This is a genomic window from Mesosutterella multiformis, assembly GCF_003402575.1.
GTDB lineage: Bacteria > Pseudomonadota > Gammaproteobacteria > Burkholderiales > Burkholderiaceae_F > Mesosutterella > Mesosutterella multiformis.
The window spans coordinates 287,958-345,628 of the sequence record NZ_BGZJ01000002.1 but is presented as its reverse complement, the minus strand read 5'-3'; the positions used below and the strand labels follow the sequence as shown (position 1 = coordinate 345,628).

Annotated in this window: 36 protein-coding genes and 1 pseudogene (2 of these 37 cut by a window edge); 15 read left to right on the top strand and 22 right to left on the bottom strand. The window is 55.6% G+C overall.

Translation table 11 applies throughout. From position 1 onward, the window contains the following. Together M4NBBH2_RS10170 and M4NBBH2_RS10165 are read right to left on the bottom strand one after the other, a co-directional pair. A protein-coding gene (locus M4NBBH2_RS10170) for a porin (RefSeq protein ID WP_170135154.1) crosses the window boundary here: on the bottom strand, nt 1-1,000 show its 5' portion. It extends 110 nt beyond the left edge of the window; only the first 1,000 of its 1,110 coding nucleotides appear in the window; its start codon is at nt 998-1,000; the stop codon falls past the left edge of the window. 141 nt (nt 1,001-1,141) lie between these two features. Next, on the bottom strand, nt 1,142-2,680 hold the full coding sequence (locus M4NBBH2_RS10165) for an FAD-dependent oxidoreductase (protein WP_116270866.1): 1,539 nt from the start codon (nt 2,678-2,680) through the stop codon (nt 1,142-1,144). Between the two features lie 430 nt (nt 2,681-3,110). Between M4NBBH2_RS10165 and M4NBBH2_RS10160 the strand changes: the two genes are divergently transcribed. Both M4NBBH2_RS10160 and M4NBBH2_RS10150 read left to right on the top strand, forming a co-directional pair. Further along, nucleotides 3,111-3,815, top strand: a complete 705-nt coding sequence (locus tag M4NBBH2_RS10160; RefSeq protein ID WP_116270865.1) for a Crp/Fnr family transcriptional regulator — start codon at nt 3,111-3,113, stop codon at nt 3,813-3,815. A gap of 482 nt (nt 3,816-4,297) precedes the next feature. Beyond that, the gene (locus tag M4NBBH2_RS10150) at nt 4,298-4,774 is read left to right on the top strand and encodes a hypothetical protein (RefSeq protein ID WP_116270863.1); all 477 of its coding nucleotides are present in this window, start codon (nt 4,298-4,300) and stop codon (nt 4,772-4,774) included. A 103-nt stretch (nt 4,775-4,877) separates the two neighbouring features. Here M4NBBH2_RS10150 and M4NBBH2_RS10145 read toward each other — a convergent pair whose 3' ends face one another. The 4 genes from M4NBBH2_RS10145 to M4NBBH2_RS10130 form a co-directional block, all read right to left on the bottom strand. Then, nucleotides 4,878-5,306: a hypothetical protein gene (locus tag M4NBBH2_RS10145; protein ID WP_116270862.1), complete on the bottom strand. Its 429-nt coding sequence runs from the start codon at nt 5,304-5,306 to the stop codon at nt 4,878-4,880. 398 nt (nt 5,307-5,704) lie between these two features. Next, the gene (locus M4NBBH2_RS10140; protein WP_116270861.1) at nt 5,705-6,118 is read right to left on the bottom strand and encodes a hypothetical protein; all 414 of its coding nucleotides are present in this window, start codon (nt 6,116-6,118) and stop codon (nt 5,705-5,707) included. A gap of 224 nt (nt 6,119-6,342) precedes the next feature. Beyond that, nucleotides 6,343-6,870 carry a hypothetical protein gene (locus M4NBBH2_RS10135; RefSeq protein WP_116270860.1) on the bottom strand — a complete coding sequence of 176 codons (528 nt, stop codon included), beginning with the start codon at nt 6,868-6,870 and terminating at the stop codon, nt 6,343-6,345. A gap of 279 nt (nt 6,871-7,149) precedes the next feature. Then, nucleotides 7,150-8,103, bottom strand: coding sequence for a helix-turn-helix transcriptional regulator (locus M4NBBH2_RS10130; protein WP_116270859.1), 954 nt, complete (start codon nt 8,101-8,103; stop codon nt 7,150-7,152). A gap of 163 nt (nt 8,104-8,266) precedes the next feature. Between M4NBBH2_RS10130 and M4NBBH2_RS10125 the strand changes: the two genes are divergently transcribed. After that, the gene (locus M4NBBH2_RS10125; protein ID WP_116270858.1) at nt 8,267-9,430 is read left to right on the top strand and encodes an iron-containing alcohol dehydrogenase; all 1,164 of its coding nucleotides are present in this window, start codon (nt 8,267-8,269) and stop codon (nt 9,428-9,430) included. Between the two features lie 200 nt (nt 9,431-9,630). On the opposite strand, the gene M4NBBH2_RS10120 is transcribed toward M4NBBH2_RS10125, so the two are convergent. After that, complete coding sequence (locus tag M4NBBH2_RS10120; protein WP_116270857.1) at nt 9,631-10,227, bottom strand: pyridoxamine 5'-phosphate oxidase family protein; 597 nt, start codon at nt 10,225-10,227, stop codon at nt 9,631-9,633. Between the two features lie 127 nt (nt 10,228-10,354). Between M4NBBH2_RS10120 and M4NBBH2_RS10115 the strand changes: the two genes are divergently transcribed. Beyond that, the gene (locus M4NBBH2_RS10115) at nt 10,355-11,839 is read left to right on the top strand and encodes an aminotransferase-like domain-containing protein (protein WP_116270856.1); all 1,485 of its coding nucleotides are present in this window, start codon (nt 10,355-10,357) and stop codon (nt 11,837-11,839) included. Nucleotides 11,840-12,867: 1,028 nt separating this feature from the next. Further along, nucleotides 12,868-14,073, top strand: a complete 1,206-nt coding sequence (locus tag M4NBBH2_RS10110; protein ID WP_116270855.1) for a M20 metallopeptidase family protein — start codon at nt 12,868-12,870, stop codon at nt 14,071-14,073. 462 nt (nt 14,074-14,535) lie between these two features. On the opposite strand, the gene M4NBBH2_RS10105 is transcribed toward M4NBBH2_RS10110, so the two are convergent. From M4NBBH2_RS10105 to M4NBBH2_RS10060, 9 genes and pseudogenes are all read right to left on the bottom strand, one after another. Further along, complete coding sequence (locus M4NBBH2_RS10105) at nt 14,536-18,075, bottom strand: autotransporter outer membrane beta-barrel domain-containing protein (protein WP_116270854.1); 3,540 nt, start codon at nt 18,073-18,075, stop codon at nt 14,536-14,538. Between the two features lie 489 nt (nt 18,076-18,564). Beyond that, nucleotides 18,565-21,990: an autotransporter outer membrane beta-barrel domain-containing protein gene (locus tag M4NBBH2_RS10100; protein ID WP_170135153.1), complete on the bottom strand. Its 3,426-nt coding sequence runs from the start codon at nt 21,988-21,990 to the stop codon at nt 18,565-18,567. A gap of 439 nt (nt 21,991-22,429) precedes the next feature. Next, nucleotides 22,430-25,849: an autotransporter outer membrane beta-barrel domain-containing protein gene (locus M4NBBH2_RS10095; protein WP_170135152.1), complete on the bottom strand. Its 3,420-nt coding sequence runs from the start codon at nt 25,847-25,849 to the stop codon at nt 22,430-22,432. A 240-nt stretch (nt 25,850-26,089) separates the two neighbouring features. After that, nucleotides 26,090-27,091 carry an IS30 family transposase gene (locus M4NBBH2_RS10090; RefSeq protein WP_116269340.1) on the bottom strand — a complete coding sequence of 334 codons (1,002 nt, stop codon included), beginning with the start codon at nt 27,089-27,091 and terminating at the stop codon, nt 26,090-26,092. 634 nt (nt 27,092-27,725) lie between these two features. Continuing rightward, nucleotides 27,726-28,592, bottom strand: a complete 867-nt coding sequence (locus M4NBBH2_RS10085) for an aldo/keto reductase (RefSeq protein WP_116270851.1) — start codon at nt 28,590-28,592, stop codon at nt 27,726-27,728. Between the two features lie 258 nt (nt 28,593-28,850). Further along, nucleotides 28,851-31,307 (bottom strand): annotated as a pseudogene (locus tag M4NBBH2_RS12385) (autotransporter outer membrane beta-barrel domain-containing protein). Between the two features lie 1,909 nt (nt 31,308-33,216). Next, nucleotides 33,217-34,218 carry an IS30 family transposase gene (locus M4NBBH2_RS10070; RefSeq protein WP_116269326.1) on the bottom strand — a complete coding sequence of 334 codons (1,002 nt, stop codon included), beginning with the start codon at nt 34,216-34,218 and terminating at the stop codon, nt 33,217-33,219. Nucleotides 34,219-34,407: 189 nt separating this feature from the next. Beyond that, complete coding sequence (locus M4NBBH2_RS10065; protein ID WP_116270848.1) at nt 34,408-37,464, bottom strand: autotransporter outer membrane beta-barrel domain-containing protein; 3,057 nt, start codon at nt 37,462-37,464, stop codon at nt 34,408-34,410. Between the two features lie 690 nt (nt 37,465-38,154). Continuing rightward, nucleotides 38,155-39,156, bottom strand: a complete 1,002-nt coding sequence (locus M4NBBH2_RS10060; RefSeq protein WP_116269340.1) for an IS30 family transposase — start codon at nt 39,154-39,156, stop codon at nt 38,155-38,157. 106 nt (nt 39,157-39,262) lie between these two features. Between M4NBBH2_RS10060 and M4NBBH2_RS10055 the strand changes: the two genes are divergently transcribed. Next, nucleotides 39,263-39,478, top strand: a complete 216-nt coding sequence (locus tag M4NBBH2_RS10055) for a hypothetical protein (RefSeq protein ID WP_116270847.1) — start codon at nt 39,263-39,265, stop codon at nt 39,476-39,478. Nucleotides 39,479-39,620: 142 nt separating this feature from the next. Here M4NBBH2_RS10055 and M4NBBH2_RS10050 read toward each other — a convergent pair whose 3' ends face one another. Then, nucleotides 39,621-40,820, bottom strand: coding sequence for a molybdopterin dinucleotide binding domain-containing protein (locus M4NBBH2_RS10050; protein WP_116270846.1), 1,200 nt, complete (start codon nt 40,818-40,820; stop codon nt 39,621-39,623). A gap of 229 nt (nt 40,821-41,049) precedes the next feature. Between M4NBBH2_RS10050 and M4NBBH2_RS10045 the strand changes: the two genes are divergently transcribed. After that, a complete protein-coding gene (locus M4NBBH2_RS10045) occupies nt 41,050-42,051 on the top strand; it encodes an IS30 family transposase (RefSeq protein WP_116269340.1) in 1,002 nt (333 codons plus the stop codon). A gap of 4 nt (nt 42,052-42,055) precedes the next feature. On the opposite strand, the gene M4NBBH2_RS10040 is transcribed toward M4NBBH2_RS10045, so the two are convergent. Then, nucleotides 42,056-42,844 (bottom strand): hypothetical protein, encoded by a 789-nt coding sequence (locus M4NBBH2_RS10040; RefSeq protein ID WP_370685645.1) that lies wholly within the window; start codon nt 42,842-42,844, stop codon nt 42,056-42,058. A 173-nt stretch (nt 42,845-43,017) separates the two neighbouring features. Here M4NBBH2_RS10040 and M4NBBH2_RS10035 point away from each other — a divergent pair, with 173 nt between their 5' ends. The 6 genes from M4NBBH2_RS10035 to M4NBBH2_RS10010 all read left to right on the top strand — a co-directional run bounded on the left by M4NBBH2_RS10035 (nt 43,018) and on the right by M4NBBH2_RS10010 (nt 51,532). Beyond that, nucleotides 43,018-44,265 carry an IS256 family transposase gene (locus tag M4NBBH2_RS10035; protein ID WP_116269216.1) on the top strand — a complete coding sequence of 416 codons (1,248 nt, stop codon included), beginning with the start codon at nt 43,018-43,020 and terminating at the stop codon, nt 44,263-44,265. Then, complete coding sequence (locus tag M4NBBH2_RS12380) at nt 44,237-44,605, top strand: LysR family transcriptional regulator substrate-binding protein (protein ID WP_370685648.1); 369 nt, start codon at nt 44,237-44,239, stop codon at nt 44,603-44,605. The genes M4NBBH2_RS10035 and M4NBBH2_RS12380 overlap by 29 nt, the downstream gene beginning before the upstream one ends. 333 nt (nt 44,606-44,938) lie before the next feature. After that, a complete protein-coding gene (locus tag M4NBBH2_RS11820; RefSeq protein ID WP_170135149.1) occupies nt 44,939-45,148 on the top strand; it encodes a hypothetical protein in 210 nt (69 codons plus the stop codon). A gap of 666 nt (nt 45,149-45,814) precedes the next feature. Then, nucleotides 45,815-46,834, top strand: coding sequence for a hypothetical protein (locus M4NBBH2_RS10020; protein WP_170135148.1), 1,020 nt, complete (start codon nt 45,815-45,817; stop codon nt 46,832-46,834). A gap of 225 nt (nt 46,835-47,059) precedes the next feature. Next, nucleotides 47,060-49,462, top strand: a complete 2,403-nt coding sequence (locus M4NBBH2_RS10015) for an aconitate hydratase (RefSeq protein ID WP_116270841.1) — start codon at nt 47,060-47,062, stop codon at nt 49,460-49,462. 171 nt (nt 49,463-49,633) lie between these two features. After that, on the top strand, nt 49,634-51,532 hold the full coding sequence (locus M4NBBH2_RS10010; RefSeq protein ID WP_125064669.1) for a sensor histidine kinase: 1,899 nt from the start codon (nt 49,634-49,636) through the stop codon (nt 51,530-51,532). 168 nt (nt 51,533-51,700) lie between these two features. On the opposite strand, the gene M4NBBH2_RS10005 is transcribed toward M4NBBH2_RS10010, so the two are convergent. The 3 genes from M4NBBH2_RS10005 to M4NBBH2_RS09995 form a co-directional block, all read right to left on the bottom strand. After that, nucleotides 51,701-52,039 carry a cytochrome c3 family protein gene (locus M4NBBH2_RS10005; protein ID WP_116270839.1) on the bottom strand — a complete coding sequence of 113 codons (339 nt, stop codon included), beginning with the start codon at nt 52,037-52,039 and terminating at the stop codon, nt 51,701-51,703. A gap of 20 nt (nt 52,040-52,059) precedes the next feature. Next, a complete protein-coding gene (locus tag M4NBBH2_RS10000) occupies nt 52,060-53,556 on the bottom strand; it encodes an FAD-dependent oxidoreductase (RefSeq protein ID WP_116270838.1) in 1,497 nt (498 codons plus the stop codon). Nucleotides 53,557-53,718: 162 nt separating this feature from the next. After that, a complete protein-coding gene (locus M4NBBH2_RS09995) occupies nt 53,719-54,375 on the bottom strand; it encodes a response regulator transcription factor (protein WP_116270837.1) in 657 nt (218 codons plus the stop codon). 212 nt (nt 54,376-54,587) lie between these two features. Here M4NBBH2_RS09995 and M4NBBH2_RS09990 point away from each other — a divergent pair, with 212 nt between their 5' ends. Together M4NBBH2_RS09990 and M4NBBH2_RS09985 are read left to right on the top strand one after the other, a co-directional pair. After that, a complete protein-coding gene (locus M4NBBH2_RS09990; RefSeq protein WP_116270836.1) occupies nt 54,588-55,589 on the top strand; it encodes a hypothetical protein in 1,002 nt (333 codons plus the stop codon). Nucleotides 55,590-55,846: 257 nt separating this feature from the next. Next, nucleotides 55,847-56,167, top strand: coding sequence for a type II toxin -antitoxin system TacA 1-like antitoxin (locus M4NBBH2_RS09985; protein WP_116270835.1), 321 nt, complete (start codon nt 55,847-55,849; stop codon nt 56,165-56,167). A gap of 122 nt (nt 56,168-56,289) precedes the next feature. Here the strand turns inward: M4NBBH2_RS09985 and M4NBBH2_RS09980 are convergent, their stop codons facing one another. After that, on the bottom strand, nt 56,290-57,671 hold the 3' portion of the coding sequence (locus M4NBBH2_RS09980; RefSeq protein ID WP_202973750.1) for an FAD-dependent oxidoreductase. The gene runs 244 nt beyond the window's last position; 1,382 of the gene's 1,626 nt are visible here — the last part of the coding sequence; the start codon falls outside the window, past its right edge; it ends in the stop codon at nt 56,290-56,292.

The window sequence follows — 57,671 nt, the reverse complement described above, 5'->3', positions numbered from 1 at the left end:
AGCCATGCGAATACGAATAGACTCCCCAGAGGGTTGTGCGCTTGGATACCGGGTACGTGTAGCCGATTGAGGCCACCGTGCGGTCGGCGTTGAAATCCGTGCCATCCGCCAGTTTCACGGATTTCCCGTCAAAGTACTGGACAGACGTCCGGATAAGACCGCCGGCTGCCGGTGCTGTGAACCCAAGCATGTAGGAGTTGGAGTCCGAATTCACGCCCCACCAGGTGTGGTTCTTCGTGTAGGAGTAAGCGATAAACGCCCTCACCGGACCGAAGTCGTAATTCACGCCAGCCTTGAAGACGTGGTCATTCTTCGACGCGGCGTCACCCTTCGTAAGAACCTCATACGTGAACCCGGCCCAGAGGCGGTCATTCTGGTACGAGCTACCGATCGCGGCGTAGTGGCGTTTCGCGCTGAAGCCTGGTTTTTCCGTTTCGACTCCGAGCGAATACGCGCCGGTTACGGTGAGACCCGCGATGGGACGGACACGCGCGGCGACCGCGTTATTCGCGGAAAGCCCGATATTCGCGAAGACGTTCCCGCCGCCCGCCTCCGCCCAGCCGCCCTCAAACGGTTCCATCGGGCACATCAGGTCAAATTCACCCATCGTGGATGAAAGCCCCTCCATGCGGCCGGCAGCGACCGTCCACTTTTCGGTGTTCACCATGAGGAGCGCCTGATTGTCGAAAAGCCGGCCTTCCTCAAGGAACGTTCGCGAGTCGCTGTTAAAGCGGTTTTCCAGGCTGAACGCGACCGAGTAGCCGTTCCCAAGCGACTCTGATCCTTTCAGCCCGATCAGGTTCGGAAACCACTGGCCGGATTCCATTCCGACCGTGGTCTGGGATGATGCCCCGTCAATCCCGCGGGCCGCGGTCACCCGAAGACCGTTATCGATGCTGCCGTAAAGCTCCACGTTCGCGGCTGACGCAGCACCTGAAATACCTGACGCCAGGAGGACCGCCGCCGTCACCGCGGGAATTCTGAAGTGTGATGAATGCATTTTCATTCCTGACCGGAGGGAGAGCATTTAAAAAGTGCCTTCTCCGGCATTCAGAAGTAAAAACGGCCCGCCCGGATCTATATGGGGTTACGAGATCGGGCGGACCGGAGGAGAGAAAGAGAGTGGATTCCTGTCGCCGGATTACTTCCCGGCCTTCAGATGCTCAGCCACATCCTGGACCGCGAAGCGGCCAGTCGCGATAGCCGTGGCGGAAGCGAATCCCGGGTTGATGTACGGGTATTCCGTGCCGTACATGCCGCCCGCCATCGAGCCCGCGGCATAGAGACCCTTGATCGGGTTGCCCTTCTTATCCATCACCTGGGCCTTGCTGTTGATGAGAAGGCCGCCCGTCATATCGCAGATCGTGCCGTCACCCTTGAAGGCGTAGAACGGTGCTTTCACGATCGGGATGAGGTTATGCTTCTTTCCGAAGTCGGTATCCACACCGGCGCGGGCCATCTTGTTATAGCGGTCCACCGTCGCCTGCAGCACCGTCGGGTTCACGCCCATCAGTTTCGCGAGTTCCGGAATGGTGTTTGCCTTGAAGGCGTAGCCGCGCTTCTGGCCGTCCGCCACGACTTCGTCGAAGTGAACCACTTTCTGGCCCTTGTCATACACCGTGAAGTAGTTGGTGTCGGAGCCCGCGCCCTGCATCAGATCGACACGCTTCGCGTCATCCATGATCACGAAAGCCTGGTTCCCCTGGTTATGGATCGCGTTGAAGACGATCGTGAAGTCGTCCGAGTGGCTCTCATCCATGAAGCGGTGGCCGGCGGTGTTGACCCAGAGCGTCTGCGCCTTCAGCATCATGTAGGCGTCGAGCATCTTCTTATCGACATACTGCTCGAGGTAGAGCGTGTTCGTCGGGACGATGGATTCACTGATCACGATATCGGTGTTGCGGAGATCGGCGCCCGCTTCAAGTCCCATCTTGATGCCGTCACCGGTGTTCGTTTCAATCGCGATCGACTTCATCGGCTTCCCGGCCACGCGAAGCGACGGGTTGTACTTTGCCATCATGTCAGGGCCGTTCGCCATGGAGCCCGCGGCGAGCAGCACTGCCTTCGCGTGGATGCGGACTTCTTCCCCGGTCTTCAGGTTCTTTGCGACGACGCCGGTCACCGTGCCGTCCTTATCGATGATCAGGTGTTCGCCCTTCATTTCGGTGAGGACCTTGCCGCCCTTCTCCCTGATCATTTTCATCAGAGCGCCGACCGCCTGTTCTCCCGGATAGTGACCGGCGTAGGTGTGGTACACGCGGTTCCCGTCAAGCGTATCCGTCATCACGCCCTTCATGGCGACACCCGTGTCCATCATCCACTTGATGTTGGGGCCGGACGCCTCAATGATGCGCTTCACGAGCTGGGGATCCGCGCGCCAGGCGGCGTACTTCATTGTCTGGTCAAACGACTTTTCAGCGTTGAGACCGATCATTTCCTTACGCTGGATATCGGTGCCGACCGCGTACGTGCCTTCGATCACGTGAAGCTGACCGCCGATCGTTGGGCTCTTTTCAATCGTGATCGCCTTCACGCCCATCTGAGCCGCGGTGGCGGCAGCGGGGAGACCGGCCGTGCCGGAGCCGACGATCACGAGATCTGTCGTGTACTGAGTGAGTGAGAACGCCGGGAGGCTGAGAGCCATCATCGCGGCAGCGACCAGAGTCGGAACTCGTTTCATTTCTTATTCCTTTTCTCGCGTAAGTGTGTCAGTGTTTTTATGTGTTAAGTCTTACTAGGTAATTCGTCGGAGAGATGCTTATCCGTTCGACGGAGTAATTTTGTGATCTCCGGGCGTTTTTCGCCCCCGACACGTGTCGGTGATTTTTTCTTCTTTTTCCCCCACATATGTCCGTGGAATTTCAGAGGAACGACAGCTTTCGGCTGATTCTTTTAGGCGGCTGACAAACCGAAAACACGTTATAAATCAGAGAAGAAGAAATGCCTTAGAAACAGGCGGTGATGGAAGTTTTGTCCGGCTCCGTAGGAAGGCCTCGGAAAGCCGCACTCCGGGAAAGTGAGGAGATAAGCGGAACCTGGGAAGAGAGGAATCCATCCGGCGTTTTCTTATAATCCGGTCTTAATACCCTCTCATCTACTCCTTTCTCCCTATGGCCCAGTATTACGACACGACTCCGTGGCTGATTCCGAAGGCGGACGACAGGCTCGCCGCCCTCTTCCGGCAGCATGGAAGTTTTTTCAGCGTGAAAAAGGGAAGCATGTTGGACGCCATCAATATCAAGGGGGATGGCCACAACGTCACGTTCCTGCAGGCTGGGCTCCTTGGGCAGTGCTACGACACCGGGGAACCGGGCCGCCCTCACGCGATCTCGATCGTGCTCCCGGGCCGTATCATCAATTACTTTGATTACCTCGGGATCGATCACCAGGCGGAAAAGTTCATGGTGCTTCGGAATTCGGATGTCTGGATCTGCCGTCTCGACACCCTGAAGGCCGCGTTAAAGGAAGAAGGGCTCGAGGAGCTCTATCACCGCTACTGCATGGATTGCATCGCCTCCGACTACGGGGCTTTTATGCTGATGTTCAGTACGCAGACTGAGGAGCGGCTCGGGCATTTTCTTCTGTCACTCGCGGAAAGCCTCGGGTGCCGGCCTAAAGGCGATGTGCTTTTCGTTCCGCTGAAACTCACGTACACGGAACTGAGCTACGTGATGCATTCCACCGTGAAAACGATTGAGCGGATTCTCGCGAAATGGCATCAGGCGGGCGCTCTCTCCTCAAACCGCGATGGGTTTACGCTTTCTCTTCGGTTCTTTAAGGACGTGACCGCGGACCACTACATGTGGCGCGACTGACCTCGGCAGACCGACTTGTCGGGTCGGCTAACCGCTTGATTCCCGAGAGCGAATGAGCTTCTTAAACGTCTTTCCCCCGGGCGGCGGTATTCAGCGTGATCTGAAGAACGTCCCCTGCCGTTTCTTTACCGTCCCGGTTTCCGACTCTTCGTTTCCCGACCCCGCGCGGCCCGAGTCTGGGATCGAGCCTTACAAAAAATAGAACTTTCGTACCGGCACCGTAGTCGTATAAAAGCGTCAGAACGATGTAGTCAGACTGACGGAATGTCACCGGCTGTCTCTTCCCCTCTCCCCGAATAGGTATTTTTTATTAGACGCCGGATTTCCGTAAAAAACGAGGCTCAGACGGGTATCTGTCGCACAGATATTTCAAGTAATACGTCAGATTTTTTTCGTTCTATCGTTATTATTAGTCCAAACCTATAGTAGAATTATGACAACACATTTACGTCGCGTTCGAACGATAAGAACGAAGGATTCCCATGAGCCAAAAAATCAGCATCAATGATCTTTTTGACCCAGACACGGCAGAAGCTTTCCTCGCGCTTGGCGCATGCAAAGATCATCCGGTTGATATTCACGAACAGCTGGAAACCGCCCGTTCGGCTCTGAATCATCGTCTTTCCATCCGCCGGGTCCGGAGATCCGTGGACTTTGAGAAGGCGGACAAGCTGAGAAGTGAGTGGCAGACGGTCTGTACGATTCTGAAGGAACAGATGGCGCAGGACGCGGCGGACTCCCGTGAGGATGACCGTCTCCGTCACGCGGCGCAGTTCGCGCTGCTCCTCTCCGCCGGCGTCTCGCTCGGTGTTGAGGGCTGCTCCTATCGGTACCGTGAGAAGATCACGAACGCTCTCGAACTCATCGATCAGTTCGAGTCGCTTGTCATTGAGCGGGAACTGAGTGACCTCGTGCAGCGGCCGGCGGACGGCCGCCCGATGCTTCACGCGGTGCACTGATAAAGAGGGAAGGCGGGATCTGTCGTGATCCTGCCCTTCAGAGAAGCGGGCAGAAAGAGGATTTCCTCCCTGCCCGCTTTTTTTGACGCCAGTTGCTTTGACTTCAGTAGTACCGGGTGACACCCGGATCCCGGTACGGGTACCGGACGAGGTCGTGACTGAGCGCTTTCATGTCAATTTCCCACGAATAAGCGTTCCACCAGCTGCGGCCCCCGGCGCTGTTAAACCGGATCACGCACTGAGACCCGGGCGGCAAGCCGCAGATCAGGACACCGAATTCTCCTGACGTCCCGTCACAGAACTGATGCTCCAGGTGCTCCGCGATCCGCCGCGATCCCACCCGTTTTATCCAGACCCGGGCGAATTTCTCAAAATCCGCGTCCTTCCCTTTCCGCGCGTAATAACGCTTCACGCCTTCCGCGTAACACTGGTGAAAGGACCGGAATTCCCGCCGGATAATGGTTTCGATCGCGCGATCGACCTCCCGGCAGATCTCCGGACTCAGAATCTCTCCTGCGTGGAGCTTGGTCATTTGCTTTCTCTCCTGTCGATTTTCGCTTACAGAAACAGGCATGCCGCTGTCCCGCAGTGTTGAATCAGAACCAGCGTCATAACGATAAAAAGATTCACCGTTACGAGCGGCCTGTCCTCATAACTCGCTGTAAGACATCGATTTTTCTCTGACACCAGCTTATCAGCTGAAGGGGGAGAAAAGAGTGTTTTCCGTGCTTCTGAAACGTCAATACTGTCCCTGGATCGCAATACTGTTGGATCACGGAAAGAAAAGATCCTGAGGGTGAGTTTTCCGCCGCGGGAAAACAGGAATCAAGAGAGGAAAGCGTTCGCGTCACCTAAAAAATCGGGGCAGTGAGGAAAGATCACTTTCCCCCTGCCCCATGGTTTTAATGCTCTGTGGTTTTTAAAAATCGGTCAGTAATACTTAGGCCCTGGGAGCCCGGATCGGGACGGATAGTTCTCGGCTTCGCTGATAAAGTCGTCCAGATAGAGTTCCCAATAGGTCTTCCCCTTTCCTTTGATGGAGAGGAAGAGCTTTGTGCAGTTCTCGCGATAGAACCGGATGGCGCGGCGTTTTCCGGGGATCGGAGGGCAGAATCGGGCGTTCAGTTGCCACTCGATCCGGGCCGGCACATGGATGTAAACCCAGCTCCACACGTCGCCGCCCCGTTCGGCCAGATCCGCGACATCCGTCAGGATATCGGAGAGGTAGCAGTCGATCAGAAACTCGACCTGGGTGCTGAATTCCTCCGTGAATTCAGTGTCCTCGGTGATTTTTTTCAGCCGATTTTTGAACCACTTATCGTCGTAATAACTTTCAAGCGGCATAAAACCTCTTTTTCCATCAGGAGAACGGAGAGCTGCCTAAAGGAAGACCATCGAAAAATCGGTCATCCATGTCGATCTGAAGCATACCACAAGGTGTTATGAAAATCGACACCTATAAATAAGTAAATGGGAGACACAGCAGTGTCTCCCCGATTGAATCAGGCTTGAAGGTGCCGGCGGGGAGATTTCTCTCCTCCCCGCCCTGCTGCCGGTTCTCTCGCGGCTCAGCAGTACATCGCGCCCTCCGTCATCGGATAGTCCGAGAGCTCTTCCGCGAACTGATCGAGGTTCATCGGCCAGTAGCAGGCTTCTTCATTCACTCCGGTCTGCGAGAGGTAGATAAAGTCCTTCTTGATGTAGAACCGAGCGGTGCGCCGCTTCCCCGGCTTTGACTTACAGAACTCGTCATTCAAGTAGTCCCGGATCACACGCGGCATGTTCTTATAGACCCAGGCGAATATGAATTCCCGGGTCGGACCGTCGTCATCGTCGTCCTCCTCGTCCACGTCAATCTCGTCCTCATCAACCGTAGCCGCGAGAATGTCAGCTTCCTCCGGATCTCCGGTCCCGATTCCGCGGTCTTTCTTCCACGCGGCCTTGATATCGTCGAGCGTCGACTCGAAATACGCTTCCAGCAGCGAATCGATTTCGTACATCACTTTCTGCTGGACTTCGGTTGTCAGCTCAGTGTTTTTCGTGAGCGCTTTCAGCGGATAATCCGCGTACGCACTGTCGTAATACTCATCAACCATTTTTCCCTTCCCTTGTCATGAAGCGGATCGCTTTAAATCCGCCATAACGATTAACGTCTCTTTCGCGGTCTCTGATTTTCTTGCTAAATCAGAACACTGCGGCTCAGTTCCTGAGGGAAGATTACAAGGAAAGAATGGGAAATTCCGGGGTATTTGCCGTGATCCGGCGTCAATACTGTCCTTCGATCACAATACCGGTTTTTGGAGCACGGAAAACGGGTTCCGTGAGGGTCGGATTCGGGTCGCTTAAGGGGAGAGTCACCCCCTCCCCGATCTCACTTACGCCGCTTTTGTCACCCGGGGCGTCGTTCCGTAGTAGCTCTTATAGGCGCGGTAAAAGTTGCTCGCGTTCTTGTAACCGAGCAGCTCCGCGATTTTCTCGTTGCTGAGCGGGGTGTTTTCGAGAAACAGCTTCGCTTTCCGCATCCGGGAATCGAGCAGAAGCTCTGAGAAGGTCTTTTCAGTGAGTTTCACGAGGAGCCGCGAAAGATAGACCGGGTGGTAACCAAAGTGATCCGCCATCGATTGAAGCGTGAGCGAATCGGAGTGGAGCGCGATGTACTGTAGGAGCGATTCCGTGAGTGTGGGCTTCACGGCTTTTTCCTGCTCCTCGTGGTACGAACGGATGATATAGAGAAGGATCGTGAGCGTGAGGGACTTGAGGATCTTCTGACTGCAGAGGTTCCCGCCCACGTACTCTGTCATCATAATCCGGAGAAGATTCCAGATCGGGGAACACCTGGGGAGCGAGAGCTTGATGAATTCATCCGCGTACCGGTTCTTCATCGGTTCAAGGAAGAACCGGAGCAGCACCGGGTCCTCGGAAATCGGCGCAAGGTACTCCCGAAGGAACGCCTCTTTCTGAATCAGGATCCCGACGATCGAGACCGGATCCGGCCCCGACTTCTTCATCGCGTAGCCGCTGTAGGGCTGCCCGATATAGCAGTCCCCTTCTTCAAGCGTCACCCGGTTGCTGTAGCGCGCGGAGAGCGCCTCATACGTCCCGTGGTACGCGAAGTTAATGAAGAAGAAATCCTGGCGGTGAAACCGCTCATCGATATGGTCGCCCGTAAAGGCGCAGAGCATCACTTCTTCCTCAGGGTCCCCGAGCCACTGCGAAATGAGTTCGGTCCGGCCCCCGACGGGATCCGGCCGGAAGTCCCAGCGGAGGGTCGGGAAACGGCGTGAGAGTTCCGCGAGCGCCGCTTCAGCCGCTTTTTCATCCTTTGTCATTTCGTGTGGATCCTCTCCCGCCATAGGTTAATAAAAGTCAGTATACCTGTTAACTTCAGGTACTGTTTTCTGTCCTCTCCTTCTCTACCATTACAGCATCAGGAATCCCGGTGTGAGGGGCATCGGGAACCTTTTTTGCAGAGAGAAAATCAGGAGAATAAGCATGTATAACTTTGTCTTCCATATGCCCGCCAAAGTCCTTTTCGGACCGGGGAAGCTGCAGACGCTGCATGAAGAGACGCTTCCGGGGAAGAAAGCGCTCATCGTGACCACGAACGGCACTTCGGTGAAGAAGTACGGGTACCTTGCCTCGCTTGAGAAGGAACTTGATCTCGCGGGGGTCGGGCACGAACTCTTTGATCAGATCCGTCCGAACCCGACGTCGGATAACGTGATGGACGGCGCGGCGCTCGGGAAGAAAACGGGCTGCGACTTTGTCGTGGCGCTTGGCGGCGGCTCCGTGATGGACTGCGGGAAGTGCATCGCCCTCATGATGACGAACCCCGGGACGATCTGGGACTACAGCCTGTCTGTCAACGGCGGTAAGAAAGCGGCTCCGGTCGCGGCGGTTCCGATTGTCGCGATTACGACGTCAGCCGGCACCGGTTCCGAAGTGGATATGGCTTCTGTCATTACGAATGAGGCGACGAAAGAGAAGACCGGTATCTTCTTCCCTTCCATGATGCCGACGCTTTCCATTGTTGACGCGAACCTCATGAAGAGCGTGCCGCCGAAATTCACGGCTTACCAGGGAATGGACGCGTTCTTCCACGCCGCGGAATCCGTGATCAATAAGAATGAGCACCCGATGGGCGAAATGTTTGCCCTGAAGGCGATTGAACTGATCGCCCAGAACCTCCCGACCGCTTATAAGAATGGGAGCAACATGGAAGCCCGCGCGAATGTGGCTCTCGCGAACACGCTCGCCGGTTTCTACATGCTCTGCACGTCGGAACACACGATGGAGCACGTGATGGGCGGCTATCACGATGACCTCGTTCACGGTGCCGGCCTCATCATGATCAGCCACGCCTACTTCAACTTCTTCGCGAAGCGTAAGGCCGCTGAGGAACCGATGAAGAAGATGGCGCGTGCCATGGGCGTGAAGGATCCGCAGTCGGGAGAAGACTTTATCCAGGCGCTCGACGCTCTGATCGCGTCCGTTGGCTGCGCTGATCTCCGGATGAGTGACGCCGGCATTACGAAGGAAGAGCTGAAGGGTTATCCGAAGCGCGTTCACGAGGTGCTTGGCGGCGATATCACGGCCGATCCCCTGCCGCTCTCAGACGCTGATTACCTTGAGATCTTCGAGGAATCCTATAAGTAAGACGATTCAGTGAATCTGAATTCTGTATGAGGGGGAAAGCCGGGGTGCTCCAGCGCGGGGCACCCCGGCATTTTTGTCGGCCGACAAAAAAAATCCGGACCCGCGGTGGCCGGTCCGGCAAATGAGAAAACAGAGAGGGAGATGACACCGGGGGATGGTTGTTATTGAGGAGAGAGACGCCCCGGTGCCAGTGAAACCAGTCAGGCCTTCTTCGGGAACTTCCCGAAATACACCTGCTTATTCCGGGCTTTGCCTGAAATCTTATCGATATCCACTTCCCACACCGAGACGCGGCCCATGCCGGCCTTGATGTAGTTCTGGGCATCCTTATCCGGGACGCTCGGATCCATGCGGTGAACGATGCTCATGAGAACGTGGGTCTTCTTCTCGGGATCGGTCACGAGATGCGCTTTCCCCGTCACAATGGCGCTCGCGTAATTGATCGCGAATTCACCCTTCGCCACTTCGTGCCCCCCGATCCAGCAGAGCGATACGTTCGGGTTCTGCTCGAGATCCTTTCCCTTCCGGCCCTTATTTGAGCCGTGGAAATAAATCTTTCCATCGAGATAAATCGGCGTCACCGGGATCCCGTACGGGTAGTCAGCTTTATCCGCCATGCTGAGAACCGCGTGTTCGGTGTGATTGATGATGAAGAGCGCTTCGTCCTTTGTGAGCTGACGCTCAGGCTTCCGGGACATCGGGCCATCCGTGCTGCCTGTCATTTCGTCCGCGAAACTCATCGCCGGAATGAGAGCCGCGCCCAGCATCAGGGCGGAACGCCGATTGATTTTTGTCATTTGAGATTTCTCCTTGGTTACTGCTTTGGTTGTTGTATGGAGAAAATTGTATGGATGCGTTTTAGAATTGAATCCATACAGATTTGCGGTTTCTGACCCCCTCAGTCTTTTTGATTACTCCTGACGCATGGCTAAACCTATTGTGATTCCGGCGCTTTCGATCGACCCCGTGGATCCCGCCCCGAAGTATCAGCAGATCAGGCGGGAACTGACGCGCCAGATTGAGGCCGGCATCCTGACGCCCGGTACCCGGCTCCCCGGGATCCGGAAACTCGCGCGACTGCTATCGGTTTCGCCGGACACGGTGAAGCGCGTCTTTGATGACCTCGCGGATGAGGGCTATCTGAAATCGATCCCCAGATCCGGTTTTGTGGTGGACCGGCTGCCGGACGTCCGCCCTGTTCCGAAGACGTCTGATCCGGCACCGTTTCCTCTTGGTCCGCGGCATTCATCTGAAACCGCGGCGCTCGCTGCGGCCGCTCTCCGCGACTACTCCCCCGCTTTCTCGAACCCGGCACCGTTCGTCGGTATCGCGACCGGGATGGCGAGCGACCCGGATCCCGTCTGGACCCGGCTTTCCGCGCAGCTCGCCCGGATGACCTGGCGTCACACTGGGTACTCGGACCCCCGCGGGTACGGCCCTCTTCGGGAGACACTCTCTGATCTTCTGAGGCGGCTTCGCGGGATCGCCGCGGATCCAGACGACATCATTATCACGACGGGTTCCGTTCAGACCGCGTCGATCGCGTCGCAGATTCTATTCTCCGCAGGTGACACCGTGTGCGTAGAGTCTCCAGGGCTGAAACTCGTGTCCGACGTGCTCGCCTTCCGGGGCTGCCGCGTGAAGAAAATCCCGGTGGATACGGATGGGATCCTCACATCCGAAGTGGAAGCCGCCGGAAACGCGGCCGGTGTCTATGTGACCTCCGCCTGCCAGTATCCGCTGGGGTTTGAACTGTCATCGGACCGCCGGGCAGCGCTCCTCAGCTGGGCCCTGAAGACCGGTGGCTGGATTATTGAGGATGACTACAACAGTTTCCTTCGGGTCTCGGAATCGGTGTCCGCCCCGAGCCGGAGCATTGCGGGAGCTGAAAGCTGCACTATTTTTCTCGCGAGCTTCTCAACCACGGTTTTTCCGGGGGTCAGGATCGGTTTTGCCGCGGTCCCGCATGAGGTTTCAGACGCTTTCGCGGGAGCGAAGCTCCTCACGGACCGCCATAATCCCGAGAACCTGCAGGCGGTGCTCTCGGAATATATCCGCAGCGGAGCCTGGGACAGCCACGTGAGGAAACTCGCCCGCCGCTACCGGGAGCGGTACCGGTTTTTTATGGAGGCTGCCGGGAAACGGCTGTCGCCCTTCGGGGAGTTTTCAGAAACAAAAAGCGGAAAGCACGCGGTGTTTCTCCTGGACCCCGCGTTCCGGGATACCGAGGCCGCCGCGATCCTTGAGAAATCCGGGATTTTCGTGTGTACACTCAGCGTGATTTCGGATCCGGCGCGTCCGATGAATGGGTTTCTCTTTGGCTACGCCTATCCGCCTGAAACCGTGCTCCCGGCGCTTGACCGGGTCCGTGAGGTGCTCACGTCCCTTGCCCTCCGGAAAAAAGCCTGAGAGGGCCGCCAATACCCCTTTCGGGGATGCGGGAACCGGATCCGGCTTTGTTCTCCAACGGGCCGCGCGAAAAAAAAGACCCTGCTCGGCCGAAACTGAGCAGGGTTTAAAGTGATGGCGCGAGCCATGAAAGTAAAACCCCCGATCGCGCCATCAACTCCTGCCAGGATCCTCTCCGACCCGGCGGGAATTACACATAGAGAAGAAGCTTGCCTTTGCCCTCTGCCCTTTCCGATGGGCAAGAATCTCGAAAGGCAGACGGACAAAGACAGAACTGAACGAGGAGACTGGTTGGGTACAGCTATTCAGTCCGCGCTTGAGAGGAGCGGGGGTCAAGCAAGTCAATCAATGAATCCAGTGCCAACTGACAGAGCCGGAAGCCGGTTTACGTAAAACAATCAACCAGAATCAATCAGTTGTGAATTAAGTTATGTCTTCCATTCAGCTGAACTTTCTGACTTCAGTAGCACAAATGAAAAATAAGACCTAATTTTTCCGAAAGTATAGCGATTTTTGCTGTAGATCGGATATCCATTTCTGAGTCACATCAATTCTGAAATTAAATCTGTCTTTAAAAGTTAAGTAAAAGTCCTTAGCAAAAAACAGCTGACAGATTTATTGGTAAAAAATGACAAAAATTGCATTCTCGTCTACAAATCTGTTCAATTCGCGTATGAAATCCTTTTATTAATCAAGAGATGGCTGAATAGCGCTGATTATTGTGTCCTGATAAAAAGGGACTGTCAGACAGCAACCTTCTCCAATAAGTCACGCTTTTCGCTATCTTCCTTCGGAAATTTTCCATAAGTCAGATGTGAACCTATGAGGGAAACCGATAATATTTATAAGTAGGTACAAAGTCCCAAAAGCCCGGCCCGACGGGGGTCTCCGAACTTCGGCGTGCCGTTCCCCGAATCCGGAAGAGCGTCAGAACCGAAGCGCTCATTGTTTCCTCACTCGATTGCCGGCTAAGCGTCTAATATAGGGACACAAAAATTCGTTTTGATCCCTTTAAGGAGCATTGATCCATGGCTGATATCGTCTTGAAAGACCGGGTGTACCCCGAAGTGGCCGGGTGGGCGGATGAACTCACCGCGATCCGTCACGAAATTCACCAGCATCCGGAGCCGGGGCTTGAGACCGCGGAAACGGCGGCCCGGATCGTGCGGATCCTGAAGGGATGGGGACTGACCGATATCGATGACCGGCTCGTGCGAAACGGTGTCGTTGTGCGGATTGAGGGGAACCGCCCCGGCGCGGTGATCGGACTTCGGGCCGATATCGACGCGCTCAAAATGGATGATCAGAGTGTGAACCCCTGGAAGAGCCTGAAACCGGGTCTCGCCCACACCTGCGGTCACGACGGTCATCAGACGTGGCTCATGGGGGCACTGCGCTACCTCCACCTCCATCGCGACTTCCCCGGCACCGTGATCGGGATCTTCCAGCCCGCGGAAGAAATCGCGGAAGGCGCGAAAGCCGTTGTCGCGTCCGGGGTCTTTGAGAAGTACGGGATCCAGGAGATCCTTGGGGCGCACGATGAGCCGGCGCTCCCGAAAGGCGTTTTCGGGATGAAGTCAGGTCCGCTTCAGGCGTCGTCTGACAATTTCTTTATTAAGGTGATCGGGAAAGGGACGCATGGCGGCCGGCCGCATCAGGGGCTCGACCCCATCCCGGTGGGCTGCCAGATTGTGTCGGATGTCCAGACGATTATTTCCCGCCGTATCAACCCGGCGGACCCCGCGGTGATCAGTATCTGCTCCCTCAACGCCGGGAAGTACGAACTCACGAATGTCGTTCCCGGTGTCCTCACGATGAGCGGCACGGTGCGCACCTTTAACCCCGAAGTCCGGGCACTCATCAAGGAGAAGCTCCCGAAAACCGCGAAGGGAATCGCGGAAGCCAACGACCTCGAAGCCGAAGTCGAATACCGGGAACTGATTCCGCCGGTGATCAATGATCCGAAACTGACTGCGGCGTGCGTTGAGACCGCGACCGTCCTCTTCGGTCCGGATCACGTGAAGACCGACCTTCAGCTCATCATGGGCGCGGAAGACTTTTCGCTTTATCAGCAGAAGGTGCCGGGGCTCATGATGCGGGTCGGGATCCGGGATGACAATCACACGGCGACCCTCCATAACCCGACTTTTGACTTCAATGACGAAGTGCTCCCCGCCGCGGTGACGCTCTTCGCCGCGCTCGCGAAGTCGCGTCTCGAGGCGCTCTCGAAGTAACCCGATAAAAACAGAATCCCGAAGAACCGATGGAGGAAGTTCTTCGAGATCCCTTGCTGCGAATGAGAGTCTTTGATCGTTTGTGTGACTGAGCGTAGCCGGAGTGGCTTCCGCGCTGTGTTCACCCGCGTAAAGATCGATTTCTGTCTGTTGCTGTTTCAGACCGCCCGGACAATATTCCCCTTCTGAGAGGCGGCACTTTTGCTTTAACGCAAGCTTTTTCCGTTTTAGCGGGGAGGATAAGGAAGCGGTTTCTGGAATCGGTTTCAGATGCAGCTTCTGAAATGGATAGTGTGAACCACTGATCGGTGGCTTCTTTTTATTTCGGAAGCTGCTTGAAGTTCGGTTACTTAACCCGCTGAATCAACATAAAAAATGCCGCAGGTTTCAAACCCGCGGCATTTTCTTCAGATCCCCTGAGGTTCCCGCCCGGAAGGGAAGGAACCTCACGTCACTAGCCTATCAGAAGAGCACCTTCGCTCCAATGAAGGCCCCGAGGTTCCGGAAGCTGTGACTGCCCTGCTGGTACGCGGCAGCGCCCCAGAGGTTCACGTGTTTCGAAAGCTTCCCTTCGACCCCGAGCTTCAATTCGCCGAAGTTCCGGTTCCCTTGGATCCGATCGTGGATACCGTCGTACGTCACCCCAAAGGTCTTCGTGTCGTGGTACCAGTTGAGACCAATAAAGGGTTTCACCGCGCGGCCCGTCTTCTCGTTCGTGAAGAGGTGGTAGACCGTGGCACCCACGCGGGTCCGGATATTCCCGGCACCCGTACCGGCCACCGTGAAGTTCTCGGCGTCGATATGCTGATCAGCCCGGACACCCATGCGGATCACCTGAGCCTGGAGCTGGAGTCGGGCGGCATTCTTCGTGCCATCCGCGCTCACCCAGTCCTTCAGACCAAACGTGTAACCGGCTTCAATCGACCCGGTGAAGCCCTTGGAGTCGTAAGACTCTTCGACGCTGTTACTCGGATCCACCTTATTCTTAAACTTCTGCCACAGGAGCCACGTGTCGACGTAGGGACCGGTTGCCGCGGGAGCGGCGTTCATGTAGGTCGCGTAGAGGCCGGCGGAGTAACCGGAGACCTTGCCTTTGGACGTCGACCCGATCGCGGAGGAGCGGGTCTTCTCGTTCTGGTGGGCGTAACCCATCATGAGACCGACGTGGAACCGGTGGTCACCCGAACCCGCCCAGGAGACGACATCGCCGCCAACCTGCACGAGACCCCAGTCGCCGCGGTTCGTGAGCTGATCATCCGCCATTTCGGTGTGGGACTTGCCGCCCGCCATCCGGATCCAGACGTTTCCGGAGTGCTTCTGGCTCTTCAGGGCGTCCGAGTACCGGGTTTCACCGAGCCGGTCATTGAGCGACATCGTGAAAAGCGTGTTCGACGCGAGCATATTCGCGGCGTAGCTGCCGAGTTCCGGTTTCACGTTATGAGCCGTGATGTCGCCCGGGTCAACAGACGGAAGGACGTCCGGGAGGTCATCTCCATTATCAGGATCGGGAGTCGGAGCCGGATCGTCATTCGTTTTCGGAAGGATGATCGTCGACGCGTTCGGGTCACGCTGACTCGTGAGATACCAGTCGTTCCCCACTTTCTTCAGGTCGTAGACATAAGCGCCGGCGGTGAGGCGGTTGGAGTCAGGCTTCGTGAAGACGGCGTCGGATGTCCCATCCACCTCGACCACCTTGATGCCCTCAATCGTCTGAGCGCCCCAGCCGGTCACGCGGGTGAACGTGATGCTCGCTGTGCCGGAAGTGTCGCCCTTCACAACGAGTTTATCGTGAGGTGACGTGTCGCCCGTGAGTACGGTGCTCATATTGAGTGAGCCGCCGTCCGCGGAATAGTTCCCGTCCACGGTAATCGTGGTGCCGGTAAAGGACTTCGCGTCAGCGGTCGGGTAATTCACAGTGCCCGCGCCCTGGGTGAAATTCGTGAGCTCAGAGTCGCGTGTGACATTCCATACCGCGTTCGCGTCCATGAATGTGACATCGGTCGTGCCGCCGGAGACGGTCGACGCGCCGTTCCAGATACCATTCATTGAGGCCGTGATCGAGCCGCTGTCTTCAGACACAAGGTCACCGTTCAGAGTCGGGATCCGGGTATCCATCCCATAGAGGTAATAAGTTATCTGGCCGCCCGACGTCGCGACGACGTTACCGGTTTCCACGGCGCTCTGCATTGCGCCGGCCATCATCTTGCCGCCGTTTGACGCGGTGAGGTCACCCGTGACAGTCCCGTTATCCATGGCCATGAATGTCGTTTCTGTAGGGGAACCGTCCGCCGTACCCACGCCGTCCGACACCACGTTGCCCGTAAGGCTGCCGCTGCCCTGGACGTAAATCGTGCTCTTGGCGCCCAGATAGGCGTACTGATTGCCATTCACCTGACCGTTCCCGTTCACATAGGTGTAAGACTGTGTGGGATACCGATCGGCACCGCTCCCGGATTCTCCGGTGAGTGTCGTGTCACCATTCCGGATGCCGTTATCTTCCGCGTGGAAGCCGCCGGCTGCGCCGCCAGAGAGCACGGCATCCGCGTTGATCGTGGAGTTTTCCCAGGCCTGCATCGAGAGAAGGGACCCGACTCCATCCGCCGTCGCCTGAGTCTTCCCGGTTCCCGCCCGGTCAGACCACGTGGAGGTACCAAAGGTCGCGATATCGGACATTGAGCCGGCGGTGAGAGTCAGTTTATCGGTGTGAATAAAGCCGTCAGAGCCGACAATGAGGCAGATGTTCGATCCCTGATCCACGGTGATATTGCCGGTTATCTGGGCGGGAACCCCATGATCCATCTGAATCAGGAGTGACCCCCTGTTTTTCAGGAGAATCGCGTTACCCGAGGCGTTCTGATTTTCGATCGTCAGCGGCGCGCCGTAAGTGATGATATGAATCCCCGCCGTATGCGCGTCTTCAAGACCTTTCTGCTCATCAGGGAGCCCGCTGATGATGGTGGCGTTGTCTGCTGAGTTATTCCGAAGTGTTATCCCCGTTCCGGTTTTATCGGTCGCGGATACCGTGAGGAGATCCCCGCTTCTGTGGTTCTCGATCGCGGAGCCGGTGCCGGTATTCTCAATCGTCACCGTGTCAGCCCAGATATCGGTTCGGGTATTCGGGCGGTAGTTAGGAAGATTAAGATCCGCTGTGGGACCGACATCAACGGTAGCTGCGGAACCGCCGCTTTTAAGCGTAATGCTGCCATGCGCGACGAGACCATCGGTATCCGATCCTGTTCCGCGGACCGAGATGGTCGCGCCGTTCTCCGAGCGGAGCGCGCTGCCGGTGGCCGATGTAATCACATAGTCGGACGCCCCTGAGAGGCTCACGCTGCTATTGAAACCCGACGCGTAAATCGCGTCTCCTTGGGTTTCAATCGTTGCTGTTCCGCCGTTCAGCGTGAAATTCACGGCCTGGGCGGTATTCGCGCCAGCGGTGGATTCTGTCGCCGAAATCGCGTTCCCCTCGCTTGACGTCAGGGCGAGATCGCCTCCGAGCCGTCCGGAGATCGTCGCGGCATCCGCCGCGCTCACCGCGGTGTCGCGCGTGGTAACCGTAAGTCCCTCGGTCAGCTCCAGCGTAATGCCGGCCCCGGTGTTCGTCGCGATGCCGTTCCCGTTTTTTGAATACGTCGCTGTCTGATCCAGTAATTTTGTCGGATCCTCAGGATACGCGGGATCCTGAACCTGAGTGTTTACCGTGACATCCCCAGCCGTGGTTTCGTTCGTCACGGTAAGGGAATTGAGCGTCAGGGTGATCGGGGAGTTCGCTTCCGGCTGCACCGGCACATAGTGGAATGTGAGATCCGGTGTCGCGGTCCCCGCGTTAACCGGGGAGGTGACCTCCGTATAGGTCACCGAGGCGTCGACCGACGAATCCTCGATTGTTGTCGTGATCCGGTTATAGTCCGCGCCCCACGCGGTACCTGAGAGCGCGAAGACCGCGGCCGCGACCGCTAGCGTAATGGACTGTCTTCTGAAGCTCGGTTTCTGCTCTGTCATGGCAATTTCTCCTTATATCAATGCCGGTCATCCGTTCTGTCCCTGGGACGGATGCCGTTCTGCGTCTGGGGGGTAAGGCCAGGTGGGACGCCCGGAATTCCGGTGACCCGCCCGGGTGGATGCCGCCCCCTGCTTTTTAGGGATCCCAGGGGGTTCGAATGGAACCCCGCCGTTTTTTCTTTTGACACGCTGGCTTCTGGAAATCGCTTAAAAGCGTAAAAATTGCGTAAAGATTACAAATCCTGATTTCATACTAGCAAATGGATTCGTTTTTGTAACTTATTTATCGTTTTCTGAGCCAAAAAAGCAGAAAGTTGTTGCTTTTAAGGTACAACTCTGACAAGTTGAAGACAAAAAGGCAACAATTCAGCCACGTTTTCGTTCTGTTGACCTGTATCGAAAAAAACACCGCAAGGATTTGTTGCATACCCCGCGGTGTTCTTTTTTTCTCTTTACAAAAGTCCTGAAACGCGCGTCAGGTTTCAAACATCAGAAGAGGACTTTCGCCCCGATAAAGGCTCCGAGGTGCCGGAAGCCCTGCTTCCCCTGCTGGTACGCGGCCGCGCCCCAGAGGTTCACGTGTTTATTGAGCCGTCCTTCGAACCCGAGCTTCACTTCGCCGAAGTTCCGGTTTCCTTCGATCCGGTCCTTCACCCCGTCGTACGTGACACCAAAGGTTTTCGTGTCGTGGTACCAGCTGAAGGTCGCGAAGGGTTTGAGCGCGAATCCGGTCTTTTCGTTCGTCAATTGGTTATAGACTGTCGCGCCGACCCGGGTTCTCACGTTCCCGGCCCCGGTGCCGTCCACCGTGAAGTTCTCGATATCCACGTGGCGGTCAGCCCGCACGCCCATCCGGATCACCTGGGCTTCGAGTCTCAGACGCGCGGCGTTCTGTGTCCCGTCTTCGCTCACCCAGTCATTCAATCCAAACGTGTAGCCCGCCTCAATCGACCCGGTGAAGCCCTTCGAGTCATAGGACTCCTCGGCGCTGTTACTCGGATCGACCTTATTCTTAAACTTCTGGAACTGCAGCCACGTGTCGGCATACGGTCCGGTTCCGGCGGGTGCGGCATTCATATAGGTCGCGTAGAGGCCGGCCGAGTACCCTGAGATTTTGCCTTTTGACGTGGTTCCGATCGCGGAGGAGCGGGTCTTCGCGTTCTGATGCGCGTACCCCATCATGAGACCGGCGTGGAACCGGTGATTTCCGGCTCCCGGCCAGTTGACGACGTCGCCCCCGACCTGCACGAGACCCCAGTCACCGCGGTTCGTGAGCTGCTGATCCGCCATCTCCGAGCGGCTCTTACCGCCCGCCGTCCGGATCCAGATATTGCCGGAATGCTTCTGGTCTTTCAGGGCATCCGAATACCGGGTTTCGCCGAGCCGGTCCGCGAGCGACATCGTGAAAAGCGTGTTCGCGGCGAGCATATTCGCGGCGTAGCTTCCGAGTTCCGGCTTCACGTTGTGAGCCGTCACGTCCCCTGGATCCGCTGGCGGCAGAATTTCAGGGAGCTCCTCAGCCGGTGTGGGCGTCGGATCCGGATCCTCAGTCCCCGGATCCGGGGTCGGTTCGGGATCATCATCCGCCTTCGGGAGGACGATGTGCGACTCCGGGTCCCGCTGACTCGTGAGGTACCAGTCGTTTCCGACTTTCTTCAGTTCATAGAGATAGGGACCGGCGACAAGGCGGTTTGATTCCGGCTTCGTGAAGACAGCGTCGGATGTCCCATCCACCTCCACCACTTTGATCCCTTCCACCGTCTGAGCGCCCCACCCGGTGATGCGGTTAAAGGTGATTGTGGCGGTTCCTTCGGAGTTCCCCTTGATCACGAGTTTATCGGTGGGTGAGCTGTCGCCCGTGAACACCGTATTCATGTTGATCGAACCGCCGTCAGACGAATAATTCCCGTCCACGGTCACCGTGGTGCCCGTAAAGGATTTCGCGGGGGCGGCCGGGAAATTGATGGTGCCTGAGTTTTGAGTGAGCGTCGTGAGTTCCGAATTCCCGGTGACATTCCAGACCGAGGCGGGGTCCGTCATCGTGAAGTCAATCGTGCCGCCTGAAACCGAGGACGACCCGGTCCAGGTGCCGGCAGAAGTCCCGGTGATTGAGCCGCCGCTTTGACTGATGAGGTCACCTGTGAATTTTGTTCCGGTGTCATTCAGCGTGAGAGAAGCCGTTCCGCTGTTCCTCGCGGTGATGTCCCCCGTGACTTCCGAGGTTCCATACGCGAGAATCCGCGCGGTGCTCTTTTTTTCCGCATCCAGCGAACTGACGCCGTCAGACGTGATATCCCCGGTAATCCGGGCGTCATCCCCCGCACCGAGCGCGATATCCCCGCCCGCCTCCGCGGCCGCGTTTCCAGTATAAGTGCTCGTGCCGGTCACAACCAGATAGACGGTGGAGGGACTCTCCGTGCTGTAATACACCGCGCTTCCGGTCGCAAGGACGTCACCCGTCCAGTCGGAATCGCCCATCACGTAGACATTCGTCCAGCCGCCGTTTATCGATGTCACGTCCGCCTTGGCGGTCGACTGCTCATAGGCCTGAAGGCCCATCAAGGTGCCCGCGCCGTCCGCGGTCGCCTCTGTCTTTCCGCCGTCCCGGGACGACATTTCGGCATTTCCCCAGAACGAAATATCCGCCATTGAGGTTTCGATATCGATCTTATCCGCGTGGATAAAACCGCCGTTATTCACGACCGCCGTAATCTGGCCCTTATCCGAGATTTCAATATTCCCGGTGATCTGGACGGGAGCTTTCGCGCCATACATCTGAACGAAGATGTTGCCGCTATGCTGCCCCCGGATCGCGTAGCCGTCAGGATCATTATTCGTGATGATGACCGGGCCGCTGTCAGACCGGACGGACATGGCGCGGTCGTGGTCTTCCGGGTCAGACTCAGCGGCCCCGATCTCAATCGTCGCGTTTTCCGCGGAATTGTTCACGATCGTGACGGAGTTATTGCCATAGAACACCGGCGTGAAACTGATGCGCTGAGTCACAGCGGAACCGCCTCCGGTATTCTCAACCTTCACGTCGCCCGCCTGGAAGTAGTTGTAATCCGAGGTTGGATAAGAATCACTCTCTTCGTACGACACGGTGGGGAGAGAAGCGCTGCTGAGAAGCGAGAGCGTCGCAGCGTTTCCGAGTTTGATATCGAAGTTTCCCCGATCCTCTGAAACCGCGGCGCTGCCAGCGTCAGAGGTAATCGTGAGCGACGTGTCGCCCGAGATCGTGACGGTGTATTTGTCGCCCGAGACCAGAATCCCGGTCCCCGCCGTTTTGATCGAGGAGCTGGGGCCTGTGATGGCGAGATTGAGGTTCTGAGTCGTACCGTCCCCGAGGGTGGCTTCCGTCACGGCAATCCCTGTATCCTTAGACGTCACCGTGAGGTTCCCGCCGATGGTTCCGGTGATGGAGGAACCCGCTGTCGCGGCGATCGCGGTGGTCCGGGCGTTCACCGTGAGATCCCCCGCGATATCAAGCGTGATCCCGGCATCGGTGTTTGTCGCGATGCCAGCGCCGTTCTTCCGGTAAAGGCCGGAGCTCGCCGTGGTGGTGCTCGTTCCATCGCCGTTATCAATGATGTGAACCGGCAGGTTATTTACCGGCACCCAGCCCGCGGTGGTCTGGTTATCAACGGTAAGGGACTTGAGTGTCAATGTAATCGGAGTGCCAGATTCCGGCTGCACCGGGACATAGATAAAACTGAGATCGGGGTCCTTGCCATCCGCGTCGATCCCCTCTGTGATGTCTTCATACGTCACGATGACATCGTCCGCGGGATTCGACATCGACGCCGTGATCCGCTCTGGCTTCAGCGTATCAGCCCCGGCGGAGATCGAGAGGAGCGCGGCAGCGACTGCCACCGTGATGGTTTTCCGAGTGATGCTGAATGCTCTTTTTCTCATAATGTCCTCACTCTTCATTTGCCCGCTGATTTTCCGGCGCGGTCAGGGGTTTCTGTTCTTACCGGGAGCGCTTTTCTTGATTCGACACTTTTGTTAACCAACCGGATCCATTGATAAAGAGCTGTCAACTGAATCCGGCTCTTTCATCACAAATCGGTAAAGCGTTAAGAATAGGTAAATAACAGCTTCTTAATTACATTATTCCCTTTAATTTCTGGTTATGCAATTATTTTTGTCGTTATGAGTAAAACAGCAATGATAGATTTATGACCTTTCCGTATCGCTCTTATTGACACCCAAAGCTGTCAACTTCAGTCAACCTGTTAAGTTAACGGACTACAAAAAAACACCGCGGGGAAGGCTGTTACCCCCGCGGTGTGGATTGCCCTGATCTCCGTTCGTTTTGTGACGCGGCGAATGGAGAGATCAGGCGGTTTGATTAAAAGAGCACCTTCGCTCCGACGAAGGCCCCAAGATTCCGGAAGCTATCGCTCCCCCGCTGGACCGCGGCAGTGCCCCAGAGGTTTACGTGTTTATTCAGCTTCCCTTCAACCCCAAGCTTCACTTCGCCGAAGTTCCGGCTGCCGTCGATCCGGTCCTTTACGCCGTCGTACGTGACGCCGAAACTCTTCGTATCGTGGTACCAGCTGACACCAAGGAACGGCTTCACCGCCCTCCCCGACTTATCGTTCGTGAAGAGGTGATACGCGGTCACGCCGACCCGGGTCCGGATATTCCCGGCTCCGGTCCCGGTCACCGTGAAGTTCTCGGCATCCTGATGCTGATCGGCTCGGACGCCCATCCGGATCACCTGGGTTTCGAGTCTCAGGCGCGCGGCGTTAAGCGTCCCGTCTTCACTCACCCAATCCGAGAGACCAAACGTGTAGCCGGCTTCAACGGACCCGGTCCACCCTTTCGAGTGATACGACTCTTCCGGGGCCCCGGCCGGGGTCACTTTGTTTTTAAACTTCTGCCAGAGAAGCCACGTATCGACATACGGTCCGGTGCCGGCGGGTTCGGCGTTCATATAGGTCGCATAGACCCCGGCGGAGTATCCGGACACTTTCCCTTTGGAGGTCAGACTGAGATCCGTGGATCGGGTCTTCGTGTTCTGATGGGCGTACCCCATCATGAGACCGGCATGGAACCGGTGATCCCCGGCTCCGGCCCAGGACACCACATCGCCCCCGACCTGCACGAGACCCCAGGTGCCGCGGTTTGTGAGCTGTCGGTCCTGCATCGCCGAGCGATTCTTCCCGCCCGCCGTCCGGATCCAGAGGTTCTCCGAATGCTTCTGAGACTTCAAGGCGTCCGAGTACCGTGTTTCACCCAGCCGGTCCGCGAGCGACATCGAGAAAAGCGTGTTCGAAGCGAGCATATTCGCGGCGTAGCTACCGAGTTCCGGCTTCACCGTGTGCCGCGTCACATCCGTCGGAGCTGATGCCGGGATCACATCCGGCTGCGGCGCGGTAACGGGATCGGATGCTTTCGGTGCCACCGGATCCGTTGTATCCGGCACCGGCGGCACAGCGGGGTCTTCATCCTTGGGTTTCGGCTGAACGATTTCTTCCATCACCACGGGAGCGTTCGGATCCCGATCACTCGTGAGGTACCAGTCGTTTCCGATTTTCTTGAGGCTATAGAGATACGCGCCCGCGGAAAGACGGTTGTCATCCGGTTTCGTGAAGACGGCGTCGGACGTCCCGCCCACTTCCACGACCTTGATTCCCTGATCCGTGCTCTTTCCGTTACCCGAGACTTTCGTGAAGACGAGATTCGCGCGGCCCGCGGCGTCCCCCTTGATCACGAGCTTATCGTGGGGGGAGTCATCGCCCTCAAGCACGGTGCTCATATTGAGCGTCCCGCCGTCTGCCGAATAGTTCCCGTCGAGCGTCAGCGTGGTGCCGATGAAGGTATCCGCGGACATCGGTTTCGGGAAATTCACCGTGCCGGCGTTCTGCGTGAACGATGTGAGGTGGGAGTCCCGCGTCATGTACCAGACGGCCGCCGGGTCCGTGAACTTCAGGTCAATCGTGCCGCCTGCAATTGACGATGCGCCATTCCAGACACCAGCCATCTCCGTATTGATCGCGCCGCCGCTTTGGCTCACGAGATCGCCGTTAAGCCGCGTGGCGGCGGTCTTGAACTGGAGCGCCGCCTTGCCGCTGTTTCTCGCGGTGACATTGCTGTTCAATATGCCGTTCGCCTGAATTTCCCCCTGGAAATCCGCCGCATACTCGGTCGGGTCATCAGACCCCGGGGCCCGCCCGGTGCCGTCAGACAGAATATCGCCCGTCATCACACCCTGATCCATGATGAAAAGCGCCGTCTCACCACCCTCAAGACTCGAGAGGTTTCCATTCAGCTTCGCGTCCCCAATGAGGTAGAAGCCGAGCCAGTTCATATGACCCTGGCTCGTGAGGTTTCCGTTCCAAACAGAATTCTCATGCATCGTGAGCCGGGCTGATGAGTCAATCTTCTCAATGGTGTCGGCCGGCGCACGGTCACCTGGGAGCAGGATGAAATCGCTGTTGATCACGGTGTGCCCATGCGGTGTGATATCCGCCCGGCCTTCATTTTTCACCGTAATCATCGTTTTGGAACCGTCAAGCGCGCTGAGAACGGAGTTACCGCTCATCCAGTCCATTCCGAAACTGCCGCCATCCAGAATCTCAATTCTGTCCGAGCGGATTTCGCCGTTACCCATGTCAATCGAGATACTGGAATAAGTTTCCGTCCGGAGATTACCGAATATATGAACGTCTGGCAGGGGGCTTCTTCCGAGGATGCTGAACCGCGCTCTGTCTTTCGCGATGACCGCGTAGCCCGCAGGATTCTCATTTCGGACGGTGAACCGTTTCGCAAGACCGTTGAGCGTGACACTGCCCACCCGTTCTTCGTCGCCCTCCGCGCGTTTCACCTCAATCGTCGGATTTCTTTCCGAATTATTGAGCACGAGGACGCCGGTTCCTGCCGTGTCCGACGCGCTGATTCCAATACCGCCGCTTTCTGAAATAATGGCGGTCGCGCCGCTCATGTTCCGGACCGTGACGCTTCCGGCGCTGATCCACTCGCCCCGGCGGGAAACGCTTCCTGACTCGAAGACCGCGCTTTCTGTGGCGCTCCCGTTTTCAATCAGAATGGAACCTGATTTATCTGGAAGTGCGCGGGATATGGTATCGCCGGCGTCCCCCTCGTACGGGGTCCCGTAAATCTTCAATTCGTTCCCGGTGGTTTGAACCGCGTGTCCGGCTGCTGAATAAATTCGGGTGGATTCGGCCCCCTGGAGCGTGAGGAATCCCTCGGTCCCAGCATTTGAGACCGCGGTGCCGTCCGTCACGATTTCCGCGCTGCCGCCAGAAACGGTCATCGTAAGCGGTGCGTTATCAGACCGGATACCCGTGCCGGCTGACTGAATGCTGAGGTTACCGCCGACATTCCCGGTGACCGAGGAGCCGCCGGACGCGAGAACGGCGTCAGTCCTCGCGTGGACGGTGATGTCCTTTGTGACCGCGAGCGTAATGCTGGAACCCGGGAAGGCCGCGGTGGAGGCAATACCGCTACCGTTCCGGTCGCCTGACCCGGGGACCGTACCCGCTGTCGTCTGGTTCTCGACCGTGAGGGAATTCACGGTGACGGTGATCCCGTCCGCGTTCCCCGGTTCCACCGGCGCGTGAATAATGTCGGACGCCGAGGTGCCGGTGTCCGTATAGAGGACTGAGATATCAGCCGTGGGTTCGGTGAGCGTACTGGAAATGCGCGCGGGCGTTTCGGCGTTTGAAGCTGACATCGCGAAAAGCGCAGCGGCCACGGCGGCGGCTGTCTTTCCCGTCTGTCGGATGGTCTCTGTGTGTTTCATGGAATCCTCAAAAGTTTTTTTATTGATCGGGTGCTGCTTTTTTTTCTTTTTCTGACCCCGGATCGGTCCCCTATTCCCTTTTCTTTTTCTCTCCTTTGCGTATCTGGAACCCATTCAGAAAACGTCTTTCTGAACCGAGGGTCCGGGAAGGTGTTTCACCAATCAGGGCGAGATAAATCACATCTTTAACAACTTACTGGGGACGACATCTTACAGATATTTTTATTTATGGGTGAATTATCAAATCAAGTGCAAAGTTACTGAATAAAAGACTTCAGCCGGACACTTCCAATTGAGACGTTTTCTGGGTCTGAAATTCAGAGCATTGAACCGTTTCTGAACTTCTGCCTGAGAAATTTTATCGATACTCATTCCTTTTGGGAAAAAGTCTCTAAGAAGTCCGTTTGTATTTTCATTACTTCCTTTCTCCCATGGATGATGAGGCAAGCAGAAATACACTTTGGTTCTGAGATCTTTCTCCAGTTTTTCAGCCCAGGAAAATTCTTTTCCGCGATCTACGGTAATCGTACGCAGATCCTTATCTGACAGAGATTTCTCAATTACGGCAGACACATCGGCCGCAGTCTTGGAAGCGGTTTTCCCGCCACAGAGAAAGCCGGACTTCCTATCGACCAGAGTCGTGAGGCAGGCTCCGCCCTTTTTTCCGATGACGGTATCGCCTTCCCAATCCCCCAGGCGAGATCTGTTCTGAGCTTCCAGGGGTCGCTCTTCAATGCTGTGAGTGATCTGGATCTTTCCTCGCCTCTCGGTCATGCCTTTACGGTGACGCGTTTTACCGTGGTGTCGCAGGTGTCGGGACATCTTTCGGCCATCCACAAAGCGATCCAGAAAGCCAGAATTGATTCCTCGGTAGATTGTCGTGGCGCTGATCCTTAGATTCGGCAGCTCCTTTCTGAGACGGTATTGAATCTGCTCCGGAGACCAGAATTTCTTAACCAGCAGATTTGAGACAATCCTTGTCAGCAACGAGTCAGACTTCAGAATGTTTCTCTTTCCGCAATGCTTTCTCTGTCTCTGATATCGGGCCTGCGCGGCACAGGGATCATAGGCAGCTGAAGCCCCATCCTGGGCCGATACAGCCTTGTTTCGCTTCAGTTCGCGGGAGATCGTAGAAACATTTTTCCCAATCGCACATGCAATTTCAGACAGGGATTTGCCTGAAATCGTTAAAGCCGAAATAAATACTCTGTCCCGAAGAGTAAGATGATGATAGTGGCTCATGAGCTCCCTCTATAGTTATCTTGACAATCTCTATTATGGAAGCTTTATGGGCCACTATTCTTTTCTCAGGCTTTGCACTTGAAGTGATAATTCGCCTGCAATGAAAACAGATGAATAACTAATAATCCATATACCGTTAATCCAAAATTATGATATTTATCGTGATGACAAAAATAGACGGCTAACGAAATTTGGCGAAGCCTTGGTCAATCCGGTTATGTAAAACCCAGTTCACCAAAACCCGTTTCCCGGTTGTGAAAAATGCAAGAATTTCACCGCACCCGGAAAATCGGACAGTGTCGTCCCTGAGGTGAATTTCTTTTCGTTATGGTTTCTCAAATCGCCGTATCGGCTCTGTCGCGGCAGATCCCCGGCTTTTATTCATCCGGTGTTGAAACACGGATGTTATGAAATTGACTTGATGAGGACGGAGGGCTTGCCGATGCGGCTAAGGGAAAATCCCTAAGAGAAAACGGAGAGACGGAAGGAATTTTCAGAACAACGCGGAGAGAAAAACGGTCCCCCGGAATCCGACCGCGGGAGCTGGCGTGTCGTTTGAGACGGCTGAAAACAAAAAAAACCGCCTCAGGCTGGTAACCTCAGGCGGCAATAAGACTGCTTTAAAGGACGGCGCTCAGAGTGTCGTGAGCACCGGGTTATTGAGATAGTCGTAGACCCGTCGGACTTCCGCGGGGCTCCGGGTGTCAAGCATCTGGGGGCGGCCGAGGTCGAGCGTCGCGATCGCCTTCATGTCATCCGGCGTCAGGCTGAAGTCCCAGATATCGAAGTTCTCTTCCATCCGGCTCCGGTGAACGGACTTCGGGATGATGGAGACGCCTCGCTCGATATTCCAGCGGAGAATCACCTGCCCCACCGTCTTCCCGTGTTCCGAGGCGATCACCTTCATCACCGGGTTCGTGAACATGCCGTTCAGCCCCTCCGCGAACGGAGCCCAGGCGGTCGGCTTGATCCCGTATTCCTTCAGCACCGCGAGTTCCGGTTCCCGCTGATAGAAGGGATGCAGCTCAATCTGGTCAATCGCCGGCATCACGTCAACATTGAACCCAAAGTCGATAATGCGGTCACTCATGAAGTTGCAGACACCGATCGCGCGGATACGGCCTTCTTTATAGAGTTCCTCCATCGCGCGCCACGAGCCGTAATAGTCCCCGAACGGCATGTGAATGAGATAGAGGTCGAGGTAATCCAGCCCGAGTTTATCGAGTGACGACTGAAAGGCGGCTTTCGTCCGCTCGTACCCCATCTCCTGCATATAAGCTTTGGTCGTGATGAAGAGGTCGCTTCGCGGAATGCCGGACTTTTTGATCGCGCGGCCCACCGCTTCCTCATTCTGATAGGAACTCGCGGTATCAATCAGCCGATAGCCGACATCGAGAGCGTCAAGCACGGCCCGCTCACACACCGCCGCGTCCGTAATCTGAAATACGCCAAACCCTTCTAGCGGCATCTCTACGCCGTTATTCAGCGTCATCATTTCCATTTCTGAAAAACCTCCAGCTTATCGATATACGCTATCGATCCTATACCTTCAACCCGACTTTAAGGCAAGGCGGTTTATCGTTTTTCCCGGACACTGCAGCACAGCGGGTGTGGAGTTCGGGGTGGATCAATAGCCCCTTCGAAAAAAACCGACGTGTCCATCCGCCTAATAACAAACACCGCGGGAGTTTTATCTCCCGCGGTGTTGGATTGAAGCGTTGAAGGGGGAATGCCCTCCCCCGATTGGCGTGTCACTGGGTCAGAAAAGCACCTTCGCCCCGACAAAAGCTCCAACGTTCCGGAAGCCCTGCTTCCCCTGCTGGTACGCGGCAGCGCCCCAGAGGTTCACGTGCTTCGAAAGCTTCCCTTCGAGTCCGACCTTTACTTCCCCGAAGTTCCGGTTCCCCTCCGCCCGGTCGTGGACCCCGGCGTAGGTCACGCCAAAGGATTTCGTGTCGTGGTACCAGTTGAGACTGAGGAACGGTTTGATCGCGCGGCCGGTTCTGTCGTTTGTGAAGAGGTGATAGACCGTCGCACCCACGCGGGTCCGGACGTTCCCGGCTCCCGTGCCGGATACCGTGTAGTTCTCGGCGTCCACATGCTGATCCGCCCGGACGCCCATGCGGATCACCTGGGCTTCAAGCCGGAGACGCGCGGCGTTCTGAGTGCCGTCCGTGCTCACCCAATCTTTGAGGCCAAACGTGTAGCCCGCTTCAAGCGACGCGGTGAAGCCTTTCGAGTCGTACGACTCTTCTTCGGCGTTACTCGGGTCCACCTTGTTCCTGAATTTCTGCCAGAGGAGCCACGTGTCGACATAAGGCCCGGTGCCGGCCGGCGCGGCGTTCATGTACGTCGCGTAGAGACCGGCGGAGTAACCGGACACCTTTCCTTTAGACGTCTCTCAGATATCCGTTGACCGGGTCTTTTCGCTTTGATGCGCGTACCCCATCATGAGACCGGCGTGGAACCGGTGATCGCCGGCCCCGGGCCAGCTGACGACGTCGCCGCCGACCTGCACGAGACCCCACGTGCCGCGGTTTGTGAGCTGGTCATCCATCATGCGGGAATGGGATCTTCCGCCCGCCGTCCGGATCCAGAGGTTGCCGGAGTGCTTCTGATCCTTCAAGGCGTCGGAATACCGCGTTTCCCCAAGCCGGTCCGCGAGCGACATCGTGAAAAGCGTGTTTGAGGCGATCAGGTTCGCGGTGTAACTCCCGAGCTCTGGCTTCACAATATGAGTCGCGGGATTCGTCGGATCCGCGGCTGGGATCACATCCGGCTGCGCCGGAGTCGCTGGGGTGTCATCGTCATGCGTATTGGGAAGGACAGGGACCGGGGCGTTGGGATCCCGCTCGCTCGTCAGGTACCAGTCGTTTCCCACCTTCTTCAGTTCATAGATATAGGCACCGGCGGTGAGGCGATTCGAGTCCGGCTTCGTGAAGACCGCGTCTGAAGCGCCGCCTACCTGCACCACGCGGATACCGTCTACCGTCTGGCTCCCGCTTCCTGACACCTTGGTGAAGACAAGAGTCGCGCTTCCAGCGGTGCTCCCCTTTACGACAATTTCGTCATGCGGCGACGTATCCCCCTGAAGCACGGTGTTCATGCTGACAGTGCCGCCGTCAGACGAGTAGTTGCCGTCCACTGTGAGCGTTGTCCCGGTGAAGCCCGACGCGGCCGCGGCTGGGAAGTGAATGGTGCCGGAGCCTTGCGTAAGGGAAGTGACTTCAGACGATGACGCGATATTCCAGACGGCTGCCGCGTCGGTCATCGTGACATCCGCCGTGCCGCCCGTGAGCGTCGAAGTGCCGTTCCAGGTGCCGGCGAGCTGCGTCGTGACAGCGGCACCGTTGGACGACACGAGATTCCCGTTCACCGTCGTCCCTGCCTCAAAGTCTTCCGTGACCTTTGTGCCGGCACCCGCCGCGGTGACATCACCATTCAGCACGGCACTGTCACCGAGCGCCACGGGGGCGGCTGACCCTGAATCCGCGGTCAGGTTCCCGGTGATCACGCTGTTCCCAGCCCCGAGGAGGTAAACGATCGATTTGTCACCGGTCGCGGTGTAATTCCCGTTCACCTTGACGCTGTCAGTCACGGCGAGCACCGCGTAAGCGCCGTCCGCCGCGGAGACATTGCCGGTCACGGAACCGGTCCCCGAGCCATTGATATTCCACGTGGACGGCGTGCCGTCAGAGGCGGTCCCTGAAACCCTGACATCACCCTCAAGCGTTGAGGCGCCTTCGAAAGTCCCGTAAACGTGGCCGCCCGCTGTGACCGCGGTGTTCCCCTTATAGGCGCTGTCGCCCGAGAGAATGAGCGTAAGGACGCTTCGGTTCATATCGTCATCGGTATTGGCGACGTCAGGCGCGACGCCGTCCGCAGTGATATTGCCCGTGAAGGACGACTTCCCTGAGAGAATCACCGTTCCGCTCGCGCCGGTTTTAAGCGTTACGTTCGCGAGAGCGGACGCGGTATCCGATTCCACAATGGAGAGACTGTTGTTATTCCCGTCAGCGGACGCTTCAGACGTTCCGCCGGTGAGCGACGTGTACGCAGCGTCCCCGGCGAGAACAATATCCGTTCGCCCGTCGCCCGCGCCTGTCGTTGTGATCGTATCGGCTTTGAGGAAAGAGCCCGTTCCGGTTTCGAAGATCCCGACCGCGGAGCCATTCGCCGAGCTGATATTCCCCTGCACCTGAACGCCCGTCGACATCTGGGCATTGTTGATCTGAACGCTTCCGCTGTCAGCCCAGATCGCCGGGCCCGGCCCCTCGTTGATGACCTGAATGGGGCTTGACTGCGCCTGGATAGTGACGCTCCCGGACTGGCCGCTGTAGATCGTAGGAGATTCGGCGGAATTATTGAATACCTGAACGCCGGTGCCCGCGGCGTCAAGCGACGTGAGCTGGACCGCGCCTTTCAGCACCTGGACCGCGGCGGAGTACTCGGCCGTGTCTTCCACCCGGACGCTGCCTGCCTGCGCGGTCACGTAGCCTTCCGACTGGACCATGATCGCGGACACGGCGGAGCCGAGACTCTGAACCGTGACTTTGCCTCCCGCGCCGCCCGTTCCGGAGCCGAAAAGATCCACTTCGCCGCCGTCCCCGACGAAAACGCCAAAGGACGCTTTGGACGTGACCACGGTATCAGACGCCCCCTCAATCCTCACCTTCACCGTGCTGCTGTCGGTTTCGATACCGTAAGCACCGTCTGACGTGATCGAGGCTCGTCCACCTGAAAGCGTGAGGAGCACGCCGCGATCGAGCGTCGGGTAGTGAGAGCCGGCTTCACCCAGGATCCCGTCCCCTTCCGTCGACTCGAGCGTCAGGTTTCCGCCGATCGTGCCATCCACGTTATTGTTATCCGCGGTCTCGATTGCGTTTGCCCGGGAGGTCACCGTCACATCGCCTGAAACCGCGAGATGAACGCCTCCCGTCGTGGTGGACATCTTTTCCCCCGTCCCTTCAAGCCCGCTCACCGCGGAAATACCCAGCCCGCAGCGAACGGTGTCATTCCCGGTTGTCTGATTGGTGACGGTGAGGGATTTAAGCGTCAGGGTGATGCCGGCAGCGGCATCCGTATCGCTCCCCGGCACAACCGGGGCAGTCTTCACGATCGCGGGATCCGTTTCGTCCGTGTAGGTCACAATGGCGTCAGTGTCCGGGCTTGTGATCGACTCGGAAATCTGGGGATAGGTGACGGCGGCTGCCTCCGCGGGGGAACCCATGGTGAAAAGCGCGGCCGCGACAGCCGCGGCGACAGCTTTTCCAGTGAGGTTATGAGTCTCTGTGTGTCTCATGATCATCCTCGTTTTTGTTATAGGCGGTTTTTGTGTCTGAACTGCGTGCCTCGTCTGGCGGAGTCCCTGCGGGGTCTGCGTTCCTCGCGCTTCGGATTCCGGTTCAATCGCTCTTCCTGTCTATTTCTGTTTTATTCGCAGGTTGACAAATGATGCGGGGTTTGGATCACGTTTAAGACGTGCTCTTAAGCGGATTATTTTCTTTGGTTTTGTATATTGCAAACAAAAACAGGCTGTTGTTGCCAGTTCGCAACACTAGAATAAAGTCCCTATTGACTTTCAGTATTTATGAAATTGTTAAGTCAACCGCTGTCAACCCGAGAATCTGTCATGTTATGTAAAGAGCGATTGATTCGGTTGACAATGCGTGACAGAAGAAAAAGAACACATTTCATCCGTACCCGGATTACTGATCACCTTGGGGTGAACGCGCTTTCCCGCGTCCGTAATTTTTCTCAGGTCTTCCGGCGGACCTTTAACGGTTAAATCCGCGTAACCGTTTTCATCGTGCCTTGAATTCGTGGTTATCTAAAACTCTCACGCCGGGGTAAAAACACATTTCAGAGGGTGACTTAAAGACGGTAACCCCGGGTAAATCCTCAGGATCCTGAAGATACCGAGAATGAATACTGGCGGACGCTTTCCCGATGATTGCGAAACGTGAAAAAAGGAATGCCGGACTGCGGAAAACTACGAACCCGGTTTCCGGTGCCTCGCGCGGTAAAGCATCTGAAAACCGGTTCTGACATCTCATCCGGAAGGATCGGCCACGGATAGACAGGTCGGAAGCTGTAACCCCCGTTCCTTTCTCACAGGTGAATTATCAAATCAAGTGCAAAGTTACTGAATAAAAGACTTCAGCCGGACACTTCCAATTGAGACGTTTTCTGGGTCTGAAATTCAGAGCATTGAACCGTTTCTGAACTTCTGTCTGAGAAATTTTATCGATACTCATTCCTTTTGGGAAAAAGTCTCTAAGAAGTCCGTTTGTATTTTCATTACTTCCTTTCTCCCATGGATGATGAGGCAAGCAGAAATACACTTTGGTTCTGAGATCTTTCTCCAGTTTTTCAGCCCAGGAAAATTCTTTTCCGCGATCTACGGTAATCGTACGCAGATCCTTATCTGACAGAGATTTCTCAATTACGGCAGACACATCGGCCGCAGTCTTGGAAGCGGTTTTCCCGCCACAGAGAAAGCCGGACTTCCTATCGACCAGAGTCGTGAGGCAGGCTCCGCCCTTTTTTCCGATGACGGTATCGCCTTCCCAATCCCCCAGGCAAGATCTGTTCTGAGCTTCCAGGGGTCGCTCTTCAATGCTGTGAGTGATCTGGATCTTTCCTCGCCTCTCGGTCATGCCTTTACGGTGACGCGTTTTACCGTGGTGTCGCAGGTGTCGGGACATCTTTCGGCCATCCACAAAGCGATCCAGAAAGCCAGAATTGATTCCTCGGTAGATTGTCGTGGCGCTGATCCTTAGATTCGGCAGCTCCTTTCTGAGACGGTATTGAATCTGCTCCGGAGACCAGAATTTCTTAACCAGCAGATTTGAGACAATCCTTGTCAGCAACGAGTCAGACTTCAGAATGTTTCTCTTTCCGCAATGCTTTCTCTGTCTCTGATATCGGGCCTGCGCGGCACAGGGATCATAGGCAGCTGAAGCCCCATCCTGGGCCGATACAGCCTTGTTTCGCTTCAGTTCGCGGGAGATCGTAGAAACATTTTTCCCAATCGCACATGCAATTTCAGACAGGGATTTGCCTGAAATCGTTAAAGCCGAAATAAATACTCTGTCCCGAAGAGTAAGATGATGATAGTGGCTCATGAGCTCCCTCTATAGTTATCTTGACAATCTCTATTATGGAAGCTTTATGGGCCACTATTCTTTTCTCAGGCTTTGCACTTGAAGTGATAATTCGCCCACAAAATAAAACCGCGGGAAGGCTGTGACTCCCGCGGCGGTTAACCGGATGGCGGTGAGACCGGGCGGTATCCCCGGCCTCAGGCGTCACGGCTAGAAGAGCACCTTGGCTCCGACAAAGGCCCCGACGTTCCGGAAGCCCTGCTTCCCCTGCTGGTACGCGGCAGCACCCCAGAGGTTCACGTGCTTCGAAAGCTTTCCTTCGACCCCAAGCTTCACTTCGTCGAAGTTCCGGTTCCCTTCCGCCTGGTCATGGACCCCGGCGTAGGTGACGCCAAAGGATTTCGTGTCGTGGTACCAGTTGAGGCTGAGGAACGGTTTGATCGCGCGGCCGGTTTTGTCGTTTGTGAAGAGGTGATAGACCGTCGCACCCACGCGGGTCCGGACGTTCCCGGCCCCGGTGCCGGACACCGTGTAGTTCTCGGCATCCACGTGCTGATCCGCTCTCACGCCCATGCGGATCACCTGGGCTTCAAGCCGGAGGCGCGCGGCGTTCCGCGTGCCATCGCTGCTCACCCAATCTTTGAGGCCAAATGTGTATCCGGCTTCAAGGCTCGCCGTAAAGCCTTTCGAATCGTACGACTCTTCTACGGCGTTACTCGGATCCACCTTGTTCTTGAATCTCTGCCAGAGGAGCCACGTGTCGGCATACGGCCCGGTGCCGGCCGGGGCGGCGTTCATGTACGTCGCGTAGAGGCCGGCGGAGTAACCGGACACCTTTCCTTTAGACGTCTCTCCGATATCCGTTGACCGGGTCTTTTCGCTTTGGTGGGCGTACCCCATCATGAGACCGGCGTGGAAGCGGTGGTCGCCGGACCCAGGCCAGGAGACGACATCGCCCCCAACCTGCACGAGACCCCACGTGCCGCGGTTCGTGAGCTGATCATCCATCATGCGGGAATGGGATCTCCCGCCCGCCGTCCGGATCCAGATGTTCTCCGAATGCTTCTGAGACTTCAAGGCGTCCGAGTACCGGGTTTCGCCAAGCCGATCCGCGAGTGACATTGTGAAAAGCGTGTTTGAGGCGATCAGGTTCGCGGCGTAGCTTCCGAGTTCCGGCTTCACGATATGTGTCGTGGGATCCGTGGGGTCAGTCGGCTGAATGTCCGGCTGATCCGGCGTATCCGGTACGACTGGATCCGGAGCGTCCGGGTCCCGTTCGCTCGTGAGGTACCAGTTGCTCCCGACTTTCTTAAGCGCGTAGAGATAAGCGCCGGCGGAAAGCCGGTTCGAGTCCGGTTTCGTGAACACCGCGTCTGACTCCCCGTCCACTTCCACCACTTTGATCCCGGTGACCGTCTGAGCCCCGGACCCCGAGACTTTATTGAAGATGAGGGTCGCGGTGCCTGTGGCGCTCCCCTTCACGAGAAGCAGATCGTGCGCGGAATTGTCGCCATCGAGCACGGTATTCATGTTCACGGTGCCCCCGTCCGCTGAATAGTCCCCGTCAATCGTGAGCGTCGTGCCGGTGAAAGCCGACGCGGACACGGGTTTCGGGAAATTCACAGTGCCGGCGTCCTGCGTGAGGCTCGTGAGTTCAGAGTTTCCGGTGAGGTTCCAGATACCCGCGGGGTCCGTGAACATGAGATCCGCGGTGCCGCCTGAAAGCGTGGAGGAGCCGGTCCAGGTGCCGGCGAGCGTCACAGTCGCCAAGGCGCCGTCCGACGCCGAGAGGTCGCCAGTCCACGCGGTGCCGGTCCCGAAGTTAGCCTGCAGCTGGGTCCCCGAGCCTGACTCGGTCACGTTCCCAGTGAGGGTCGACGTGTCGGAGAGCATCACTATGGTACCTGCTCCCGAAGTCTGGCTGATATCTGCGAGGCTCGACGCCGAATCCTGCTCCTGAAGGAGGAAACGGCCTCCTGTTCCGTCCACCGAGACTTCTGACGTGCCGCCGGTCTGCGACGTGTACGCGGCGTCTCCCGTCAGCACCAGGTATACCCAGCTATCGGATGCCGTGATCTTATTCGCTTTCAGGTAGGAACCGGTTCCGCTTTCGTGAATGGCGACGCGGGAATCATTGGTGGCTGTCACGTTCCCAACCACCTGAACGCTTGACGCGGTCAGATCTCCGTTAATCGTGACACCGGTCGAAGGATCGGCGTTATCAGAGAGAATCACCTGGCCGCCGGATTGGTTGATTACCTGAATCGGGGCGCTGTCCGCCCGAATAACCACACTGCCCTCGCTCGCCGCGTAAATCGTCGGAGAGTCGGAATTATTGAGCACCTGAACTCCGGTGCCCGAAGCATCGTTCGCTTTCAGGCTAACCAACCCGTGACCGGTGACTTCAATCGCGGCGGACGAAGCGGCGGTGTCTTTCACGGTCACGCTGCCAGCGTCAATTGTGACAGTGCCATCCGAATCCGACATGATTGCCGCTGCGGCGGATTGAAGACTCTCAACCGCCACTGTGCCGCCGTCGTGGTCTTCCCCCGTACCATAAAGATTCACGCTGCCGCTGTCCGCGAGGATCGCGAAAGTGCTGTTTGATGTGACCGTCGTGCTCCCGGCCCCGGCGATCTGGACGATCGCTGAAGCGGCATTCGTCTCAATGCCGTAGCCCTTATCGGCGGTGATCGACGCGGTGCCGCCTGAAAGCGTGAGGTCGACGCCCCGGTACACGTACCGATCCGTCGTTCCGGCGCTCCCGAGGATCGCGGCGCCCCCTTCAGTCGAACGCACGGTCAGATTCCCGCCGATCGTGCCGTCAATATTGTTGTTTGACCCCGTGACAAGCGAATTCCCGACCGTCGTGACACTCACATCCCCCGTCACCGCGAGGTGAACGCCTCCCGTCGCCGTGCCAGTCGCGGTCCCGGTGAGGTCGTTCGCGGACGAAATGCCATACGGGCTGATCCCTGTGCTCGCGGCCGACACGGTATTCGTGACCGTGAGGGAGTTAAGGGTCAGCGTGATGCCTGTCGCGGCGTCCGTGTCTGATCCTGCCTCAACCGGCGCAAGGGATCCAACCGAAGCGGGATCCGTCTGATCGGTGTATGACACGACCGCGTCAGTCCCGGCGGCATCAAGCGTTGTGCCGATCTGCGTATAGGTAGCCGCGTGCGCCGCGCTTCCCAGTGTGAAAAGCGCCGCGGCAACCGCGGCGGCTGCCTTCGTCCCCTTCAGGGCATAGGTTTTTCTCTGCTTCATGGTGAATACTCGTCCAATAGTGTGTTCAGCCGGATTAAAGACTCACCTCGGGTCAGAAACTGCCCTTCAAGGGGAATTGCTGAGAGGGATGGATTCTGACTTTTTCGCCTCACCTGTTTATTTTTGGCTGTTCTTCAAGTTGACAGATGGACCGAAGTAAGGATTACGGTAATTATGGAATCTTTACTCATTATTTCGTGTCGCTTCCGATTTCGCAAATAAATACAGAATTCTGTTGCCTTCCGGCAACAGGGAAATCAGAGAACTAATGACTTTTCCGTAATTTCAAAAATGGATGAGTTAATTTCGGTTAACTATTTCAGGTTGACAAATAAGGGCAGGAAACCCGAGAAAGCTGTCAGATTCTGACGAAGGATAGGATCAGTTTTCGGTCGTTCGAGACTCCTCCGAACGCCTCAGGCCGCGTCACCTGTAAGAGGCAGTGAAACGCTTTTCGTTATTCTCTTTTTGAATATCCAGCATAACTTGCAAAGGACTCAACCTATATCTACCTAGTACTACCCAAAAGGTTGATTGATCACGGCAAACTATTTAAACGATTGAAAAAAGCCCTGTATCTTTTTTTATCGTTCTCGTAAAAAAGCCCCGCTCTCAAAAGGTCTCGCAAATTTAAGAAACCTGTGGCAGACTGCCCCCGATGCTTTGAACAAGCTTTTGATGGGTGAATTATCAAATCAAGTGCAAAGTTACTGAATAAAAGACTTCAGCCGGACACTTCCAATTGAGACGTTTTCTGGGTCTGAAATTCAGAGCATTGAACCGTTTCTGAACTTCTGCCTGAGAAATTTTATCGATACTCATTCCTTTTGGGAAAAAGTCTCTAAGAAGTCCGTTTGTATTTTCATTACTTCCTTTCTCCCATGGATGATGAGGCAAGCAGAAATACACTTTGGTTCTGAGATCTTTCTCCAGTTTTTCAGCCCAGGAAAATTCTTTTCCGCGATCTACGGTAATCGTACGCAGATCCTTATCTGACAGAGATTTCTCAATTACGGCAGACACATCGGCCGCAGTCTTGGAAGCGGTTTTCCCGCCACAGAGAAAGCCGGACTTCCTATCGACCAGAGTCGTGAGGCAGGCTCCGCCCTTTTTTCCGATGACGGTATCGCCTTCCCAATCCCCCAGGCGAGATCTGTTCTGAGCTTCCAGGGGTCGCTCTTCAATGCTGTGAGTGATCTGGATCTTTCCTCGCCTCTCGGTCATGCCTTTACGGTGACGCGTTTTACCGTGGTGTCGCAGGTGTCGGGACATCTTTCGGCCATCCACAAAGCGATCCAGAAAGCCAGAATTGATTCCTCGGTAGATTGTCGTGGCGCTGATCCTTAGATTCGGCAGCTCCTTTCTGAGACGGTATTGAATCTGCTCCGGAGACCAGAATTTCTTAACCAGCAGATTTGAGACAATCCTTGTCAGCAACGAGTCAGACTTCAGAATGTTTCTCTTTCCGCAATGCTTTCTCTGTCTCTGATATCGGGCCTGCGCGGCACAGGGATCATAGGCAGCTGAAGCCCCATCCTGGGCCGATACAGCCTTGTTTCGCTTCAGTTCGCGGGAGATCGTAGAAACATTTTTCCCAATCGCACATGCAATTTCAGACAGGGATTTGCCTGAAATCGTTAAAGCCGAAATAAATACTCTGTCCCGAAGAGTAAGATGATGATAGTGGCTCATGAGCTCCCTCTATAGTTATCTTGACAATCTCTATTATGGAAGCTTTATGGGCCACTATTCTTTTCTCAGGCTTTGCACTTGAAGTGATAATTCGCCTGTCATAAAAATGAAAACAAAAAATAACCTCCGGCTTGAGATGGAGTTTTATCGGATGGCTGCGGGCGACTACCGCCCGCTCCCGGAGCTTCCGAACAGAACTTCTCCTTCCCGCGGACCCCGCGGCCTGAAGAAGTACTGTGAACACTCTGTCGAACAGGCGATCTACCGCTTTTTCGCGTCGGACCATGAGGTCCCGGACGAACTCGCGCTCGATCACGCCTAGAAACTGTTCCTCCAACCCGGCCGTCCCCCTGTAATCTCTGCACGGTCGCGAGGAAGGAAGCACCGGCCTCACGGAGACGGAGCCGGATGACAAAAAGGAGAGGCCGCAACTAGAAATAGATGCGGCCTCTTTCTTATCTGGGTCAAACTTTCTGTACTTCGATCTTTGCAGGGATACCGTTTCTCACACATGCCCCTGAAACAGAATTGACCCATAAGGTCGTTCCCTTACGGGTTGGATCTGTCAGACCAATTTCATTAAGGTTGACCCCGTGCCGAGCGTGCGGATTCCCGGGTATTTTCGTACCGTTAATTATTATCGTTCGGGCTCCTAAATCTCTATGCCCAAATCCATGCTCGATTGCCAGGACACCGCTTTTGACTCCTGGGTCAATCAAAACCGCGGAATTAATTGATCCGGCAGGAGTCGAAATTTTGACCCTATCTCCTTGTTTGATCTTTAAACGTTGAGCATCCCGCGGATTTAAAAGAACAGGATTCTCTTCTTGCAATGAGGATAGAGAGGAGTCGAGGCTGTAGCTACTGTGAATGGTCGATTTAAAACTCATCAGCAGGAACGGCCATTGGGTAACGGGATAAATTGACCGCATGGGTTTTCCATTCCCGAACGATGGTTCCCGCCATGCCGCGCACCCTACTTCAAATTTTCCGGAAAGCGTGTTTCGCGTACTGCCTACGTTTTCGTTCCAGATAAGCTGTGGCAGATCAAAACGGTGTCTCATCCAGGCACGATTATCTGGATCGTAGGCATCGGAGTGATTTTCGAAGCGACCGCCGTGGGCATACAGATTTGCCACCCTTTTCCATTCATCGGCTTTAAGAACCGACTTCAGTTTCGGCACAAGCCTTTCAACACCAGTGATGGATAGGTCGTCATCTGTTGCTTCCTCCGTTGGTTTTTTCCCGGTAAAAGCGATATTGGCTCCTCCCCTGAAATACCAATCCTCTGGAGTTTCAAGCGGATAGCGCATGCCCGCTTGATCCTTAATAGCGTTTGGACCAAATCCTGGCAAATTCATTTCCTTGGCTAACCCGAGAATGAAGGTTTCCATGCAGATATGTTCGCCATTTTCTGTTTTGCTTGTTCTTGGTTCAACGACAGGCCATCGCGCCGCACTGGTTTTGGTAGGCACACCATTCCAAGGGGCTACCCACCCCCAAGTTTCATACATGTGGGAATCAGGAACAATGTAATCAGCAAATGCATTGGATTCATTGATGAAACAATCAATTGAAACGATCAAAGGAAGCTTATGAGGGTCTGCCAGTATCGATTCGGCAATTTTTCGGGATCCGGGCATTCCGTAAACTGGATTACACATCCACAGAATGAGCGCCTTCAATGGATACGGATATTGACTTGAAAGCGAGGCAAACCATTCCGTTCCTAGACCTGGAGCGTTAGGGAACCAAAGATCTGATGCTGGATAGGGTTTGCCAAGGGCTTTTTTGGATGGCGAATTATCACTTCAAGTGCAAAGCCTGAGAAAAGAATAGTGGCCCATAAAGCTTCCATAATAGAGATTGTCAAGATAACTATAGAGGGAGCTCATGAGCCACTATCATCATCTTACTCTTCGGGACAGAGTATTTATTTCGGCTTTAACGATTTCAGGCAAATCCCTGTCTGAAATTGCATGTGCGATTGGGAAAAATGTTTCTACGATCTCCCGCGAACTGAAGCGAAACAAGGCTGTATCGGCCCAGGATGGGGCTTCAGCTGCCTATGATCCCTGTGCCGCGCAGGCCCGATATCAGAGACAGAGAAAGCATTGCGGAAAGAGAAACATTCTGAAGTCTGACTCGTTGCTGACAAGGATTGTCTCAAATCTGCTGGTTAAGAAATTCTGGTCTCCGGAGCAGATTCAATACCGTCTCAGAAAGGAGCTGCCGAATCTAAGGATCAGCGCCACGACAATCTACCGAGGAATCAATTCTGGCTTTCTGGATCGCTTTGTGGATGGCCGAAAGATGTCCCGACACCTGCGACACCACGGTAAAACGCGTCACCGTAAAGGCATGACCGAGAGGCGAGGAAAGATCCAGATCACTCACAGCATTGAAGAGCGACCCCTGGAAGCTCAGAACAGATCTCGCCTGGGGGATTGGGAAGGCGATACCGTCATCGGAAAAAAGGGCGGAGCCTGCCTCACGACTCTGGTCGATAGGAAGTCCGGCTTTCTCTGTGGCGGGAAAACCGCTTCCAAGACTGCGGCCGATGTGTCTGCCGTAATTGAGAAATCTCTGTCAGATAAGGATCTGCGTACGATTACCGTAGATCGCGGAAAAGAATTTTCCTGGGCTGAAAAACTGGAGAAAGATCTCAGAACCAAAGTGTATTTCTGCTTGCCTCATCATCCATGGGAGAAAGGAAGTAATGAAAATACAAACGGACTTCTTAGAGACTTTTTCCCAAAAGGAATGAGTATCGATAAAATTTCTCAGGCAGAAGTTCAGAAACGGTTCAATGCTCTGAATTTCAGACCCAGAAAACGTCTCAATTGGAAGTGTCCGGCTGAAGTCTTTTATTCAGTAACTTTGCACTTGATTTGATAATTCACCATTTAAATTCCGATGTCTTTGTATAAGGAACATTTCTTCCAAAGGGAATGCCTTTTGGCTTTATCTGGCCATCAAAACTATCAAGGTCATACCTGGGGCCTTTCCCAGCATCCTTAAATCCCCCTCCATTCATAACAAATCCACCGCGGCAATTCAAGTTACCAATCAGAACGTTAAGCGTGATTACGGAGAAAGCATTAAGAAAGCCGCTGCCTGACATCATGCCGCCATGAGCTATAGCGCTTGACTTAACACCGTGTGACGTAAATTCCTGAGCAAGCTTAGCAATTTGTTCGGCCGGCACCCCGCATGCTGCTGAGTATTCGTGTATTGAACTGCTGAAACTTTCTTCCTTAAGTAGACGGAAAGCCGATTTAACGTGTACCTTCTCTTCGCCGATGGTGATCTCTTTTGATATATCGATAAGCGCTGGACCTGATGCTTGATCTGTGGATTGCAGACTACCGTCTTCCATCACAACAACAGAAGCGTCCTTTCCTCCATCAAGACCAAGGTCTGATGCTCTGACGTATTTACCGTACTTTTTATGTTTTTCGTCAATTACGACAAGCCACGATGCGCTCGAAAATGAGGGGAATCCCAGCCTTTTTGCAACGCCAATGTTCGGACAGCTAAGAAACTCGCTATTTATCCTCTTTTGGCTGATCATCCATTGGATCATGCCCATAACCAGCGCGCCATCGGTACCCGGATAAATGGGAATCCAATTAGCATTTGCCCCGCTTGCTGCATTGGCCGCATTGGTCATTACCGGATCAACCACTACGTATGAGAGTTTTTGGGTTGATCTTCCTTTTGCAACCAGTTCAGCTGTTCTCTTAAACGGGTTCCCAGCCTGTCCTGGTGCCGTACCAATAAACAGAATAAATTCCGCATTCGAGGGTGAGGAAAATTTTGTGGGTGACTCTGAGATAATTGCTCTTGGAGGAGCCTCAAATGAAACGAAAGACAGACCCCTTGGATAGTGTTGCAGGACAGATTTTAGAAAACGCCAAGAAATCCGGGCTTGAGATTAATACCGCAGAGGATGCGGAAAATCTTATGGCCCATATGCTCGGTCGGCTGCTGACTCAAATGCTTGACGGTGAAATGACCAATCATCTCGGTTACGAAAGAGGCGGTAAACGTGTCACCGAAAATGAGCGTAACGGGCATAGTTCGAAAACCCTCAAATCGTCCAGCCTTGGAAATATCCGTATTGACGTACCCAGAGACCGCAAGGGAGAGTTTGAGCCGAGGGTCGTTCCTAAGCATAAACGCCAGCTGGCGGGGTTTGAGGACAAGGTTCTGGCCTTGTACGCCAGAGGGCTCTCAACCCGGGAAATTCAAGGCTTTCTCTATGATGAATACGGTATGGAGACCAGTGCCGAATTTATCAGCGATGTTACGGACGCCATCCTTCCTGAGGTTGAAAAATGGCAGAACCGTCCTCTGGATCCGTTTTATACAACTGTTTTCTTTGACTCTATTCGAGTCAAAATCCGAGGTGATAATGGCATTGTTACCCCGAAAGCGGTCCATCTTGCCTTGGGCGTAAACGCCCAGGGCCGCAAGGAAGTTTTGGGGATGTGGGTCGCTGATAACGAAAGCGCAAAATATTGGCTTAAGGTCTTCACTGAACTCAAAAACAGGGGGGTGTCTGATATTCTGATTGCTGTCACAGACGGACTCAAGGGAATGAAGGAGGCGCTTGAAGCTGCCTTTCCCAACACTCTGCTGCAGACCTGCATTGTTCACCTGATCAGGAACAGTCTGAAATTCGTCGGATATAAGGATTACAAGGCCGTAGCCGGCGCGCTGAAGCCCATTTACCGGGCCGTAAACGCGGCTGATGCGCGGAAGGAACTGGACGCTTTTGCACAGTCGGAACTGGGGCTCAGATACCCTTACATCGCCAAACAGTGGATCGATTCCTGGGATAAGGTGATCCCCTTCTTTGATTTTTCCCCAAATATCCGCAGACTTATTTATACAACCAATGCCATAGAGAGCCTTAATCGGGATCTAAGAAAAGTAATTAAGACCCGAGCTGCTTTCCCTACTGAAACGGCTGCTTTGAAACTTCTCTTTCTGGCAATCCGGAAAGTAGAGAAAAGATGGGTGCGGCCTTCTCCATACTGGAGTGCCGCTATGAGAGAATTGGTTGTGCTATTTGGTGACCGAATCACCCCCTACATCGATTAACCTTGAACGAGCCGCCCACAAAAAATTACACACCCTCGCCTGTTGCCAGAAATATGGTGTTGAACCCAAGGTTATTCTGCAGTCCGAATCGATCAATATCGTTCATGACGTGGTATCTCATGGCCTCGGCTGCTCGCTGGTTCCAGAAGAACTCGCATACTGTACGTGTACAGCAGAATGTCGCCCTTATTATTTCGATCTTTCTGAAGAGCTGCCTGAAAATCCTGTCGTTGTTGCCTGGAGCAAGGAACGGTATCTTTCTAAAGCATCTCAGATTTTCATCAATAATTTGATAAAAGATACAAAGGATTATTCCGGTTGCACATCCTGTTCAAACTAGAAAAACCTTTATCTATAACTGAACTAATGTTTAATCTAAGTTCAACTACTTACGTACTCGGATTCGTATCCTTAACTCTGTTCCGGGAAGCAACAGCGGCTTGATAGGTGCGCCGCTCCCAGAACTAGGTGTTTTTACATTTACCGCTGCCAGATCCGGACTCTCTCCACCGGATGAGCAGCGGGCTTTTCTCTCCTTTGGTTGCTCTCCGACGGACCCGCGAGCTCTCTCTCCTGCGCGGGTCCGTTTATTTTTGCCTTGAAAGCGCCTGCCTCGTCACCCGTCTCCCTTTTGAATACCTCACTTGATTTTCATATACCGATATCAAGTTTTATGGAAAAAATGGTATTTTCCGAGGAAAACGGAGACTTTTGGGGCGGTTTTTACCAGGGAAGAGAGTCGCTGGAAGCTGTGCATCTCAGGGCGGTGGAAGGCAAAACGGCCCGTTCTGAACCCGACATTGGGGCGGGCTGCGGGGCTCGAACGTCGGAAACGCTGAAGCGGAACTCTCAGCGTACTTTTTCTCCCTCTTTTGACTCTTGAAGTGACTTTTTGTAGGTCTTTTTTGAGGTCAGAATCGCTTCTTAACCCCTCTTTTTGATTTTCTTATACGGAAATCAAGTTTGAGACCGTAAAAGGTATTTCACCGGGTTTTTCGGCATTTTTTGCTTATTTGTTAGGCAGTCGTGAGAAAATCAGGCAAGTTTTAAGCGTCCGATTCCGGAAATTACGGTGCTTTTCTGTGGTCTCCCCTACCCTGACGCGGAGAGATCGCTCTTGATTCTCTCATACTGAAATCAAGAGACAGTTCCGAGCGGCGTTTTTCGGTAATTTCGAGGCTGCCGGTACCGACTTTGGGACTTAAAAAGTCCATTTTGAGGTTTCCGGCCTCTGTTTTTCCTCCATTTCGATGAAAATTTCATCTTGATTTCGATATACCGAAATCAAGTAGCGACTGAAGCCATGAAAAAATCATCTTGAAATCGATATATCGAAATCAAGTATCCCTGCGGTCAGCCCTTCCAAAGAGAAAGAATACGGCATTACGGTTGATCAAAAAGACCGTTATGGGAATCGTCTGGAACTCGCCAGGATCTCGGGTTTCTGGCGATCTATAGCGCTGTTTAACGTTGATAGCAGTATGATGTTTTCATAACTCAAACTGAAGTGGGCCCGGAACTGTGTTTCCTGATCCCCTCTTATCTTGCTATGAAGAAAATCGCATTGGCTCTCTGCTCCGCTGTTACGGCTCTTATGAGCCAAGGGGTGTCGGCTCACGGCATGACCCAGAACGACCTGATGAATCTGACAGAAGCGTATGCCTATGTCTATCAGCGGCAGCAGGTGCTCGCGGCGGCGGAGAAGCAATTCGGGAACGACGTTGGGGTGCTGGGCGTGGTTGATACCTCGCGTCTCACCTGGAATCTCATCTATCCGGACGCGGAAAACGCGCTGATCACGCATCTGGGACACTTCGGTCTCAGTCGGGCGGATATCGCGAAGCTCACCGCGGAAACGCTCGGAGCGTCGGACAAGAATCTCCGATTCCGGGACGCGATCCAGGCCAAAGCCGTGGTGCTGCACTACAGCCTGGTGTCCAAGAGTCCGACTGAGAAGGAAAACCGGGTCCGCCGGACACTATCGGATGCCGCCTTCTCGGCCTACCCGGAAGAAGAGTTCGCGTTCCATCGGACAGCGCACGAAATCAAATATCCGCTTCGGAATACCGCGGGTGAGAAAAAATTCCGAATCCTGATCCCGGATTCCTGGGAAGAAACGCCGACGAGTTTTCCGGGGCATCTTGGCTACTGGACGAAGAATGATGAGGACGTCGTCGTCTCGATCGGCGCGAGGCGGCCTGTCGACGATGAGTACAACCCTGCCGATTTTATTTACCGGAACCTGAAGGCCATCGAAGGGACGCCGGAAATCGGGAAGCGGTTCGGACCGCTTGAAAGCGAGCTCGTTAAGAAGGGCCCTTCGAAGGTCGTGATCTTCGATCGGACACCGGTGATCCTTCTCGAGTGGGACGGAAAATTTGCGAGAGACAATACGCCTTTCTACACGCACACCACTTCAGCGATCTATCAGGATGGATCGCAGTACGTGGATGTGGAATTTTATGTGGCGTCACGCGATCCCGAGGCAGCGAAGCGGGCGGGTAACAAGTACCAGATGCTGAGAGACCAGATCCTCAGTTCTATCCGGTTAGTTTCCGCTGACAAATAATCTCCGAAGCCCGCTGATTCCGCGGGCTTTTCCTTTTTCCGAGGGGCAGAAACGGGCCTGTTCTTCGGATTTATGTGTCACCCAAGTGTCATTTTTTTGACATGTGACCGGGCTACCTAGGCAAAGATCTAATCCAAACTTACTACGTCGAGAGACATAGAGAGCCGCAAAGAAAAACGCGGCGGTCTCTCAGTACGCATACAACCAAAAAAGGAGATTTTGACCATGCCCGTTTCGGTTTCACGCCGCAGCCTCTTAAAAGCCTCAGGTCTTACCGCCGCCGCGGTGAGTGTGAATGGCGCAGCGTCCGCGGTCGCTTCCGCAGCGACGAAGGACATCAACGTCCAGCACCCGATCAGGAATATCGAGCACATCCGCGCGTTCTATAAGAATTTCCCGACGCGGCTCGCCGCTGTGCGGAAGGGGTTCAACCGTCCGCTCACGCTTTCTGAAAAGATCCTCTACACGCATCTCTATCACATCGAGGATGCGAGGGACTTCAAGCGCGGACACGAATTCGCGAATTTCCGTCCGGATCAGCTCGTGATGGAAGACCTCACCGCGCAGTCCGCGATGCAGCAGTTCCTCGTCGCGGAGTTCCCGAAGGTGCAGCTCCCCTCCTCCATCCACTGCGATCACCTGACGCTCGCGAGCGAGGGCGCGATCAAGGATCTGAAGGTCTCAAACTACGATAACCGCGTGACCTACAAGTTCCTGAGCGACGTGAGTGATAAGCTCGGTATCGACTTCTGGGAACCGGGCGCGGGCATTATTCATCAGGAAACGCTGGAGAACTACGCGTATCCGGGCTGCCTCATCGTCGGGTGCGACTCCCACACGCCGAATGGCTCGGGGCTTGGCGGCATCGCGATCGGTATCGGCGGCGCGGACGCCGTGGACTGCATGTCGGGTGTGGAATGGGAGCTCCCCGTGCCGAAGGTGATCGGCGTGAAGCTCACCGGGGAACTGAAGGGGTGGTCCACGCCGAAGGACGTCATCCTGAAGCTCCTCGGAATTCTCTCCGTCAAAGGCGGCACGAACGCCATTATTGAATACTTCGGTCCGGGCACCGACACTCTTTCCGCGACCGGCAAAGCGACGATCGCGAACATGGGCGCGGAACTCGGCGCGACGAGCTCGGTTTTTCCCTATGACTCCCACATGATGGATTACCTCCGGAAGACGGGCCGCGAAGAGATCGTCCTGATGGCAAATAAGATCGCGGGCGACCTCAGAGCCGATAAGGCGGTCTACGAGAACCCCTCGAAATTCTATGACCAGGTGATCACGATCGACCTCTCGACCCTTGAACCCCAGGTATCCGGGCCGTTTTCACCGGACGCTGACATGAACCTCTCCGAAATGAAGGAGAACGTGAAGAAGAAGGGGCTCTCCGACAAGATTGAAGCGGTGCTGATCGGTTCCTGCACGAATTCGTCTTATGAAGACATTTCACGCGCCGCCTCCATCGCGCAGCAGGCGCTCGATCACGGGATTTCTGTGAAGTGCCCGATGTTCCTCTCTCCTGGCTCCAACCTCGTGAAGGCCACGATGGACCGCGACGGTCTCACGCAGGTCTTCCAGAAGCTCGGTGTCACGGTGCTCGCGAACGCCTGCGGCCCGTGCGTCGGCATGTGGAACCGCAAAAATAACCCGAAGCGTAAGAACACGATTGTTCACGGCTTCAACCGCAACTTCCGGAAGCGTAACGACGGGAATCCGCTCACTGAAGCGTTCCTCGTGTCGCCTGATATCGCGGTCGCTTACGCGCTCGGCGGCCGTCTTTCCTTCAACCCGATGACGGATACCGTGACGGGGAAGGACGGAAAGGCGGTGAAGCTCGAAGTCCCGCACGGAAATGAGCTTCCGCCGAAGGGCTTTGCCCGTGCCGGCACGGGCTGCCACACGGCGACCTTTAAGACAAAGGTGATCAAGATCGACCCGAGCTACGACCGTCTGCGGCTCCTCGACCCATTCCCCGCCTGGAACGGGAAGGATATCCAGGGGCTCCCGCTTCTCATCAAAGTGAAGGGTAAGTGCACGACGGACCACATTTCGCCAGCCGGCAAATGGATTCACTACGTCGGGAACATCTCCCGGATTTCGGATAACACGCTTTCTGTCGCCGATAACGCCTTCCAGCCCGGGAAACTCGACCACGTCTTCAATCAGAAGACCGGAACGTACGACAAGGTGAGCTCGGTCGCGAAGAGCTATAAGGCCGCGAACCAGTTCTCCTGCGTCGTGGCGGACGAAAACTACGGTGAAGGGTCGTCCCGCGAACAGGCTGCCATGCAGCCTCGCTACCTCAATGTCCAGGTGATCATCGCCCGGAGCTTCGCCCGAATTCACGAGACGAACCTCAAGAAGCAGGGGATCCTCGCCCTCACCTTCGCGAATCCGGATGACTGGAACAAGGTGCAGGAGAAGGACCGCATCTCGGTGGTTGGGATGAAGGACTTCAAGCCCGGGAAGCCCCTCACCGTGATCCTCAGTCACGCGGATGGGTCTCAGGACCGCGTCCAGGTGAACCACACCTACACCGATCGCCAGATCGAGTGGTTCCGTTATGGGTCGTCGCTTAACATGCTCCGCGCCCAGAACCAGGCAAAGGCGAAGAACGCCTGAGCTTAATTGCAGTACCCGCTCCTGGATCCTCCCGATCCGGGAGCGGCGATTCTCTCTTTGGTCTTCGTTTGAACGTACGACGTTTTCACGCTCTTCCTCAGATTCCTGGTGAAGAGCGTGTTTTTTTATTTTCTGCCGCGAGTCCCCTTCCCTATACTTAGAGACATCACCGTGAACCTTTATCCGTTTATTCCCATGCGCCGCGCGAGGTACCGTCTGAAACCTGTGAGTCTCATCCTGATCGCGGGGCTCGTCGCTCTCCCGCTTCTCACGCCGGCCGCGGGAGCTACGGAAATTGATGAGCCGTACCCGATCGGGCGGGTATTGACGCCCGAAACCGCGGCCCGGAAAGACGCCCCGGACATGGTCCGGATGCAGGTCTCGCACTTCTCGCAGCCAAACCAGAATGACGCGATCATCATGCCGACCGTCCGGGCGTTTCAAAAAGCGTTTGGGCGGGATCACTTCTATGCTGAGGTGTTTTCTGGCGAACGGATCAACCCGAAGAAAACGGATCTGGTGCTGAGTTCGGCCGGCACGTACCGGCGTGCGGCGGATGTCGGAAGCCGCGATATCGGGTCACTCGTTTCGGATCGCTTTCCGGACCCGAATCACGCGGAAGGATCGGTCTTTGTGGTTCGAAAAGGGAACCGGACGTACCAGAGCCTCAAAGATCTCAAAGGCCTAAGGCTCGTGACGAGCGGCCCGAAAGCCTTCACAGGGTACCAGGTCGCGATGGGGGAGCTGCTGCGGGAGGGCATCAACCCGGACCGGTTCTTTTCCGATCAGATCGTGAAACTGAACGATATGCCGTCAGTCGTCACGGCGCTCCGGAAGGGAGAGGCGGATGTCGGTGTGCTCCGCACCTGTTTCCTTGAAGATATGGCGGCCGAAGGCAAGGACATTTCGGATCTCGCGGTTGTCGGAGCGAAACCGGAAACCAAAGACTTCCGCTGCGTTCGCAGCACGGCGCTTTACCCGAACTGGACCGTGACGATCACGCCTCACGCGACCCCGGATGTCGCGCGGCTTGCCGCATCCACCCTCCTCTCGATGAAACCGATCCCGGGGAACCTCCACTGGGGGATGGCGACGGACTTCACGCCAGTCGACACCCTCTTCAAGGAACTCAAAATCGGGCCGTATGAATATCTGCGGCATTGGACGCTGAGACGGTTCCTTTCCGAATACTGGCCGTTTCTCACGCTCTTTATCGCCGCGGTGATCGGGCTCCTTCTTCATTCCGTCCGGAGTGACCGGCTGGTCGAACGGAGAACCCGGGAACTCACGAAGGCGTACGCGAAACAGAAGGAACTTGAGGAAAGGACGCGGCGCGCGAACGAGCATCTCGCGGCGCTGCAGAAAAACGGGATGATCGGGCAGATGAGCTCCATGGTCGTTCATGAACTCCGGCAGCCGCTCGCGACGATCGTGAATTACGTGCAGAGCCTTTTGAGACTCAGTGACATGCATCGGCCGAATTCAGAAGCCATGATGCAGAAAGGTCTCACCACGATCCGAAGCGAAGCCTTGAAGGCGGACGAAATCGTGACGAAAGTCCGGGACTACGCGAAGCGGTCGAGCGGTTCGGACACCCGAACCGTGATTGATCTCACGGAGCTCGTAAATCGCTCTGTCGCGAATCTCGAGGACTCCAGCAGCTACCGGACCCCGATTCACTCTGATATCCGCCCTGGGTGCCTGATTGAGGGGGACCGCCTTGAAATTGAAGTCGCGGTCGTAAACCTCATCAAGAACGCGCTCGAAGCCGCGGACCGGAAGGGAGGATCGGACGCGCGGGTCTCTGTGGTGCTTGACCGCTTTGAAACGGCGGACGGGGAATCGATCCGCCTCACAATTGAGAACACCGGTGACGTCCTCACAAAAGAGCGGCTCGAGAGTCTCGGGTACGCGACGAAGAGCGCGAAGCCTGAGGGCCTTGGGCTTGGGCTCGCCATCGTCCGCACCATCATCCAGAACCACTCGGGCTCGATCGCGTTTAACCCGAGAGAAGCCGGGGGGCTGGCTGTCACCGTGACGATTCCGGCTCCGTCGCACCCGATTTCCTGATTCTTTCGTTTTCTTCCCTCCACTCTTCGGCCATTCAGCTTCTCTTCTCTATATAGAAAAGAAAAAAACCGGAAATCCATCACCCTCGGAGAGAGAAAGGGGAGGATTTCCGGTGAACCTCAAGAATGAGGAGAAGTCAAAGGAAGATTGGAAGTATTGCTTCCCGCCTTACGGCGTCTTCAGATTGAACTTGTGGCACTGGCTGCAGGAAAGCGTGCTCTGCTGGTGACCCTTGTGGCACGTCGTGCAGTCGCGCTCCCCGTAGTGGTTGAAGTGCGGGTTCGGGTGAACGTTCGCGGTCTTCTTCGCGAGTTCCTCGTAAGACTTATGGCACGCGAGGCACTGCGCCTTGCGGACCGGTTTCGAGGTGTCGCCGTTCACGTGGCAGGACTCACACTTCACGCCGCGCTCGACGTGGCGATCCGCAAGGAAGTGGTCAGTCGTTCCGGCAGCCGCGGCGGTGCCCGCGATCAGCATGGCGAGCGTCATAACGATTAAGTTTTTCATGGTCGTTTTCTCCCCTTCGGTTAAGCGTTCTTATGCTTTGAAGCCATATCAGCCGCGGCAATACGGCCGAACACAGTGGCAGCGCCAAGCTGCGAGCCGCCGATATAGTTTCCGAAGAAGAGACCGCCCGCGGCGTTTCCGACCGCGTAGAGCCCCTTGAACGGGACGCCTTCGTTACTCACAATCTGAGCCTTCGAGTTGATCTTCGGGCCGCCGAACGTGGCCGTAATGCCGCCCTGGAACGGGAACGCGTAGTACGGGGGCTTATTAAGGGGCTTCGGATCCTTGAGGGAGCACGGCGGATTCATTTCCTTCAGCTTCCCGTCCGCGAGCGCCTTGTTGTATTCGGCGAAAAGCTTCGTGAAGACTTCAGGCTTCAGACCCATCTTCCGCGCGAGTTCTTCCGGGGTGTTCGCGATGATCACTTCGCTGTTCATTCCGAGGAACTTCTTCGCCGCCATTTCGGAGCGCGGCCAGTTCGCGTCGATGATGTGATAGGCCTTGTTTTCCGCCGTCTTTGTGGCAGTCGCCATCGACTTCTGCGTGTACGTGAACACTTCATCCATGAAGCGCTGGCCCTGGCAGTTGACGTCAAGCCCCGTGCCGGCATCGATCACGAAGTTCGGATTCGCGTGGGTGTTCTCAACGATCGGGCCGCAGTGGAACTGATCCATATGAACGAGCATCGCGCCGAGCGGCTCCGTCATCGAGACGTTTTCACCCGTGACATACTGAGAACCGCGCAGCACGAGGCGGGAAAGCGGACCGCCCATATAGCGGCAGAGCATCGCGCGGTTCGCGGAGAAGCCGCCGGTGCCGATCACGACACCGTCACGCGCCATGTAGTTCTTGAGACCGTCGTCCGTCAGGCACTCAACGCCCACGATCCGATACTGGTTATCAGTGATGAGTTTCAGACCCTTCGTATTGAAGCGGACCGGGATCTTACGGGCGTCGCACGCGGCGAGCAGATACCGGATCAGGCGGCTGCCGCCGGTCAACCCTTGGCCATCCACCGGAATCATGCGGTGAAGGAGAGGCCACGGGAGGCTGCGGATCTTCGCGAACTTCACGCCGATCTTCTTCTGCAGCCACTCGATATCGGGTCCGATGTTTTCAACATAGGTATCAACGAGGGCGGGGTCGGCGCGGTTCTGCGACACCTTCATCATGTCAGCGCGGAACGCTTCTTTCGTTTCGTTGAACCCCTGAGCCTTCTGAAGGTCGGTACCCCAGGCGGCGATACCGCCGGACGCGAAAATAGAGTTCCCGGCGGCCCAGGACATTTTTTCTAGCACCACAGGCTTCAGTCCGCGGTCAAAGGCCTCGATCGCGGTGACAAGGCTTCCGGTGCCCGCGCCGAGAATGACGCAGTCAAAGGTTTCGGACGGCAGCGTCTTATTGATGTTTGACTTCCGGGACGGGGCAGCTTTTCCAGTCGCAGCCTGCGCGACACTCGCGGTTCCCGCGGCTGCTGCCGCGACACCGGCTTTCAGCCAATTTCTCCGAGTCAGCATACATATCTCTCCATGAGTGAGTTCTTGGTCTTGTGAGGACATCCGATCAGCCGAATCCTCTCTTCTCAGGAGAAATTGTGTTTCGGGGGTCTACCTAGGTGACCCCCACCGAAATCAGAAAATAGTCAGAAAGACTATGCCAAAAGGCGTATAAATCTCGCTCTATCGCTCAGGGTTCGCGGCGAGGAACGCGTCGACCCTCGCGAAAAACTGCGCGAGGTCGGCGGATGAATGGAGGCCGAGTTTCTTAAGCGCTGATCCCCGGTAGTGCTCCACCGTGCGGTGTGAGATCTCAAGCCGCTCCCCGATCGCGCGGCTCACAAAGCCCTGGATCGTGAGGCGGCAGATTTTTTCCTCTCGTTCTGAAAGACTCTGGAAGAGCTTCACCTCTTCCCGGATATCGCGGCTGATGCCTTCGCGCCGCAGGCGGTCATTTTCCAGCGCCCGCGCGACCGCCGGGAGGAACTTCTCGACGTTGATCGGTTTCGTCTGGAAGTCACACGCTCCGTCCCGCATCGCGCCCACCGCCATATCGATGTCGCCGTGCGCCGTGAGGAAGATCACCGGGACTTCATACCCCCGGTGATTCAGCCGGTCAAAGAGATCAAGCCCGCTCATCTCCGGCATCTGGATATCGAGAATCAGGCACCCAGGGCGGCTCGGGGTGTCGGACTTCAGAAACTCCATGGCGCTCGCGTACGACACGACTTCATACCCCTCGCACTGAAGCATGAATTCAAGTGACTGCCGCAGCGTATCGTTATCGTCCACGATGCGGATAAGCGGAGGAAGTGCCGGGGTGTCGGTCTGAAGTGCCATAGGAAATCTTTGCTGCTCTGAAGTGATCTGGATTCGCGGTAATTCTACTCACGGGAGTCCGGAGGACGTCAAGAAGCGCGTCTAAAACTCTGGGGAGGGATAGAGCTTGCCTCGCGGTTTTCAGACTGCCGGTGCTCCATTGAGTTTCAGTCTCAATGCGATCAGAATCAATGAATAATTCCGTAACGCGCTGCATTTTTGAGACCCTGCCTATGAAAACCGCCGCCCTGCTTCTAGCCTCTCTGATCTTCACCTCAATCAGCGGCGCGGCGTCCGCTCACGGTCTCGGAGAAGCCGATATCCGGAATCTCACCGAAGCCTATGGCTACGTGGAGTATCAGAAGACCGCGCTCACTGAAATCGCTCATTCCTACCCGGCACTCGCACCGGAGGTTCTTCGCTTTCAGCGACGTTTCCGGGATCGGTTCCCGGGAGCCGAAGCCGCGGTGCGGGAACACTTTGCATGCTTTGGGGATTTTGGAGTCAAGGTGCTCGCGAAATCGAACGAACGGATCGGGAAGCTGATGCCAGACGTGAAGTTTCGGACGGAGGATCTTGCGGAGAAGCAGCTCGATCTCTTTATTGCCACGCTTGATCAGCCGACAGAACAGACTGACCGGATTTTCCGGACGCTATCCGATGTCTCCTTTACCCACAATCCGGCTGAAGAGTTCGCGAGGAATAAGGAAACCTATTCGACGAAAGGTAACCCCAAAGCCCAGGGACTCAATATCGAAATTTCTTTCCCGCTCTCCTGGGTGCAGAAACCGAAAACCGTCCGGCCGCATGTCGTAAGCCAGTGGATGAAAGCGGATGAAAAAACCGTTTTGATTTCCGCGATTGGAGCGGACGCGAATCCTGATCCCGCCTTAAAGGAAAACTGGACACTGCCGGTCCTAAAAGAGGTGGTGAAGTCGCCTGATTTCTGGATAACTTTCTTTCCCGCGGTCGGTGAGATCGTGAAAACCGGGAATGCGAGAGCCACGATGCTCGACTCTTACCCCGCGCTTCTCGCGGACGCGACCGTGAAGGCCGAGCGGCTCGGAAAGGTTCTCTATCTCCATATCGACTACCTGCTCTTCCTCGTGGATAACAAGGTCGTGAATGTGCAGTTCACGATCGGATCTGAGGATCTGAAAACGACAGAAGAGGCCGCCCGGAAGTACCGGGGCCTCGCGAGTCTGGTTTTCAATTCGGTGTACGTGAGAAAGTGAGTTTCAGTTGGCAGTGAAACCGACACGGACACCCGGCACTCCATCAGTCTGCCGGCAAAAGGTCAGTAAAAACAATCGATGTATCTGATTCTCAAAATCGATTTCATTTCCCATGAATGCTGGCAGAAATAATTTCAACAAAGTAGGGAAAAAAGCACCGCTTAGCCGTAAAATGAATAACGCGCACTAAGAACAGACGAAATAAAGATAAAAAACTGATTTCCTCTCCGGCGCAACACCTCATATTGGAGAAATCTATGTCTGCTAATGCTTCTGGTGAATTCAATATATGCCTCAGTTCCGGAGAGCAGCATCTGCTGCGGGACGCGGCTGAAAAAAGCGGTGTATCGCTCGCCGGTTTTATCCGGGTCGCGGCGCTCCGGGAAGCGGAGAAACTCGCGAAACGCTCTGAAGTCTCCCGCGAGGAATCGGTGGTACAGACCCGGAAAGAATCCGAGAAACTGATCGAGTCACTTGACCGCAGCTTCACGCCGAACGACAAGATGAATGAAGCGATGGATCTCGCGAACCGCATCATTCAGAATTCGGAAAGCTATAAGCAGGAAGCGAACGACTGATTCCGACTCCCTCCAGCACTTCCCCGCTGGAGGGATTCTTCATTTCGGGCAAAAGAAAAACCGCCTGCCTCCTGGGTTTAGAAGCCCAAAAGACAAGCGGTTCGTGGGGCAAGCTAGAAAGGTTACTTCAGCATGTCGAGGATCTCTTCGACCCCCTTCTTCCCGAAGTGGACGTCCTTATCGTTCACGATGAGGCACGGAACGCTCATGATGTTCCACTTCTTCTGAAGCTCCGGATAGTGCGCGAGGTCATAGACATCGACCGTCACATTCGGGTTATCGGCCGCGATCCTTTCAGCCGCGGCAACGAGATCCGGACACATCGTGCAGGAGAGCGACACGGCGATCGTGAGCGCTTTCGGCGTATCGATCGAGTCGATCCGCTTCTGCAGCGCCTCACCCACGTCCTGTCCCGGACCCGCGACGTTATACATCGCGAGGATGAACGAATTAAATTCGTGACCGCCAGGCACCCCGTGGAAGCGGAGCCCCGTCTCTTCCTTCTTATCGTTCAGAATCGCGATCGTGTGTTCCTTCCCCGGAACCGCGTCGACCACTTCGTACGAGACCTTGTCAGAAAGACCGGCAAGTTCCTTAATCATCTCCGCGTCTTCACGCGCGAGATCCGAGTGATCGTCGTAGAGCCTCAGCGTAATCGGACTCGTGAATCGGCCGAGCACCGGAGCGAGCGCCGCGCGGGTATCCGCGTCGAGGAACGAATTGTCGTCCGCCACGGGCGCGGCTTCAGGCTTCGGCTCTTCCTTCGGTTCAAGTTTCTTCACGTACGTCCGCTTCAGCTGAAGCTTCCGGTACTGGCTTCCGAGATACTTCTCAAGCGACGTCGCAGCGACTGCGCCGTCTGACACCGCGGTCACCACCTGGCGAAGTTCCTTCACGCAGATGTCACCCGCCGCATAGACGCCGTCGATGTTCGTCTTCTGATTCCGGTCGGCGATCACATACCCCTGCGGGTTCAGTTCCACCTGGCCTTTGATCAGTTCATTCTCAGGCGTATAGCCCACGAACACGAAGACGCCGTAGAAGTCATCCGGACCGGACTCGTAAACGGTTTCTTCTCCCGTCTTCCGATCCTTCAGCACCACCCGTCGGACAGCGCTGTCGCCTTCAACCCGAGCGACTTCCGTATTGAAGTGCAGCTCGACCTTCGGATTCTCCTTCAGCTCCTCAACCGCGGCGGAGTTGATCGAGAAGTCGTCACGGCGGACCACCATGATGATTTTCTTACCGTACTTCGTGAGGAAGAGCCCCTCCTCCACCGAAGCGTATCCGCCGCCGATCACGAAGATCGTGCGGTCGGTAAAGAATTCACCGTCGCAGGTCGCGCAGTAGGCGACACCGTGGCCCCGGAATTCGGATTCGCCGGTAAACCCGGCGAGTCTCGGATGAGCCCCGGCCGCGTACACCACGCCGAGCGTCTTAAAGTCGCCGCGGTTCGTGTGTACGATCTTCCAGTCACCCTCAAGCTCAAGCCCCGTCACTTCAG

Excerpts from the sequence above, each read along its gene's own strand:
- M4NBBH2_RS10120 (WP_116270857.1), bottom strand. The coding sequence starts at position 10,227 with ATGACAAAAATCAATCGGCGTTCCGCCCTGATGCTGGGCGCGGCTCTC.
- M4NBBH2_RS10065 (WP_116270848.1), bottom strand. The coding sequence starts at position 37,464 with ATGAAGCAGAGAAAAACCTATGCCCTGAAGGGGACGAAGGCAGCCGCC.
- M4NBBH2_RS10085 (WP_116270851.1), bottom strand. The coding sequence starts at position 28,592 with ATGGAAATGATGACGCTGAATAACGGCGTAGAGATGCCGCTAGAAGGG.
- M4NBBH2_RS10110 (WP_116270855.1), top strand. The coding sequence starts at position 12,868 with ATGGCTGATATCGTCTTGAAAGACCGGGTGTACCCCGAAGTGGCCGGG.
- M4NBBH2_RS10165 (WP_116270866.1), bottom strand. The coding sequence starts at position 2,680 with ATGAAACGAGTTCCGACTCTGGTCGCTGCCGCGATGATGGCTCTCAGC.
- M4NBBH2_RS10100 (WP_170135153.1), bottom strand. The coding sequence starts at position 21,990 with ATGAGAAAAAGAGCATTCAGCATCACTCGGAAAACCATCACGGTGGCA.
- M4NBBH2_RS09995 (WP_116270837.1), bottom strand. The coding sequence starts at position 54,375 with ATGGCACTTCAGACCGACACCCCGGCACTTCCTCCGCTTATCCGCATC.
- M4NBBH2_RS10150 (WP_116270863.1), top strand. The coding sequence starts at position 4,298 with ATGAGCCAAAAAATCAGCATCAATGATCTTTTTGACCCAGACACGGCA.
- M4NBBH2_RS10160 (WP_116270865.1), top strand. The coding sequence starts at position 3,111 with ATGGCCCAGTATTACGACACGACTCCGTGGCTGATTCCGAAGGCGGAC.
- M4NBBH2_RS09985 (WP_116270835.1), top strand. The coding sequence starts at position 55,847 with ATGTCTGCTAATGCTTCTGGTGAATTCAATATATGCCTCAGTTCCGGA.
- M4NBBH2_RS10070 (WP_116269326.1), bottom strand. The coding sequence starts at position 34,218 with ATGAGCCACTATCATCATCTTACTCTTCGGGACAGAGTATTTATTTCG.
- M4NBBH2_RS10125 (WP_116270858.1), top strand. The coding sequence starts at position 8,267 with ATGTATAACTTTGTCTTCCATATGCCCGCCAAAGTCCTTTTCGGACCG.
- M4NBBH2_RS10105 (WP_116270854.1), bottom strand. The coding sequence starts at position 18,075 with ATGACAGAGCAGAAACCGAGCTTCAGAAGACAGTCCATTACGCTAGCG.
- M4NBBH2_RS10020 (WP_170135148.1), top strand. The coding sequence starts at position 45,815 with ATGAAGAAAATCGCATTGGCTCTCTGCTCCGCTGTTACGGCTCTTATG.
- M4NBBH2_RS10095 (WP_170135152.1), bottom strand. The coding sequence starts at position 25,849 with ATGAAACACACAGAGACCATCCGACAGACGGGAAAGACAGCCGCCGCC.
- M4NBBH2_RS11820 (WP_170135149.1), top strand. The coding sequence starts at position 44,939 with ATGGAAAAAATGGTATTTTCCGAGGAAAACGGAGACTTTTGGGGCGGT.
- M4NBBH2_RS10130 (WP_116270859.1), bottom strand. The coding sequence starts at position 8,103 with ATGACAAAGGATGAAAAAGCGGCTGAAGCGGCGCTCGCGGAACTCTCA.
- M4NBBH2_RS10015 (WP_116270841.1), top strand. The coding sequence starts at position 47,060 with ATGCCCGTTTCGGTTTCACGCCGCAGCCTCTTAAAAGCCTCAGGTCTT.
- M4NBBH2_RS10035 (WP_116269216.1), top strand. The coding sequence starts at position 43,018 with ATGAAACGAAAGACAGACCCCTTGGATAGTGTTGCAGGACAGATTTTA.
- M4NBBH2_RS10045 (WP_116269340.1), top strand. The coding sequence starts at position 41,050 with ATGAGCCACTATCATCATCTTACTCTTCGGGACAGAGTATTTATTTCG.
- M4NBBH2_RS10135 (WP_116270860.1), bottom strand. The coding sequence starts at position 6,870 with ATGGTTGATGAGTATTACGACAGTGCGTACGCGGATTATCCGCTGAAA.
- M4NBBH2_RS10060 (WP_116269340.1), bottom strand. The coding sequence starts at position 39,156 with ATGAGCCACTATCATCATCTTACTCTTCGGGACAGAGTATTTATTTCG.
- M4NBBH2_RS10090 (WP_116269340.1), bottom strand. The coding sequence starts at position 27,091 with ATGAGCCACTATCATCATCTTACTCTTCGGGACAGAGTATTTATTTCG.
- M4NBBH2_RS10050 (WP_116270846.1), bottom strand. The coding sequence starts at position 40,820 with ATGTGTAATCCAGTTTACGGAATGCCCGGATCCCGAAAAATTGCCGAA.
- M4NBBH2_RS10140 (WP_116270861.1), bottom strand. The coding sequence starts at position 6,118 with ATGCCGCTTGAAAGTTATTACGACGATAAGTGGTTCAAAAATCGGCTG.
- M4NBBH2_RS10000 (WP_116270838.1), bottom strand. The coding sequence starts at position 53,556 with ATGCTGACTCGGAGAAATTGGCTGAAAGCCGGTGTCGCGGCAGCAGCC.
- M4NBBH2_RS10145 (WP_116270862.1), bottom strand. The coding sequence starts at position 5,306 with ATGACCAAGCTCCACGCAGGAGAGATTCTGAGTCCGGAGATCTGCCGG.
- M4NBBH2_RS10005 (WP_116270839.1), bottom strand. The coding sequence starts at position 52,039 with ATGAAAAACTTAATCGTTATGACGCTCGCCATGCTGATCGCGGGCACC.
- M4NBBH2_RS10115 (WP_116270856.1), top strand. The coding sequence starts at position 10,355 with ATGGCTAAACCTATTGTGATTCCGGCGCTTTCGATCGACCCCGTGGAT.
- M4NBBH2_RS09990 (WP_116270836.1), top strand. The coding sequence starts at position 54,588 with ATGAAAACCGCCGCCCTGCTTCTAGCCTCTCTGATCTTCACCTCAATC.
- M4NBBH2_RS10055 (WP_116270847.1), top strand. The coding sequence starts at position 39,263 with ATGAAAACAAAAAATAACCTCCGGCTTGAGATGGAGTTTTATCGGATG.